The following is a 56,536-nucleotide window of genomic DNA, read 5'->3' as shown; positions in this document are numbered from 1 at the left end:
GATGACGTAGCCGAGGACGACGCCGAGGAGGATGGCGAGGCGTGCGACCATGCCGCGGAAGAGCACCGACGTCAGCACGATCGCGAGCAGCGTGATGGCCGCGAGCAGCGGGTCCTTCACGAAGTTGTCGCGCGCGGCCGGGGCCAGGTTGAAGCCGATGAGCGCGACGATCGTGCCCGAGACGACCGGCGGCATGACGGCGCCGATCCAGCGGGTGCCCGAGAAGTGCACGATGACGCCGACGAGCGCGAGCAGCAGCCCGACGAGGATGACGCCCGAGAGCGCGAAGCCCGGCCCGCCGATCTCGGTCGCGGCTCCGATGGGCGCGAGGAACGCGAACGACGAGCCGAGGTAGCTCGGCAGCCGGTTCTTCGTGATCAGGAGGAAGAGCATCGTGCCGAGCCCTGAGAACAGCAGCGTCGTCGACGGCGGGAAGCCCGTGATGATCGGCACGAGGAAGGTCGCGCCGAACATCGCCACGACGTGCTGCATGCCGAGGCCGATGGTGCGGGGCCAGGCGAGCCGCTCCTCGGGGAGCACGAGGTCGGATGCGGTCAGTCGCGACGCGTCGCGGAGGCGCCAGGTGAACATGTGGTTCCTTCGGTGTTCCGGGCGGCGGCGACCGCCTCTCGGATCGTAGTCCGCAGTCATCCGCTCGGGCGACGCGCACCGCGCGCGATCCGGGCTAGCGTCTCGAGGTGCTCTCGACGATCCTCGCCGGCTACCCCTGGCTCGCGCCCGCGGCGCTCGCCGCGCTCGCGCTGCTGTCGCCGCCCATCGGCGCGCTGCTCGTCGGTCGGCCGCGCGCCGCGTGGACCCTCGCCGCCCTCGCGGTGCTCGCCGTGCTCGTCGCGACGCTCAGCCCGACGGGCCGCGAGCTCGAGGCGGGTTGCGTCCTCGTCGTCGAGGCGCGGCTCACGGCCCCGGAGCCGCTCGCGAACGTCGTGCTCACGGTGCCGCTCGCGCTGCTCGTCGGTGTCGCGAGCCGCAGGCCGGCGCTCGGCGCCGCCGTCACCATCGTGCTCGCGCTCGCGATCGAGGCCGTGCAGGCGCTCGTGCCGGCGCTCGGCCGCTCGTGCGCTGCCGACGACGCGCTCGCGAACGGCGTCGGCGCCGCGGTCGGCGCGCTGCTCGCGGTCGCGGCGCTCGCGATCGCGCGGCGAGCGCGGCCGGGCGCGGACCGCCCGGCCGACCGACGCATCCGCACCCCTCAGTAGGCCTGCTCGCGCTGCTCGGTGACGACGTGCAGCAGCACGAAGCGCCCGCCCTCGCGCCACAGCCGCAGCGCCTCCTCGACCGCGGCCGGCACGTCGGCGTCGCGCTCGACCGCGATCCCGTGCCCGCCGTAGGCGCGCGCGAGCATCGCGAAGTCGGGGTTCTCGAGCTGCGTGCCCGAGACGCGGCCCGGGTGGCGCCGCTCCTGGTGCGTGCGGATGGTGCCGTACTCCTGGTTGTCGACGAGCACCACGAGCGGCGTCGCGCCGACCTGGGCGGCGGTCGCGAGCTCCTGCCCGTTCATGAGGAACTCGCCGTCGCCCGCGATCGAGACGACCTGCCGCTCGGGGAAGTGCAGCGAGGCGGCGACCGCCGATGGGATCGAGTACCCCATCGACCCGTTGCCGCAGCTCACCATCGAGGGGTAGGCGCGGGTGGGGAAGTAGCGGTGCGCCCAGTTGGTGTGCTCGCCGGCGCCGAAGGTGACGAGCGCGTCGTGCTCGAGCTGCGGCACGAGGTGCGCCATGACGGTCGCCATCGAGGCTCGGCCCGCGCCCGGCGCCGGGTCGGGGAGCGTGCTGAAGGCGACCTGCTGCTCGCGCAGCCGGGCGGTCCACTCGGCGCGGCGATCGTCGGGCGCGAGCTCGATCCGCTCGAGGTCGCGCGCGAAGGCGCTCGGCCGAGCGAGGATGTGGTGGCTCACGGCGCCCGAGCGGCCGCGCAGGGTCGGGTCGATCGAGACGAGGAAGTTGCGGCGCTCCCAGCCCTGCCGCACGAGGAAGCCGTTCGTGATGACGTCGCCGGGGAGCGTGCCGACGAAGACGAGCAGGTCGCACTCCTCGAGCACGTCGAGCGTCGGCTTCGGGCGGCCGTAGCCGATCGGGCCCGCGTAGGAGGGCGAGTCGAACGGCACGATGCCCTCGGTGCGCCACTCGGCGACCGCTGGCAGGCGGTGCCGCTCGAGCCAGCGGGTGAGCCGGGCGGATGCCTCGGCGTCCCAGTCGCTGCCGCCGGTGACGAAGAGCGGCTTCTCGGCGGTCGCGAGGGCGTCGCGCAGGGCGTCGAGGTCGTGCGCGGTCATGCCGCCGTCGGCGACGGGCAGCTGCGGTTGCGGGTGCCGCTCGATCGACTCCCGGATGACGTCCTCCGGCAGCCCGACGACGACCGGCCCCGGGCGCCCGGCGCGAGCGAGGAACAGCGCGTCGGCGACGACCTCCTGCGCCCGCTCGGCGACGTCGAGCGTGACGACGCTCTTCGCGCCGGCGGCGAACCAGCCGTCGACGTCGAACTCCTGGAACGCCTCCTTGTGCCGGTGCGCGAGCGGGATGAGGCCGATGAACAGCACCATCGGCGTCGAGTCCTGCCACGCGGTGTGCACGCCGACGAGCGCGTTCGCCGCGCCCGGCCCGCGCGTCACCATCGCGATGCCCGGCAGCGGCCCGAGCTTGCCCTCCGCCTCGGCCATGTAGGCCGCGCCGCCCTCGTGGCGGCACACGACCGTCTCGATGCTCGAGTCGTGCAGCCCGTCGAGCACCTCGAGGTAGCTCTCGCCCGGCACGACGAAGGCGCGCCGGATGCCGTGCTCCTCGAGCACGCGGACGATCGCGTGGCCCGCGGTCTCGGTGGCGGGGTGGGGATGCGTGGGTTCGGCCTGGCGCGTCGGCGCGGGCATGAGCTGGGTCAAGAGTGCTCCAAGTTTCGGCAGGAGTGATGCGAGGTGTGAGTCGCCATCGCGTCGGGCGGGTCGCCGAGCGGGCTCTCGCGGGGCCGGGAGGCTCGCGGTGGCGAGCGGGGCCGAGGGGTCGAAGGTGCCGAACCGCTCCCGACGCTACGCGCCGAGCCGACCCGAGCGGCTGATCCCGCCGCGCGAAAGATCCCAGTATCTTCACCCCGCGCCAAGACGAGCGCGGCTTCCCGGGCCGCAGAGTGCCGACACTCTGCGGTCCGCGCCCGTCGAGAACGACAGAGTGCCGACACTCTGCGGTCCGCGCCCTTCGCGCAAAGTGCCGGCACTCTGCGCGAAGGGCGCCTCGCCCGCGTGGGCGGTGCGCGCTAGGTTCGCTGCGTGATCGAGCACATCGCGGTGCGTGGCGCGCGGGAGAACAACCTGCAGGGCGTCGACGTCGACATCCCCAAGCGGCAGCTGAGCGTCTTCACCGGCGTCTCCGGCTCCGGCAAGTCGAGCCTCGTGTTCGGCACGATCGCGGCCGAGTCGCGTCGCCTCATCGACGAGACCTACGACGCGTTCGTGCAGGGCTTCATGCCGCCGTCGCCCCAGCCCGACGCCGACAGCCTCGAGGGGCTCACCGCGGCGATCCTCGTCAGCCAGGAGCAGATGGGCGCGAACTCGCGCTCGACCGTCGGCACCGCGACCGACGCGTACACGATGCTCCGCGTGCTCTACTCGCGCGTCGGCACGCCGCGGCTCGAGTCGTCGGTGATGCTCTCCTTCAACGATCCGCGCGGCATGTGCCTCGCGTGCGAGGGCCTCGGCCGCGTCTCGACCATCGACGTCGACGTCATCGTCGACCGCTCGAAGAGCCTCAACGAGGGCGCGATCGACTTCCCGAACTACGGCGTCGGCACGTGGTACTGGAAGATCTACGCCGACTCGGGCCTGCTCGACCCCGACAAGCGGATCGCCGACTACACCGACGACGAGCTGCACACCTTCCTGCACGGCGAGGAGCGGAAGGTCGCGTTCGCCGGCTTCAACATGACCTACGAGGGCCTCATCCCGAAGCTCCGCAAGAGCGTCTTCGTCAAGGACGTCGACTCGATGAAGCCGACGCTCCGCGCGATCGTCGAGCGCGCCGCGACCTTCGAGGCGTGCCCTGAGTGCGGCGGCTCGCGGCTCAACGCCGCCGCGCGCGAGGTGCGCGTGCAGGGCGTGACGATCGCCGAGGCGACCGCGATGCAGCTCACCGACCTCGCCGCCTTCGTCGCCGCCATCCCGCCCGACGCCGGCGGCGCCGCGACCGCGCCGCTGCGCGCGAAGCTCGTCGACCTGCTCGAGACCTTCGACGCGATCGGCCTCGGCTACCTCTCGCTCGACCGCCCCGCGGGCAGCCTCTCGGGCGGCGAGGCGCAGCGCACCAAGATGGTGCGCCACATGGGCTCGGCGCTCACCGACGTCACCTACGTCTTCGACGAGCCGACCGCCGGCCTCCACCCGCACGACGTGCAGCGCATGAACGAGCTGCTCCGGCGGCTGCGCGACAAGGGCAACACCGTGCTCGTCGTCGAGCACAAGCCCGAGGTGATGGCGATCGCCGACCGCGTCTTCGACCTCGGCCCGGGCGCCGGCGTGCACGGCGGCCGGGTGGTGTTCGAGGGCACCTTCGACGAGCTGCGGGCCTCGGGCACGCGCACGGGCGAGCACCTCGAGCACCGGCAGCAGCTGAAGGCGGAGGTGCGCACGCCCGCAGGCCGGCTCGAGATCCGCGACGCGCGCGAGCACAACCTGCAGGGCGTCGACGTGGATGTGCCCACGGGCGTGCTCGTGGCCGTCACGGGGGTCGCGGGCTCGGGTAAGTCGTCGCTCATCCACGGCTCGCTGCCGCGGGACGGCGTCGCGTTCGTCGACCAATCGGCGATCAAGGGCTCGCGGCGGTCGAACCCCGCGACCTACACGGGCATCCTCGAGCCCATCCGCAAGGCCTTCGCGACCGCGAACGGCGTCAAGCCCGCGCTCTTCTCGGCGAACTCCGAGGGCGCGTGCCCCGAGTGCAAGGGCCTCGGCGTCATCTACTCCGACCTCGCGTTCATGGCCGGCGTGACGACCCCGTGCGAGCTGTGCGGCGGTCGGCGCTTCACGGCGGAGGTGCTCGAGTACGAGCTGCGCGGCAAGTCGATCGGCGACGTGCTCGACATGTCGATCGAGGAGGCCGCCGGCTTCTTCACCGAGAAGCAGGTGCGCCCGATGCTCGGCCGGCTGGTCGACGTCGGCATCGGCTACATCACGCTCGGGCAGACGCTCACCTCGCTCTCGGGCGGCGAGCGGCAGCGGCTCAAGCTCGCGATCGAGATGGGCACGACCGCCGACGTCATCGTGCTCGACGAGCCGACGACGGGCCTCCACATGGCCGATGTCGACAACCTCATCCGGCTGCTCGACCGCATCGTCGACGCCGGGCGCACGGTCATCGTCATCGAGCACAACCTCGACGTCGTCTCGCGCGCCGATTGGCTCATCGACCTCGGGCCCGGCGCGGGTGCGCAGGGCGGACGCGTCGTGTTCGAGGGCACGCCGATCGCGCTCGCGACGGAGCCCGGCGACTCGCTCACCGGCCGGCACCTCGCGAAGCGGCTCGCGGCGGTGTGACGCGGCTCAGTCGATCAGGCGTGTGAGCTCCCTCACCGCGTCGGCGACCGCATCCGGCCGGTCGTTCGCGATGTAGTGGCCCGAGCCCTCGGCGGTCGAGATCCGCAGGTCGGCGGCCGTGCCGCGCCAGGGCCCGAGCGTGGCCTCGGTGAGCACCGGATCCTCGCCCGCGAGCACGATGCGCGTGGGCAGCGCGAGGTGGCGCCCGTCCCACGCCCCGCGGCTCATCGCCGCCATGCCGGGCAGGATGAGCCGACGGTAGATCGCCGAGAGGCCGCGCGCCTTCTCGGGATCACGCCAGACGGCGAGGAACGCCTCTTGCTCGGCCTCGTCGAAGGTCTCGCGCTGCCAGTCGAGCATGTAGCGCACGATGCGCTGCTTGCCGGTTCGCGCGCTCCATGCGCCGACGCCGGGCGTCGCGAGCACCGGCTGGAACCACACGCGCCACAGCTGCGTCAGCATCGCGCCGGTCGGCCGCGTCCACGGGTGCGGGGAGCCGAGCGCGACGAGCCCCGCGATGCGATCGGGGTGGTCGAACGCGATGCGCCAGCCGAGGAAGGCGCTGTAGTCGTGGGTGACGAGCACGGGCGGCTCGCCGCCGAGCGCGTCGAGCAGGCCCAGGACGTCGTGCAGCTGCGAGTCGACGTCGAACCCGTGCCGGGGCGACTCGCTCCAGCCGGCCCCACGCAGATCGGGCATGTGCAGCCGGTGGTCGCCGGCCAGCTCGGGCACGACGCGCCGCCACTCGAACCAGTGCTGCGGGGAGCCGTGCAGCAGCAGCACGGGCCTGCCGCGACCCGCCTCCGCGACGTGCATCGAGAGATCGCCGACCCGGATGCGTCGGTGCGTCGCGCCTGCCAGCTGCGGCATGGGCGCGGTGGTCGTCGTCGTCATGGCCGCACGGTACTACGGCTATAGTAGACACGCCACTACGGATGTAGTCCTACAGTGGCATCGTGACCTCGACTCGAGAACGCATCGTCGCCGCAGCGCTCGAGCTGCTCGGCACGGAGGGTGCGCGGGCGCTCACGCATCGCCGGGTCGACGAGCGGGCGGGCCTCCCGCAGGGCTCCACGTCGAACCACTTCCGCACCCGTGCCGCGCTGATCGACGGCGCGTCCGACGGGCTCGTCGCGGCGGAGCTGCAGGGGATGCGGCCGATGGATGCGACGACCGTCGAGGAGCTCGTCGAGCAGGCCGCGCGAGCGATCGAGCTCGTGACCGGAGCGCTGCGCACCGCCACGGCGGCGCGGCTCGCCCTCTTCCTCGAGGCGGATCGCGACGAGCGGCTGCGCTCGAGGATCAGCGCCTCTCGCGCCGCGTACGTCGAGGTCGTCGTAGCCGCGATGCGCGCGGTCGGCGCGGCCGATCCCGCGGCCGGAGCGGAGGCGCTCATGGCCGCGAGCGAAGGCGTCATCCTGCACCGGATCGCGCGCCACGACGAGCGCGATCCCCGGCCGCTGCTCGAGGTGGTCGTGCGCGGCGCGCTCGCGCTCCCAGCCACCCGCCCGGCCGCGATGCCGGAGGCTCCCGAGCAGTCGACGTAGACTCCGCGGCATGCAGATCACCGCCCTCCGCGACGAGTCGACGTTCGTCGACCTCCAGGGCGTCACGATCCACCTCTACAAGTGGCAGCCGGGCCGGCCGAAGGCGGCGGTGCTCATCGCGCACGGCCTCGGCGAGCACGCGCTGCGCTACGAGCACGTCGCGCAGCGGCTCGTGCAGGCGGGCTACGCGGTGTGGGCGATCGATCAGCGCGGGCACGGCGCGACGGGGGTCGAGCAGCAGGGCGGCGACCTCACGAAGCTCGGCCGGCTCGGGCCCGGCGGCATGCGCGCCGTCGTCGGCGACCTCGTCAACGTGCTCAAGCGCATGCGGGCCGAGCACACGACGATCCCGATCGCGATCGTCGGGCACTCGTGGGGCTCGCTCTCGACGCAGATCCTGCTCAACAGCCGCAGCGACCTCGTCGACGCGGCAGTGCTGAGCGGCACCGCCTACCGCGTGCCCGGCTGGATGAACGCCGGCGACCTCAACGCCCGTCACGCGCACCTGGGCTCGACCGGCTACGAGTGGCTCTCGCGCGATCCCGCGATCGTCAGCGCCTTCGTCGACGACCCGCTGACCTTCCCCGCGAAGGTGCTCCCGCTCTTCGGCGTCGCCGACGGCACGCGCCTCTACGGCGTGCCGAAGCGCATCCAGCCGCCCATCCCGCTGCTCATCGCGGGCGGCTCCGACGACTCGCTCGGCGGCGCCAAGTCGATGCGGCGGCTCGCGGAGGCCTACCGCCGGCGCGGAGGCCTCGACGACGTGACGCTCACGATCTACCCCGGCGCGCGGCACGAGATCTTCAACGAGATCAATCGTCAGAAGGTGCTCGACGACCTCACCGCGTGGCTCGACGAGCGCCTCTTCGAGCCTCGGATCGAGACGCCCGGCGCCTAGGCTGTCGAGGTGGCCGAGCCGTGGATCCCCGACGTGCTCGGTGCCCCGTTCGAGCAGCGCACGCTCCCGCTCGGCGACGATGCCGAGGGGCAGGTCGTCGCGACGCTCGTGCGCCGCCTGCCGGGGTGGGGGCAGCGGATGCTCGGACCGCTCCGCGACGTCGACGTGCTGTACGTGCACGGCTGGTCCGACTACTTCTTCCAGGCCGAGCTCGCGCAGTCCTGGAACGACCTCGGCGCGCGCTTCTACGCCCTCGACCTGCGCAAGTACGGCCGGTCGCTGCGCGACGGGCAGACGCCCGGCTACGTCGACTCGCTCGACGCCTACGACGCCGACATCGCGGCGGCGCTCGACGCGATCGGCCACGACGGCGAGCTGCGCTCCCGCCGCCTCGTGCTGCTCGGCCACTCGACCGGCGGGCTCACGCTCACCCTCTGGGCTGCGAGACACCCCGGCGTCGCCGCCGCGCTCATCCTCAACAGCCCGTGGCTCGAGCTGCAGACGGGCGCGCTCGCGCGGCAGGCCATCGCGCCGCTGCTGCGCGCGCACGCGCGCGTTGCGCCGCTCAGCGCACCGCCCGCGATCGAGCTGAGCACCTACGCGCGAGCGCAGCGCGAGATCGGCTCGCTCCCGACCGCCGAGGGGCGCGAGCGCTGGCGGCCGGCGGAGGCCTTCGCGATCCTCCCCGGCTGGCTCAACGCCGTGCTCGCGGGTCACCAGCGGATCGCGGCCGGCGTCGACGTCGGCTGCCCCGCGCTCGTGCTGCTCTCGGCGCGCTCGACGCCGCCGTTCCGGTGGGTCGACGAGCTCACGAGCTCCGACTCGGTGCTCACGGTCGACGACATCGCGCGCGCGGCGACGCGGATCGGCTCGGTCGTCACGATCGCGCGGATCGACCGCGCGATCCACGACGTGTTCCTCTCGTGGCCCGAGCCGCGCGCCGAGGCGTACGGCGTCATGCGCGCGTGGGCGACGGCCACGCTGCGCGCGCCGCGCTCCGCCGGCCCGCGCTCGAGACGCGCATCCGCCTAGGCTGAGGGCCATGCACGGCGAGTACAAGGTCCCCGGCGGCAAGCTCGTGGTCGTCGACCTCGAGGAGCAGGACGGCCGCATCGCCGGCTTCCGGCTCGCGGGCGACTTCTTCCTCGAGCCCGACGACGCGCTCGGCACGATCGACGCCGCGGTCGACGGCCTGCCCGTCACCGCGACCGCCGCCGAGATCGGGGAGGCGATCAAGCGGGCGCTGCCGCAGGACGCGGTGCTGCTCGGCTTCACGCCCGAGTCGGTCGGCGTCGCGATCCGCCGCGCGCTCCAGCACGCGAGCTCGTTCAGCGACTACGAGTGGACGATCATCGACGACGAGCCGCGCCTGCCGATCGTGCACGTCGCGCTCGACGAGGTGCTCACCGAGGCCGTCGGCGCGGGCTCCCGCGGGCCGACCCTGCGCTTCTGGAACCTCGCGGGGCCCGCCGTCTACCTCGGCTCGTTCCAGTCGTACCGCAACGAGGTCGACCCCGAGAACGCCGAGCGCCACGGCATCCCCGTCATCCGCCGCATCACGGGCGGCGGCGCGATGTTCTCCGAGCCCGACAACGCGATCACCTACTCGCTCTACGTGCCGGGCGACCTCGTGCAGGGCATGAGCTTCCAGGACTCCTACGCGTTCCTCGACGCGTGGGTCATCGAGGCGCTCAAGGGACTCGGCATCGACGCGTACTACGCGCCGCTCAACGACATCACGTCGGCGCGGGGCAAGATCGGCGGCGCCGCGCAGAAGCGGCTCGCCTCCGGCGCGGTGCTGCACCACGCGACGATGTCCTACGACATCGACGCCGACAAGATGACCAAGGTGCTGCGCATCGGGCGAGAGAAGCTGAGCGACAAGGGCACGACGAGCGCGAAGAAGCGCGTCGACCCGCTCAAGTCGCAGACCGGCATGCCTAAGGCCGAGGTGCAGGAGGCGCTCAAGGGCACGTTCCGCCGGCTCTACGGCGGCACCGAGGGCGCGCTCACCGAGGCCGAGCTCGCCGAGGCCGAGGAGCGCATCCGCTCGAAGTTCGCGACCGAGGAGTGGCTCCACCGGGTGCCGTGAGTCCGGCGGGCCCGAGGGCCGATCCGCAGGAACCCGGCCTTACGATCATCGCACCATGGACTTCTCACTCGCGCTCACGCCCGACCTCCTCGCGATCTTCCTCACGCTCTTCGTGCTCGAGATCGTCCTCGGCGTCGACAACGTCATCTTCATCTCGATCCTCGCCGCGAAGCTGCCCGAGTCGCAGCAGGCGAAGGCGCGCACCCTCGGGCTCACCCTCGCGATGGTCATGCGCGTCGGTCTCGTGCTGCTCGCCGGCTGGATCATCACGCTCAACGACGACCTCTTCACCGTCTTCGGCATGGGCTTCTCGGGCCGAGAGCTCATCCTCATCGGCGGCGGCGGCTTCCTGCTCTACAAGGCGATCCACGAGATCCACCTCAAGCTCGAGGGCGAGGAGGAGTCGCACGGCTCGAACGCCGCCAAGGCGACGTTCGGCGCCGTGCTCGCGCAGATCCTCGCGATGGACCTCGTCTTCTCGCTCGACTCGGTCATCACCGCCGTCGGCATGACGAGCAACATGATCGTCATCATCAGCGCGGTCGTCATCTCCTTCGGCATCCTGCTCTTCGCCGCGCGCTACATCTTCGAGTTCGTCAACCGCCACCCGACGGTCAAGATGCTCGCGCTGTCGTTCCTGCTGCTCATCGGCGTCTTCCTCATCGCCGAGGGCTTCGGCTTCCACATCGACAAGGCGTTCATCTACGGCCCGATGGTGTTCGCGGTGCTCGTCGAGGGCCTCAACCTCGCGGCGGCGGCGCGCCGACGCAAGCGCGAGGGCGCGAAGGACGAGGCCGTGCGGCTCCACCTGCGCACGTACGCCGGCCCGGTGCGGGGCAGCGTGCCGCTCGGCCCGCTCACCCGCTCCCAGGCGGCCGCGGCGAGCGCCGAGGCGCCGGTCGGCGACGACGCGCGACGGGACGGCGGCGCCTGAGCCTTGTCGCCCATCCGCCCGCAGGGTTGGATGGGCGGCATGACCGAACCTGCAGCGCCCGGCACCCACGTCGTCGTGGGCGACGACTCCGACCGCTCGCGCTTCGAGGCGCACATCGGCAGCCAGCTCGCCGGCGTGCTCTCCTACGCGGACGACGAGGAGGCGGGGGAGCGCACGCTCCAGCACACCGTCGTCGGCGAGGCGTTCGGCGGGCACGGCGTGGGCAGCGCGCTCGCCGCCTTCGCGATCGCGGAGGCGCGCGAGGCGGGTCGCCGCATCGTGCCGCAGTGCACGTTCGTGCAGCGCTGGCTCGAGAAGCACCCCGAGCAGGCCGACGTCGTCGCGCATCCGTACAAGCCGTCCACGGCGTAGCCGCGCGCTGCGCCGGAGGCGCGAGCGGCTGATCGCGCCATGAGCGGATGCTGGGCCTCGGCGCCTTCGAACAGGCTTGGCTCAAGAGTCGCCGAGAGCGCTGGGGGACAGCGCGGACGGTGTTACGTTGCCCGTGCGCGCCGTCGACGAGGACGGCCGACACGGGCCGGGGGACTCCCTTGAAGCAGCAGCTGGTGGCGGTGCTGACCGCCGCGATGGTAGGCATCGGCGTCATCGCCGCCGCGCCGACGCCGGCGGTCGAGCCGCCCGAGGTGCCGGCGCAGATCGAGCGCGTCGCCGCCGTCTTCGACGGCATCAACGCCTACCGCGCGGCGAAGGACCTCGAGCCGCTGCTGTTCTCGCCCGAGATCTCCGAGGGCTCGCTCGAGTGGAGCCTCGAGATGGCCGAGACGGGGGTCTTCGCCCACAGCCCCGACCCCGGTTCGCACCTCCCGCGCGGTTCCTCGCGCGAGGGCGAGATCATCGCATCGCGCTGGGATCGCGACGCGCTCGGCCTCGTCGACCAGTGGATCGCGTCGCCGTCGCACGAGGCGGCGCTCACGCGCGACTACACGGTCATGGGCGTCGGCATCGCGATCGGCGACGAGGGCAAGATGTACGGCACCGTGCACTTCGGGCTCTACCGCGACCCGGATGCGATCGACGCCTTCGTCGACGTGCGCGCGTGGCTCGATGCCATCGGCGCCGAGGCCGCGGCGAGCGTCGAGCCGGCGGCGCCGCCCGTGCCGACCGGGCCGACGGTGTCGCGCGTCGCGGGCGCCGATCGCTTCGAATCCGCCGTGCTGCTCTCGCGCCGCTACAACGACCCGGCGACGGTGCAGACCGCCTACCTCGTCTCGGGCGAGGCCTTCGCCGATGCGCTGAGCGCCGCGCCCGCGGCGGCCCAGCCGGGCGGCGCGCTGCTGCTGACGCAGCGCGAGCAGCTGCCGGCGGCCGTCGGCGAAGAGCTCGCACGACTCGCTCCCGCGAGGGTCGTCGTCGTGGGCGGATACGGCGCGATCTCGGCGGGCGTCGAGACCGCCGTCCGGGAGCTCGTGCCGCTCGCGCAGGTCGACCGCATCGCGGGTGCCGACCGCTACGCCACGAGCGCCGCGATCGCGCGCGACGCGTTCCCCGGCTCGGCGGAGGCCTTCGTCGCCTCCCGCTTCGCGGATGCGCTGAGCGCCGCCCCGATCGCCGCGCAGAGGGGCGCGCCGGTGCTGCTGACGCCGCCCGGTGAGCTCGCGCCGGCGCTGCGCGACTTCCTCGGCGAGCGCAGCCTCGTCTCGATCACCATCGCCGGCGGAACGCCGTCGGTCTCGATCGCGACGGAGCGCTCGATCATCGAGGCAACGGCCCTGCGGCCCTCGCGCCTCGCGGGCAGCGACCGCTTCGCGACCAACGTCCTCGCGGCCAGACGGGGTTCGGTCGCCCAGCGGGAGACGGTGCTGCTCGCCCCGGGCTACGACTTCCCGGACGCGCTCGCGGCCGCCGCGCTCGCGAACCGCGTGGGACCGCTGCTGCTGACGGCCCCATCGTGCGTGCCGGCCGGCACGCTCGCGATGCTCGAGAGCACCTACCGCCCGAGCGAGGTGGTCCTGCTCGGCACCGAGGCGGACCTCGGTGCGGGGGTCGCGGCGCTCGAGCACTGCGGCTGACCGCCGCGTGAGGGCCCTCCGATGCGCGGCCGGTCGAGGTGTCGTACGATGGGGGCGCTGCGAGAGCGGCACTGCGGATGTAGTTCAATGGCAGAACTTCAGCTTCCCAAGCTGATAGCGCGGGTTCGATTCCCGTCATCCGCTCCACGAGGCCCGGTCGACGACCGGGCCTTCGCCGTGTCCGCTCGTTAGGCCGTCGCCGCCCGCCGCACCGCGAGCTGCAGGATCGCCACGCCGGTGCTCGTGGTGTCCGCCCGCCGCAGCTCGAGGTCGCGCCGCGGCCCCTCGCCGAACAGTCGCGTGCCGCTGCCGAGCGTGACGGGGTGCACGAGCAGCACGAAGCGGTCGACGAGCCCCGCCGCGTGCAGCGCCCGCACGAGCTCGCCGCTGCCGAGGATCGAGAGCTCCCCGTCGACCTCTTGCTTGAGCCGCGCGACGGTCTCGACCGCCTCGCCGTGCAGCAGCGTCGACGAGGGATGCGCGACCGGCGCGCCCGAGCGCGAGGCGACCCACTTGGGCGTGCGCCGCAGGAAGTCGCCGAAGGGGTTCGGCTCGGGCGCCGAGAGCCAGTGCCCGACGACGTCGTCGTAGGTGCGGCGGCCGAGGAGCATGCCGCTCGTCGTCGCCATGCCCTCGCCCATGATCGCCAGCTGCTCGTCGTTCGCGAACGGCGCCGCCCAGCCGCCGTGCGCGAACCCGCCCCTCGTGTCCTCCTCGGGCGCGGCGGGTGCCTGCATGACGCCGTCGAGCGTGATGCTCTCGGTCGCGGTGATCGTGGCCATGCGCCGACCCTGCTCGCCGAGCCCGCGCGCGTCAATGCTCGAGTTCCCGTCAGCTCGGTAGCTGCAGCGGCTGCAGCACCCCGAGCCGCAGCCAGAGGAGCGGGGCGACGACCGAGAGCGCGACCGTCAGCAGCAGCGTCAGCACCACGACGACGTACTGCACGCGCCGCCGCCCGTGCGAGATGCGGCGGAAGCCCCACGCGACCGGGATGCCCACGAGCGCGACCATGATCGCCACGGTCGGCGCGACCCAGTGGGGGATGCACGCGAGCACCGCGAGCGCCGCGACGCCGACGGCGATCGGCCACATGCGCGGCTCGCGCCGCGCGCGCCGCTCGAGCTCCGGCGGCGGCTCCCACGGCAGCTCCGGCACGGGCACGGGCCCCGCGTCCAGCGGGGCGGATGCGTCGGCGGGCTCCCGCGGCGGGCGGATCCCGCGCGTCCACGGTGCGGCCGCCGACGGGGCATCCGGCTCGGCGCGACCGTCGCCGCCTGCACCCGCTGCCGCACGGCGCTCGGGCGGCGCCCAGCGTGCCGCGTCGTCGTCGTGCCCCTCCACGCATCCATCGTGGCAGGCGGCACGCGCGCCGTCTCCGCCCCGGGCGGTTCAGGGGAGCGGCGGCAGCTGCAGCCCGCTCGGCCCCGTCATGGGCGGCGGTTCGCGCCTCGCGCGCGCGGCGGTGAGCGCGACGCCCGCCGAGGCGATGATCACGAGCGCGATCGCGAGCAGGTCCCAACCGGTCAGCAGCTCGCCGATGACGAGGAAGCCGAACAGCGCCGCCGACGCCGGTTCGAGCGCCATGAGGATGCCGAACACGCGCGTCGGCACGCGCCGCAGCGCGAGCAGCTCGAGGCCGTAGGCGATCGCGCTCGAGAGCATCGCGATCCCGAACGCCGGCAGCAGCACGCTCGGGTCGGCGGCGACCGCGTCGATCGCGCCCAGGAGCCCGAAGGGCAGCACCGCGACGGCCGCGATGACGAGCGCACCCGCGAGCCCGCCGACCCCCGGCACCCGCTGCCCCACCTGCGCCGAGGCGAGGATGTAGGCGGCCCAGCACGCGCCCGCCGCGAGCGCGAGCAGCACGCCCACCGGGTCGAGGTCGCCGCCGATCGACTGCACGCCGATCACGCCGACGCCGAGGGCCGCGACGCCGACCCACGCGAAGTCGACCGCCCGCCGCGACTGCACGAGCGCGAGCACGAGCGGACCGAGCAGCTCGACCGTCACCGCGACCGCGATCGGGATGCGGGGGAGCGCGAGGTAGAACAGCAGGTTCATGCCCGCGAGCGTGAGCCCGAGGAAGACGATCGAGCGCCACGCCGCGGCGTTCCACGAGCGGATGCGCGGGCGCGCGATCGCGAGGACGACGAGCGCGGCGAAGACGAGGCGCAGGAGCGTGAGGCCGGCGGGGTCGATGCGGTCGAGCACCGTCTTCGCGATCGACGCGCCGAGCTGCACCGAGGCGATCGAGCCGAGCACGAGCAGCACGCCCACGAGCAGCCCGCCGGTCGGGATCCCGCGCAGGAGGGAGCGGGCGGAGGCGGGCACCCCTCCAGGGTAGGACCGCGATCCGCCGCGCCGCCGCGTCACGCTCGAGGATGATCTTCGGGCGAGCCTGTTCCGCTCCTGTGGCGCGAGCCCCAGGATGTGGCTATGGATCGTCCCTCCTGCCGCCGGCGCCCGCGATGAGCGCGCCCGCGAGCCCCGGCGCGCCCGAGCCGCTGCCGGCATCCCCCGTCTTCGTCGACCCGGTCGCCATCGACCCCGCGCGCCCGCACGACGGCGTCGACCTCGCCGCCGACGGCATCGTGGTCGACGGCCTCCGGCGCAGCTTCGGCGGCGTGCACGCGGTGCGCGCCATGACCTTCCACGCGAAGCCCGGCCGGGTGACGGGGCTCATCGGCCCGAACGGCGCGGGCAAGACGACCCTCATGCTCATGCTCGCGTCGCTCCTCGCCCCCGACGCCGGCACGATCCGCGTCGCGGGCGCCGACCCCGTGCGCGACCCGCGGGCCGTGCGCCGCGCGATGGGGTGGATGCCCGACGTGCTCGGCACGTGGCGCACGCTCTCGCCGCGGCAGATCCTCGTCACCGTCGGGCGCCTGCACGGGCTGCCGGAGCGCGTCGCGCGGGATCGCGCCGACGAGCTCATCGTGCAGGCGCGGCTCGAGGAGCTCGCGAACCGGCCGAGCCGCGTGCTCTCGCGCGGCCAGCAGCAGCGGCTCGGGCTCGCTCGCGCGCTCGTGCACCGCCCGCGCGTGCTGCTGCTCGACGAGCCGGCCGCCGGTCTCGACCCCACCTCGCGCGTCGAGCTGCGCGAGCTGCTGCGCGGCTTTGCCGCCGCGGGCGGCACCGTGCTCATCTCGAGCCACGACCTCTCGGAGCTCGACGAGATCGCGCAGGACGCCGTCTTCGTCGACCGCGGCGAGGTCGTCGGCGGCGAGCGGCTCGTGCTCGCCCGGCAGGCGGCTCGCGAGTGGCGCGTGCGCGCGCTCGACCCGCGGGCGCTGAGCTACCAGCTCGCGAGCATCGGCGTGGCCTTCGACCGCGTGCGGCTCGAGGGCGACGTCGCCTTCATCGCGCTCGACCGCGAGGAGCACGCCGCCGACCTGCTGCAGCGGCTCGTGGCCGCGGGCGTGCCGATCGTCCACTTCGCGCCCGCCGTCGGCGACATCGAGCGCACCTACCTCGGACTCGCGGGAGGCCGCCGATGAGCCAGACAGCGACGCTTCCTCCCGAGGCGCCGGCGCCCGTGCAGCCTCCCGCGCGCGGGCTCGGGGCGTGGTTGCGGATGCTCGGCGTGGTCGTGCGGCTCGAGCTCGCGCAGCGCGTGCGGAGCGTGGCCTGGTACGTGCTGCTCGTCGTCGTCGGCCTCGTCGTCGGCGGTGTCATCGTCGTGCTGTTCCTGTCGCTCGCCGGCTACCAGCGCGACCTCGGCGGCGCGATCTTCTCGACCACGATCTTCCTCGTCATGCTCGTCACCTCGCTCGTGACTCCCGCGCTGAGCGGCAACGCCATCAACGGCGACCGCGACGGCGGCACGCTCGCCGCGACCCAGGTGACGCAGGTGACGGCCGGGCAGCTCGTGCTCGGCAAGGTGCTCGGTGCGTGGATCGCCTCGCTCGGGTTCCTGCTCGTCTGCACACCGTTCATGCTCGGCTCGGCGATGCTCGGCGGGCTGCGCATCGAGGCCGTCGCGATCGCGATCCCGGTCGTCGTGGTCGAGATCGGCGTCGTCTCGGCGATCGGCGTCGGGCTCTCCGGGCTCATCCGCCGGCCCGTGCTCTCGACGGTCGTCACCTACCTCGTCGTCGCGTTCTTCAGCGTCGGCACGCTCATCGGCTTCGGCGTCGCGACGATCGCCTTCCAGAGCGAGGAGACCTACAACGAGGTCGAGTGGGACTGGGACGAGACGACCGATGCGACGACGTGCCGCGTCACCGATCGCACGTTCGAGACGACCGTGCCGCGGCCCGATCGCGTGTGGCCGCTGCTCGCCGCGAACCCCTACGTCATCCTCGCCGACGCCGTGCCGCCGCACTTCGACGCGAGCGGCTACCCCGACGACCTGCTCGGCCAGATCGCAAGCGGCGTGCGCTACGCCCAGCTCGAGCCGGTGCAGGAGGAGTGCCCCGAGATCCTGCCGAGCGGGGCGTGGCAGGGCGAGACGGCCGAGGAGGTCTACGAGCGCACGGTGCCGAGCTGGTTCGTCGGGCTCGCCATCCACCTCGCGCTCGCGGCGCTCGCGGTATGGGGTGCGATCGGCGCCGTGCGCGCTCCCGCTCGCACGCTCGCGCCGGGCAGCCGCATCGCATGACATCCGCGATGATGAGGGCATGACGCTGCCTCCCAGGGCCGAGGCCATCCGGCGAGAGCTCGCCGCGCTCGGCATCGACCGCGACATCATCCGCTTCCCCGAGGGCACGCACACGGCGAAGGCCGCGGCGGCGGCGCTCGGCATCGACGTCGGCGCGATCGCCAATTCGCTCATCTTCTGGATGGCGGATGCGCCCCTGCTCGTGATGACGTCGGGTCGCCACCGCGTCGACACGGCCGCGCTCGCCGCGCAGCTCGGCGACGGGCCGATCGAGCGCGCGACGCCCGAGCAGGTGCGAGCCGCGACCGGCCAGGTCATCGGCGGCGTCGCGCCGCTCGGGCACCCCGCGCCCATCCGCACGATCGTGGACGTCGCGCTCGCCGACTACGAGCAGCTCTCGGCGGCGGCCGGCACGGCCGACACCGTCTTCATGCTGACCTACGCCGAGCTGCTGCGCATCACGGGCGGCGAGGAGCGCGTCGTCGGCGACTAGTGCGGTGGGAGCAGCGGTGCTGGACCTCCAGCCCCGCCACAGGAGCCCCGCCATACACTCAGCCCGATGACTGACACCGCTTCCGCCTCCGAGCTCCAGGTCTGGCCCGGCCAGCCCTACCCGCTGGGCGCGACCTTCGACGGCACCGGCACGAACTTCGCCATCTTCACGGAGTCGGCGGAGCGCGTCGAGCTGTGCCTCTTCGACGACGACGACGTCGAGACCCGCGTCGAGCTGAGCGAGGTCGACGCCTTCGTCTGGCACGCCTACCTCCCGAGCGTGCAGCCCGGGCAGCGCTACGGCTACCGGGTGCACGGCCCCTACGAGCCCGAGCGAGGCCTGCGGCACAACCCCGCGAAGCTGCTGCTCGACCCCTACGCGAAGGCGACGAGCGGCACGATCGAGTGGGGCCAGCCGCTCCACAGCTACAACTTCGGCGACCCGCTCAGCCGCAACGACGACGACTCCGCGCCACACATGGTCAAGGGCGTCGTCATCAACCCGTTCTTCGATTGGACCGGCGACCGCTACCCGCGCACGCCCTACAACGAGACGGTCATCTACGAGGCGCACGTCAAGGGGCTCACGCAGACCCACCCCGACGTGCCGGAGGCGCTCCGGGGCACCTACGCGGGCCTCGCGCATCCGTCGATCATCGCCCACCTGCAGAAGATCGGCGTGACCGCGATCGAGCTCATGCCCGTGCACCAGTTCGTGCACGACGCGGTGCTGCTCGAGAAGGGCCTGCGCAACTACTGGGGCTACAACACCCTGAGCTTCTTCGCCCCGCACGCGGAGTACGCCGGCACGGGTGAGCGCGGCCAGCAGGTGCAGGAGTTCAAGGCGATGGTGAAGGCGCTGCACGCCGCGGGCATCGAGGTCATCCTCGACGTCGTGTACAACCACACCGCCGAGGGCAACCACATGGGCCCGACCCTCTCGTGGCGCGGCATCGACAACCAGGCCTACTATCGCCTCGTCGAGGGCGACGAGCAGTTCTACATGGACTACACGGGCACGGGCAACAGCCTCAACGTCGCCCACCCGCACGCGCTGCAGATGATCATGGACTCGCTGCGCTACTGGGTGACCGAGATGCACGTCGACGGCTTCCGCTTCGACCTCGCCTCGACGCTCGCGCGCGAGTTCTACGACGTCGACCGCCTGTCGACCTTCTTCGAGCTCGTGCAGCAGGACCCGGTGATCAGCCAGGTCAAGCTCATCGCCGAGCCGTGGGACATCGGCCCGGGCGGCTACCAGGTGGGCAACTTCCCGCCGCAGTGGACGGAGTGGAACGGCAAGTACCGCGACCAGGTGCGCGACTTCTGGCGCGGCGAGCCGACCGCGCTCGGCGAGTTCGCGAGCCGCCTGGCCGGCTCCGCGGATCTGTACGAGCACTCCGGCCGCCGACCCGTCGCATCCATCAACTTCGTCACCGCGCACGACGGCTTCACGCTCCGCGACCTCGTCAGCTACAACGAGAAGCACAACGAGGCGAACGGCGAGGACGGCAACGACGGCGAGAGCCACAACCGCTCCTACAACTACGGCGTCGAGGGGCCGACCGACGACCCGGAGATCCTCGCCGTGCGCGCGCGCCAGCAGCGCAACTTCCTCGCGACGCTGCTGCTGAGCCAGGGCGTGCCGATGATCCTGCACGGCGACGAGCTCGGCCGCACGCAGCAGGGCAACAACAACACCTACGCGCAGGACTCCGAGCTCAGCTGGATCGACTGGTCGACGATCGACCAGCCGCTCATCGAGTTCACGGCCGCGATCGCGCAGCTGCGCCACGACCACCCGACCTTCCGCCGCAAGCGCTTCTTCACCGGCACGACGGTGCGCACGGGCAACGGCGAGCGGCTCAACGACATCGTGTGGCTGCGCGGCGACGGCACCCCGATGGAGGACGGCGACTGGGATGCGGCGGCGAGCGAGAAGACCGTCGGCATGTACCTCAACGGCCACGGCATCGCCGGTCGCGGCGAGCGCGGCGAGCGGATCCTCGACGACCACTTCCTCATCTACTGCAGCGCCTCCGAGGACGAGGGCGAGCTCACGCTGCCGCCGAGCGAGTACTCGGAGGCGTGGGACGTGCTCATCGACACGGGCGCCCACGAGCCGCACGACGGCCGGGTCGACGCGGGCGCCACGCTCCGCATCGCGCCGCGCGCGCTCCTCGTGCTGCGCGAGCACAAGCCGCCGGTCGAGCAGGACTTCTCGGTCGCCGCCTCGATCGCGGCGACGAACGGCCTCGCGACCGGCGCCATCCCCACCGTCGACGCCGACGCATCCGACCCCGACCAGCAGGACTGAGCGAGGAGACCCGTGCACGCGCCGCAGAGCACCTACCGACTGCAGATCAGCGAGGAGTTCACGCTCCTCGACGCGGCCGCGCGGCTCGAGGCGCTCGCCGACCTGGGGGTCGACTGGGTCTACCTCTCGCCGATCCTCGACGCCGAGCCCGGCTCGAACCACGGCTACGACGTGATCTCGCACGCGCGGATCGACGCGTCGCGCGGCGGACCCGAGGGGCTGGATGCGGTGGCGACGGAGGCGCGCAGGCTCGGCATGGGCGTGCTCGTCGACATCGTGCCGAACCACATGGGCGTCGCGGTGCCCGAGCACAACGCGTGGTGGTGGCAGCTGCTGCGCGAGGGGCGCGAGAGCGCGATCGCGCCGTACTTCGACGTCGATTGGGACGCGGGCGGCGGCAAGCTGCTGCTGCCGATCGTCGGTGACGACGACTGGTCCGAGGACGGCACCGTCGGCCACCTCGCCATCGAGGACGGCGGCGAGGCACTCAGGTACTGGGACACGCGGCTCCCGATCGCGCCCGGCACGGGCGACGGCACCCCTCAAGAGGTGCTCGAGCGGCAGCACTACCGGCTCGGCCACTGGAAGCAGGGCGACGACCAGCTGAACTACCGGCGCTTCTTCGCCGTCTCGACGCTCGCCGCGGTGCGCGTCGAGCTGCCCGAGGTCTTCGACGCGACGCACGCCGAGATCGCCCGCTGGTTCGACGAGCGGCTCGTGCAGGGCCTGCGCGTCGACCACCCCGACGGCCTGCGCGACCCCGCCGGCTACCTCGACGACCTCGACCGGCTCACGGGCGGCGCGTTCGTGCTCGTCGAGAAGATCCTCGAGCCGGGCGAGGCGCTGCCGCGCTGGGCGACCGCCGGCACGACCGGCTACGACACGCTCGGCCTCATCGATCGCGTGCTCACCGACCCCGACGCCGCCGAGCCGCTCGACGCGCTCGACGCGCGGCTGCGCGGCGGCGAGCGCGTCGACTGGGCCCAGATGATCCACGGCACGAAGCGCGGCATCGCCGATCGTCTCCTGCGCGCCGAGGTGCTGCGGCTCGAGCGCGAGGTGTGCGCGGCGGATGCATGGGGAGACCGGGGCGCGCCGGCCGACGCCGCCGACGCGATCGCCGAGCTGCTCGCGTGCTTCCCCGTCTACCGCTCCTACCTGCCCGAGGGCCGCGACCACCTCGGCCGCGCGGCCGAGCTCGCGAAGCAGCACCGGCCCGACCTCGCCGGCACGATCGATGCGCTGCTGCCCGTGCTCGGCAACCCCGAGCAGCCCGCCGCGCTGCGCTTCCAGCAGACGAGCGGCATGGTGATGGCGAAGGGCGTCGAGGACACCGCGTTCTACCGCTACTCGCGGCTCACGAGCCTCAACGAGGTGGGCGGCGATCCCGAGGTGTTCGCCGTCGACGTCGAGGAGTTCCACACCTCGATGGCACAGCGCCAGCAGGAGTGGCCGCTCGCCATGAACGCCCTCTCGACCCACGACACGAAGCGCGGCGAGGACGTGCGCGCCCGGATCACGACGATCGCCGAGGTGCCGGGCGAGTGGGAGGCGCTGCTCGACAAGCTGCTCGTCTTCGCGCCCCACCAGGGTCGGCCCTTCGTCAACCTGCTGCTGCAGGCGATCGTCGGCGCATGGCCCGCGAGCGAGGAGCGGCTCCTCGCCTACATGGAGAAGGCCTCGCGCGAGGCCGACGACATCACGCACTGGACGGCGCCCGACGCGGAGTTCGAGCGCCACCTCGCCGAGCTCGTGCGGCAGGTGCTGCAGGAGCCCGCGAGGGGCGACGTCGAGGCGTTCCTCGCGTCGACCGACGCCGGGTTCTGCGCGAACGTGCTGGGCGCGAAGCTCCTGAGCCTCACGATCCCCGGCTTCCCCGACGTCTACCAGGGCTCCGAGGCGCTCGAGCAGTCGCTCGTCGACCCCGACAACCGCCGCCCGATCGATTGGGCGCGGATGGATGCGCTGCGCGAGTCCGCGCGCTCGCCGCTGTCGGGCGGGTGGGACCTTGAGGTCGCGAAGACCCGGCTCGTGCGCGAGGCGCTGCGCCTGCGTCGCGACCACCCCGAGCGCTTCGCCGACTACGCGCCGATCCTGCCGCACGGCGAGGCGGCGGCGCACGCGATCGCCTTCGACCGCGGCGGTGCGATCGCGGTCGCGACGCGACTGCCGATCGGGCTCGCCCAGCGCGGCGGCTGGGGCGACACGACGATCCAGCTGCCCGACGGCCGCTGGCGCGAGCTGCTGACGACGAAGGAGCTGCGGGGCGGGGAGACCCGGCTCGCCGACCTCCTCTCGACGCTGCCGGTCGCGCTCCTCACGCGCGCCGACTGACGGCGCCCCGGCTCGCTCGAGCGGGGTTGATCGCTCAGCGACGGGCACGCTCTCGGCGCGTTCGCAGACGCTGTTACTAGGATGTGCGAGTCTCGCGCGCTGGAGCTCGCGGCCCGGCTCGCGCCGCATCGATCGCGGCGCCGGCCCGGTCGCGTCGCCGCCGGAGGGGTCGGGCTGCTGGTGGGTGTGCTCGGCCCCTCCGCCGCGGCTCGGCGCGCCGCGACGGCGGAGGGTGCGCTCGGCACAGCAGGGGCATAGCCTGCCCTCATGCAGCACGACGCGCCCACGCCCGAAGACCCGCAGCAGCCGCGATACGGGCAGCAGCCCCAGCACGGGCAGCCCGACCAGTACGGATCGCCGGCGCCGTACGGCCAGTCCCAGCAGGGCCAGCCCTACGCCGAGCAACCGGTGAGCTACGCGCCCTACGGCCAGGGCGGGCAGTACGGACAGCCCGCGTCGTACGGCGCCGGGATGCCCATGCCGGCGGTCGTCAAGTGGGGCCTCGGCATCCAGTGGGCAGGCGTGGTGCTCGGCGTGATCGGCATCGGCCTCGCCCTCATCGGTCTGCTCGCGCTCGCGGGCGCGGGGGAGCCCGGGGCGCTCGGCGTCGTCGGCGCGCTCGTCGCCGTGGCTGCCGTGCTCGTGGTGGCGCAGGTCGTCGTGCTCCTGTTCGCCACGAAGGGCCGCAACTGGGCCCGCATCGTGCTCGCCGTGCTCGCCGCGATCGGCATCGTCACGTCGCTCGCCTCCGGCCAGGGGCTCAACTTCGGCTCGCTCATCTCGATCCTGAGCGTCGTGCTGCTCTTCCTGCCGGCGGCCAACGAGTGGTTCGCCGCGCGCTCCGCGCAGCGGTAACGAGACCGAGCCGAGCGGTTCCCAGGCAACCGGCAGGCTCGCGGCGGGCGGCCGCCCTAGCCTGCTTGCATGCTGCACGAGTACCGGGTCTGGGCGCCGAACGCCGAGCGGATGCGCGTCGTCGCCGACGAGGAGTCCGTCGAGATGACGAGCGCCGAGGGCGGCTGGTGGCACGCGCTCGCGCCGGCGGGCGACTACGGCTTCCAGATCGACGACGACGACGCGGTGCGGCCCGATCCGCGCAGCATGCGCCAGCCCCGCGGCGTCCACGAGCGCTCCCGCGTGTGGGACGCATCCGCCCACGAGTGGCAGGACGGCGGCTGGACGGGCAAGCCGATCGCGGGCGGCGTGCTCTACGAGCTGCACGTCGGCACGTTCACGCCCGAGGGCACGCTCGAGGCGGCCGCCGGCCGGCTCGACCACCTGCGCGAGCTCGGCGTCACGCACGTCGAGCTGCTGCCGATGAACGCCTTCAACGGCACGCACAACTGGGGCTACGACGGCGTCGCGTGGTTCGCGGTGCACGAGGGCTACGGCGGGCCCGATGCCTACCAGCGGTTCGTCGAGGCCGCGCACGCCGCGGGGCTCGCGGTCGTGCAGGACGTCGTCTACAACCACCTCGGGCCCTCGGGCAACTACCTGCCGCTCTACGGCCCCTACCTCTCGAGCGAGGGCCGCTCGACGTGGGGCGAGCACGTCAACCTGGCTGAGCCGGCGGTGCGCCGCTTCATCCTCGACAACGTGCGCTTCTGGTTCGAGGACATGCACGTGGATGCGCTGCGGCTCGACGCGGTGCACGCGCTCCACGACGACGGCCCCACGCACATCCTCGAGGAGATGGCGATCGAGACGGCGGCGCTCTCGGCGCACCTCGGGCGGCCGCTCGAGCTCATCGCCGAGAGCGACATGAACGACCCGAAGCTCATCACCCCGCGCGAGGGCGGCGGCTACGGGCTCGACGGCCAGTGGTCGGATGACTTCCACCACGGCGTGCACGTCGCGCTCACGGGCGAGACGGCGGGCTACTACGCCGACTTCGAGCCGCTCGCGGCGCTCGGCAAGGCGCTCGAGCGCGGCTTCTTCCACGACGGCACCTATTCGTCGTTCCGCAGTCGCGACCACGGGCATCCGATCGACGTCGAGCGCTCGCTGTCGTGGCGGCTCGTCGTGTCGGCGCAGAACCACGACCAGATCGGCAACCGCGCTCGCGGCGATCGCATCACCGAGGTGCTCGACGAGTCGCAGCTGCTGTGCGCGGCGCTGCTGCTCTACGCCGGCCCGTTCACGCCGATGCTCTTCATGGGTGAGGAGTGGGCGGCGTCGACGCCGTTCCAGTTCTTCACGTCGCACCCCGAGCCCGAGCTCGGCAAGGCGACCGCCGAGGGCCGGCTCGAGGAGTTCGAGCAGATGGGCTGGGACCCGGCCGTCGTGCCCGACCCGCAGGACCCCGCGACGTTCGAGCGCTCGAAGCTCGACTGGTCGGAGGCGCAGGGCGGGCGCCACGCGCGCGTGCTCGAGGGCTACCGGCAGCTCGCGCGGCTGCGGCGCGAGCTCGAGGCGCTCACCGACCCGCACTACTCGCGCAACCGCGTCGAGGTCGACGAGGAGCGGCGCGTGCTGCGCCTCGTGCGTCGAGCGGGCATGGCGGATGCGGTGGAGGTCGTCATCAACGTCGGTCGCGAGCCGCAGACGGTCGCGGTCGAGCGCGGCGAGCTGCGCTTCGCGACCCACCCTGACGTCGCGCTCGAGGGCGAGCTGACGCTCCCGCCCGGCTCGGGCGCGCTGCTCGCCTAGCGCCCCGCTCGCGCAGCGCGCTGAGCGCGTCGACGCGCACGCCCCTCCGCCCGTCGGTCGAGTAGCCCGGCCGCAGGCCGGGCGTATCGAGACCCGGCTACCGTTGACGCGTGACTCAGCTCGTCGGCGACCTCTCCTTCCCGCACGTCGGCTACCTCGAGTCGCGCCGCGGCCCGATCGTCGAGATCCGCCTCTCGAACCACCCGATGGGGCAGCGCCGCACCTACGTGCGCGTGCCGGAGGGCGCCGGCGAGATCCCCGCCGGCGTCTACAGCACGCTCGTCAAGCAAGTGGCCGACAGCGACCCCGAGCTCGGCTGGCTCGTCGCGGTCGACCTCGAGCCCGAGTCGCCCGACGCCCCCGTCCGCGACGACGCGACGCTCGACGACGAGTGGGACTCGGGCGAGCAGGACCTCCTCATCGCGTCCGACGCCGAGGCGTTCCTCCCGCAGCAGCCGCCGCTCGAGCGCGAGGGCGATCAGCCGGTCAACCCGTTCGGCCTGTGGGCGCTCGACGAAAGTGGCGCCGCGCTGCGCGTCGAGGTCGAGCTCGACGAGGGCGGCGAGACGCTCTGGATCGAGCCGTCGACCGCCTACGGCAAGTCGCTCCACCCGTGGCACTACGAGGCCGAGCCCGTCGACGGGCTCGACGCGGCGGTCGCGGCGATCGAGGCCGGCGACGCCGTCGTCGAGCTGCGGCTGCTCGCGCCGCGCGCCTTCGGCGACCACGCCGAGGCCGTTCCCTACGAGCGCTGGCGGGTCGGCAGCCGCCGAGCCGTCGAGCAGGCGGCGCCGGCCGAGCTGCCGGAGTTCGACCCGGGCGTCTGGATGCGTTGGCTCACGCCCGTCGACGGCGGCGACCCTGTCGCCTTCGGGGGCTTCATGTTCCCGGACGGCCGTGCGATCGAGCTGCAGCCTGTCATGCCGGTGGAGCCGGAGTGGGCAGCGGGTCGCGTGCTCACGATCCCGATGCCGCGGCCCGGCGTCGCCTTCGAGGACCGCCGCGAGGTCACTGTCTCGGGGAAGCCGTTCAAGGAGCTGCGCTCGTCGGCGCCGAAGATCCAGAAGCGGCCGCCGGTACCGCTCGGCCGGTTCATGCTCGAGGCGGAGGGCTACATGCCGCCGGGCTGGAGCGCGCTCGGCTGAGGCGCGGGCGCGGGCACGGCGAAGCGCCGCCGGTACGCCGAGGGCGAGACGCGCAGCTGCCGCGTGAAGTGGTGGCGCAGGAGCGCCGCCGTGCCGAACCCGGCCTGCTGCGCGACCGCGTCGAGCCCGAGGTCGGTCGCCTCGAGCAGCGCTTGGGCGCGCTGCACGCGCTGCGACGTGAGCCACGCGGCCGGGGTCGTGCCGAGCTCCTCGCGGAACCGGCGCGCGAACGTGCGCTCCGAGAGGTTCGCCCGTCGCGCGAGCGAGGCGACGGTGTGCTCCTCGTCGAGGTGCGCGACCATCCAGTCGATGAGCGGCGCGAGCGTCTCGGCGCGCTGCTCGGCGACGGGGCCGACGGCGAACTGCGACTGGCCGCCGTCGCGCAGCGGCGGCACGACCATCGAGCGGGCGATGACCGCGGCGGCCTGCGCGCCGTGCAGCTGGCGCACGACGTGCAGCGACGCGTCGATCGCCGCCGCGGTGCCGGCGCTCGTCGTGACGGGCCCGTCGTCGACCCACAGCGCGTCGCGCTCGAGCGCGATGTGCGGGAACTGCGCCGCGAGGTCGTCGATGTGCCGCCAGTGCGTCGTCGCGCGCCGGCCGTCGAGGATGCCGGCCTTGGCCGCGACGAACGCCCCGGAGCACAGCGCGAGCACGCGAGCGCCGCGGTCGACGGCGCGCTGGAGCACGCGCGAGACGGCGAGCGAGCACTCGCCGTCGTACTCGCACTGCGCGTAGGGCGTGACGATGAGCAGGTCGGCCTCGTCGGCGAAGTCGAGCCCGTGCTCCACCATCATCGGCAGGTTCAGGCCGCCCGAGACCCGCACGGGCCCGGGCGTCTGCGTGACGACCCGGAAGTCGTGCCGCGGCACGCCCCGATCCGAGCGGTCGTAGCCGAAGACCTCGCCGGCGACGGCGAGCTCGAACGCGCTGAGGTCGTCGTCGACGATGCAGGCCACCTTGAGCATCGAACCCTCCGGACGATTGGCAGGATGTTGTCGGACATTGACGACCCTGCCACTCGTGGCGGGATCTTGGCAAGCGCAGACTTCCTGCCATGAACACCACCTGGCTCCTCATCCTCCTCGTCCTCGGCGCCGTCGCGATCGTCGGCTCCGTCACCGCGCTGGTCCGCCAGCGCGCGCCCCGCGTCGCGACCGACGCGGAGCGCCTCGCCCAGCTGCGGGACCGCTCGCTCGACGACGACGCGCGACGCCTCGCCGCGACGATCGAGGAGCAGCTCTCGCACCGCCTCGACGCGCCTGGGAACGGCCTCGCTCCGCAGATGGCCCAGCCGGTCATCGACGCGAGCATCTGGGGCGGCGCGGTGCCCGCCCGATGACGCCCGCGCATCCCGATCGCCGAAGGCCCGACGACTCGATCGTCGGGCCTTCGCCCGCGAACCGACCCCTGGTGCTCCCGCCATCGCGGTCGCATCATCGACGCATGGACGCGACCTGGGCCAGCAGCGTCGCCACGGACCCCACGTGGCTCGCCATCATCGCCGCGATCGGCGTCGTCGGATCGCTCGCGACCGTCGTCGTGCTGCTGCGCCAGCAGGCGCCGCGCCGGAAGCCGGATCTCGAGCGCATCGCGCGCCGCCGCGAGCCGCGGCCCTCGCACTGACGCGGCGAGCGCGCAGCGGCCCTGCAGCGGGGCCCCACAATGGAGCCATGCGACTCGCGAACGCCCGGCTCCTCGACGGCTCCCTGACCGACATCGACATCGTCGAGGGCGAGATCGAGCGCATCAGCCCGGCCGGTTCGACCCCGTCGACGGGGGAGCGCCGCGACCTCGAGGGCGCGGTCGTCGTCCCCGGCCTGTGGGACGAGCACACGCACATGAGCCAGTGGGCGCGGCACCGCACGCGCCAGAGCGTGCTCGCCGCCGAGTCGGCGGAGGAGGCGGCCGCGATCGCCGCCGCGGCGGTCGTGCGGCACTCCGGCCCCGACCCGCTCGTGCTCGTCGGCATGCGCGACGGCCTCTGGCCCGCCGCGCCGACCCGCGCGCTGCTCGACGAGGCGACCGGCCCCGTGCCGACGCTCGTCGTCTCGAGCGACGTGCACTGCTCGTGGCCGAACACCGCGATGCTCGAGCGCCTCGGGCTCGAGCTCGACGGCGCGCTGCTCCGCGAGGACGCCGCCTTCGCCGCCCTCGGCGACGTCGAGGCGATGCTCGACCCCGACGCCCTCGACCGCCACGTCGTCGACGCCCTCGCGGCGGCCGCGTCGCGCGGTGTCGTCGGCGTCGTCGACCTCGAGTTCGGCGACGCGGTCGGGCAGTGGATGCGTCCCGGCAGGGCGACGCCGACGCGCGTCGACGTCGGCATCTACGCCGACGAGCTCGAGCTCGCCGCCGAGCGCGGGCTCCGCTCGGGCGACGTCATCGCGGGCAGGGCGCGGGTGGGCGGGCTCAAGGTGATCTCCGACGGCTCGCTCGGCACGCGCACGGCGTGGACCGCGCATCCGTACGGCACCTCGAGCGCCAAGGTCGACGGCGGCGACTTCGGCAGGGGCGTCCGCAACGTCGACGACGAGGCGCTCGACCGGCTGCTCGCGCGCGCGGGCGAGCTCGGTCTCGACGCGATGGTCCACGCGATCGGCGACGCGGCCGTCACCGCGGCGATCGACGCGTTCGAGCGCGCGGGCGTCGGCGGCCGCATCGAGCACGCGCAGCTCGTCGCCGGGGCCGACATCCCGCGCATGGCGCGGCTCGGCATCGTCGCCTCGGTGCAGCCCGAGCACGCGCTCGACGACCGCGAGCTCATGGCCTCGCTGTGGGCCGATCGCTCGCGCGACGCCTATCGGCTGCGCTCGCTCGTCGACGCCGGCGTGCGCGTCGTGCTGGGCTCCGACGCGCCCGTGACGCCGCTCGACCCGTGGCTCGGCATCGCGACCGCGGTGACGCGCACGCGCGGCGACGAGGCGCCGTGGCAGCCGGAGGAGGCGCTCTCGCTCGAGCAGGCGATCGCGGCCTCGAGCCGCACGAGCGTCGCCGTCGGCGAGCCGGCCGACCTCGTCGTGCTCGGCGCGCCGCTGCCCGGCACCGACGACGCGCACGAGGCCGCGGCGGCGCTGCGCGGCATGCCCGTCGCGCTCACGCTCGTCGCGGGCGAGGCGATCTTCGACGCGATGGGCTGAATCGCGCCCCTGCGGACCCGGACAGCGGATGCGTCCGGCCGTTGTCGATCCGGCACAAGCGGGTGCGCGGCGCCACCGGCGCCGATTGCGGTCGGGGCCAACGCCCTCGCGGGGCCTCGACGGTCGTGCCTACCGTGAGGACGCATCCGTCCTGTCCTGAAGGAGGAACCATGGCCGACCGCACCGACCGCCAGCGCTCGACGAGCCCGCGCCCGCAGGGCCGGGTCGACGTCGACTGGCTCGGCCGCGACCTGCTCGGCACGTGGGCCGAGCGCCGCCTCGCGGCGCGCGCCAAGGTCGCCGACCCGCGCTACCAGCGCGTCGACGACCTGACGATGGCCGACCACCGCGAGCGCGTGCTCGAGCAGATGCACATGCTCGTCGCCGACGGCGCCGTCCACGCCGCGTTCCCGGAGCGCTTCGGCGGCGCCGACGACCACGGCGGCAACATCGCCGGGTTCGAGGAGCTCGTGCTCGCCGACCCGAGCCTGCAGATCAAGTCGGGCGTGCAGTACGGGCTGTTCGGCGCGGCGGTGCTGCACCTCGGCACGCGGCGCCACCACGACGAGCTGCTGCCGGCCATCATCAGCCTCGACGTGCCGGGCGCCTTCGCGATGACCGAGACCGGCCACGGCTCGGACGTCGCCTCGATCGGCACGACCGCGACCTACGACGAGGCGACCGAGGAGTTCGTCATCCACACGCCGTTCCGCGGCGCGTGGAAGGACTACCTCGGCAACGCCGCGCTGCACGGCAAGCACGCGGTCGTCTTCGCCAAGCTCATCACGAAGGGCGTCGACCACGGCGTGCACGCCTTCTACGTGCCGCTGCGCGACGACGAGGGTGCGTTCCTGCCCGGCGTCGGGGGCGAGGACGACGGCTACAAGGGCGGGCTCAACGGCATCGACAACGGCCGCCTCCACTTCACGAACGTGCGCGTGCCGCGCACGAACCTGCTCAACCGCTACGGCGACGTCGCGCCCGACGGCACCTACTCGAGCCCGATCGCGAGCCCCGGCCGGCGCTTCTTCACGATGCTCGGCACGCTCGTGCAGGGCCGCGTCTCGCTCGACGGCGCCGCCGTCGTCGCGCAGAAGGCCGCGCTCGCGATCGCGATCCGCTACGGCACCGAGCGGCGCCAGTTCAACGCCTCGAGCAACGCCGAGGAGGAGGTGCTGCTCGACTACCGCCGGCACCAGCGCCGCCTCTTCACACGGCTCGCGAAGGCCTACGCGCAGTCGTACGCGCACGAGATCCTGCTCTCGAAGTTCGACGGCGTCTTCTCGGGCCGCACCGACACCCCCGAGGAGCGCGAGGACCTCGAGACCCTCGCCGCCGGCCTCAAGGCGCTCTCGACGTGGCAGATGCTCGACACGCTCCAGGAGGCGCGCGAGGCGTGCGGCGGCGCGGGCTTCCTCGGCGAGAACCGGCTCGTGCAGCTGCGCGCCGACACCGACGTCTACGTCACCTTCGAGGGCGACAACACCGTGCTGCTCCAGCTCGTCGGCAAGCGCCTGCTCGGCGACTTCTCGAAGCAGTTCAAGGGCGCCTCGAAGGCCGACATCGCGCGCTTCGCCGCCGACCAGCTCTTCGACCGCGCGACCTCGTTCGTCGGCCTCCGCACCCTCTCGCAGGACGTGCGCGACCTCCGCAACGTGAAGAAGTCGTCGCTCGCGCTCCGCGACCGCGAGGTGCAGCGCGACCTGCTCGAGGACCGCGTCGAGCAGATGGTCGCCGACATCGCGGGCCGGCTGCGGAGCGCCCCGAAGGACCAGGCCGGCGCCGCCGCGGCGTTCAACGACGAGCAGCACGAGCTCATCGAGGCCGCGCGAGCGTGGGTCGAGCTGCAGCAGTACGACGCGCTCGACGCGGCGGTCGAGCGGATGCCCGCGGCGACGAAGGAGGTCATGACGCACGTGCGCGACCTCTTCGCGCTCACGATCATCGAGGAGCACGCCGCGTGGCACCTCGAGAACGGCCGCCTCTCGGGCGCGCGCTCGAAGGCCGTCACCTCGACGATCGAGGTGCTGCTGCGCAAGCTGCGCCCGCACGCGCTCGACCTCGTCGCGGCCTTCGGCCTCGGCGACGAGCACCTGCGCGCGCACATCGCGACCGGCGCCGAGGCCGAGCGCCAGGCGGCGGCGATGGCGCACTACGCGCAGCTGCGGGCCGCCGGCACGCTGCCCGTGCCGGAGAAGCGGAAGCGCGCGTCCGACCCGGCAGCGCAGCCCATCGCGACCGCGGGCGCCGCGCCCGTGCCCCCGGCAGACGTCATGTCGGCGCAGTCGGCGCCCTCGGCCGACTCGGTGTCGGCGCCGTCGGCGGATGCGGCTGACGACGAGCAGGACGCGGAGCTCGCCGCCCGCTGACCACGGCCGCTCACGCGGGGACCCGTCGCTCGACGGGTCCCCGCGCTGCTGCCCGCCGCCGTCCGTGCCGCGGATGCAGACGCGATCCACAGGGCACATGCGGTCAACGGAATTGCGTACGCCATACGCTGTAAAGCATCCGGGGTCACGATCGAGAAGGTCGCCAGGCCCGCATCGGCTGGGAAGTCGCCGACGAGCCCGAGAGGGGCACCATGACCACGATGACCGCCGTGAGGAGCTCGCAGGGCGAGCTCCGCTCCACGACACCGCCCTCCGAGCGAGGAGCGCGCGCCGACTTCCGGGTCGTCGCGAAGGCCGTGCGCGACGCCGGCCTGCTCGAGCGCCGCGTGGGCTTCTACGCGTGGCTCATGGCCGGTCTCGGCGTCGCGCTCGTCGGGCTGCTCGTCGGCTCCGTGCTGCTGGGCGACTCGTGGTTCCAGCTGCTCATCGCCGCGGGACTCGGCATCGTGCTCACCCAGATCGCGTTCATCGCGCACGAGGCCTCGCACCGCCAGGTGCTCAAGTCGGGCCCCGCGAACGACCGGCTCGGCCGCATCCTCGCCGCGGGCGTCGTCGGCATCAGCCACCAGTGGTGGATGACGAAGCACTCGCGCCACCACGCGAACCCCAACCAGATCGGCCGAGACCCCGACATCGAGATCGACACGATCTCGTTCCTGCCGAGCGACGCCAAGAAGGCGCGCGGCATCCAGCGCTGGGTGACGCAGCGCCAGGGCTGGCTCTTCTTCCCGCTGCTGACCTTCGAGGGCGCCAACCTGCACGTGCGCTCGATCATCACCCTGCTCGAGCGCCGCCCGGTCGTCGGCCGCTGGCTCGAGCTCGGCCTCATCGCGGGCCGCTTCGCCCTGCTGATCACGTTCCTCCTGCTCGTCATGCCGCCGCTCATGGCGCTCGCCTTCCTCGGCGTGCAGCTCGCCGTCTTCGGCATCGGCATGGGCGCGTCCTTCGCGCCGAACCACAAGGGGATGCCGACCGTCAGCCGCGACGCGAAGCTCGACTTCTTCACGAAGCAGGTGCGCACCTCGCGCAACATCCGCGGCTGGGGCACGAGTGCGCTCATGGGCGGCCTCAACTACCAGGTGGAGCACCACCTGTTCCCCAACATGGCCCGCCCGCACCTGCGCGCGGCGAGCGAGATCGTGCGCGCCCACTGCCGCGAGCACGGCATCACCTACACCGAGACGAACATGGTCGGCGCCTACGCCTCCGTCATCCGCTACCTGAACCGCGTGGGCCTCGCCGCCCGCGACCCGTTCGAGTGCCCGATGCTGGCGACGAGGCGATGACCCGGAGGGCTCCGAAGCGGCAGCCCGTCCGCTACGCGCTCGCCCGGCTGCACTGGGCGCTCAGCCCGTGGCGGCTCGTGCGCGAGCGGCCCCGCGTCGAGGGCGCACGGCTGCTCATCGGCGCTCCGCACACCTCCAACCGCGACTTCGTGCTCATGCTCGGGATCGCGTGGGATGCGCGGCTGCCGGTGCGCTGGCTCGGCAAGCGGGAGCTGTTCCAGGGTCCGCTCGGCTGGGTGATGCACCGCCTCGGCGGGATCCCGGTCGACCGCGACGACCCGGCGGGACTCGTCGACCGCGTCGTCGCGCTCGTGCGCGACGACCCGCGCGCCGCGATCGTCGTCACCCCCGACGGCACGCGCCGCTCGAAGCAGTGGCGGAGCGGCTTCTACCGCATCGCCCTCGAGGCCGGCCTCCCCGTCACCCTCGGCTTCGTCGATGCGACGACCCGCACGGCCGGGCTCGGCCCGACCATCTCGCTCACGGGCGACGTCCCGGCCGACATGGACCGCATCCGCGCGTTCTACGCCGACAAGGCGGGCGTGCGCCCCGAGCTGCGGACCGAGCCGCGGCTCGCCGACGAGGCGGGCCTCGCGGCGCGCTTGCGCGAGGAGCGAGCGCAGCGGGAGCGCTGAGCGCGCGGCGACCCCTGGCGCGGCCGCCGGGGCTTTGGCACGATGAGGCCATGAGCGCGCCCGGGATGATCGAGATCAGCGAGGACGAGTGCCTCAAGCTGCTGCGCGCCTTCGAGTTCGGGCGCATCGCGTTCCGCGTCGGCGACGTGCTCGAGGTGTTCCCGATCAACTACCACGCGGACGGCCGCGACGTGACGTTCCGCACCGCGCCCGGCACGAAGCTCGCCGGGGTGCTGCTCGCCGACGATGTGGTCTTCGAGATCGACCACATCGGCGAGCGCGAGGCGTGGAGCGTCGTCGCGCACGGCACCGCCCGCCGGCTCGAGTCGAGCCGCGAGCTCGAGGAGGCCGAGCAGCTGCCGATCCGGTCGCTCGTGCCGAGCGTGAAGCGCGAGTTCGTGCGCATCGAGATCGCGCGCGTGAGCGGTCGCCGCTTCCACCGCGGCCGGCAGCCCGACCCTGCGGCCGAGCCGCTCGTCGACTCGACCGACTGACGAGCGCCGCCGTCACTCGGCGAGCTCGTCGCGCCGGCGGGCGAGGAAGGCGCGCTCCGCCGCGTTGCCGGTGAGCTCGAGCGCCCGGTCGTAGGCGGCGCGCGCCTCGGGGATGCGCGCCAGTCGCCGCAGCAGGTCGGCTCGAGTCGCGTGGAGGGGGTGGTACCCGTCGAGCTCGTCCGCCACCCGGTCGACCTCGACGAGCGCGGCCGCCGGGCCGTCGACCTCGCCGATCGCGACCGCTCGGTTGAGCCGCACGATCGGCGACGGGTCGAGGGCGGCGAGCCGGTCGTAGAGCGCGACGACCTGCGGCCAGTCGGTCTCGGGCGCGGTCGGGGCCGCGGTGTGCACCGCGCTGATCGCGGCGAGCAGCTGGAAGCGGCCGGGCGCCGCACCGGTCGCCGCACGCGCACGCACGAGCGCGTGCCCCTCATCGAGCAGGTCCCGGTGCCAGGCGGCGCGGTCCTGTCGGTCGAGCGTCACCAGCTCGCCCGAGGGCGAGACGCGGACGGGGCGCCGCGCCTCGGCGAGCAGCATGAGGGCGAGCAGCCCCGCGACCTCGCCGTCGTCCGGCCGCAGCTCGCGCAGCAGCCGGCCGAGCCGGATCGCCTCGTCGGAGAGATCTCGGCGCACCGGCTCGGCGCCGGAGCCCGCGAGGTAGCCCTCGTTGAAGACGAGGTACACGACCGTGAGCACACCCTGGAGGCGCTCGCCGATGTCTGCCGCCGAGGGCACGCGGTAGGGGATCCGCGCCTCGCGGATCTTCCGCTTCGCGCGCGTGAGCCGCTGCGCCATCGTCGGCTCCGGCACGAGGAACGCGCGCGCGATGTCGGCGACCGTCAGTCCGGCGACGAGCCGCAGCGTGAGCGCGACGCGAGCCTCCATGGCGAGCGCGGGATGGCAGCACGTGAACAGCAGCCGCAGCCGGTCGTCGTCGACGGCGCCGGCGGGCTCGGGAGGGGAGTCGTCGACGATCATGAGCGCCGCCTCGTGCTTGCCCTGCCGCTGCGCCTCGCGCCGCAGCCGATCGATCGCCTTGCGGCGGGCGGTCGTGGCGAGCCATCCGCCGGGGTTGGGCGGCACGCCGTCGCGCTCCCAGCGCTCGACGGCCGCGAGGAAGGCCTCAGCGGCGGCGTCCTCCGCGAGGTCGAGGTCGCCGAAGCGGCGGGACAGCCCGGCGACCACCCGCGCCCACTCGGTGCGGTGAGCGCGGGCGATCGCGAGGCCGACCGGATCCGTCACGCGTCCAGCATCGCCCGCACGGACTCCGCGGTGTTGAAGGGGCGCACCTCGACCGGGTTCCGGCACACCCTCGAGCCCTCCGCCGCGAGCGCGATGGCCTCGTCGAGGTCGGCGGCCTCGATGACCCAGAAGCCGCCGAGGTGCTCCTTCGACTCGAGGTAGGGGCCGTCGGCGACGATGGGCCGATCGCCCCGCCCGTCGACGGTCGTCGCGGTGCTCGCCTCGGCGAGCCCGTCGGCGAAGACGAAGTGGCCGCCCCGCTCGAGGCGCTCGTTGAAGGCCCCGGTGTCGGCGAGCGCGTGCGCCATCGCCTCCCGGGAGCCGTACTCGCCGAACGGCTCCCGCACGGCGGGGCCGAAGACCGACAGCAGGTAGCGCGCCATGTCAGTCACGCTCCTGCGCGTGCCGCTCGACGATCTCCGCCATGCCGGAGGGGAAGCGGTGCACCTCCTGAGGCCAGTCGAGCGCGACGGCGAGCCGGCCCGCCCAGTGACGGGCGGCCTCGTCGTCGGGCACGTCGATCACGGCGAAGCCGCCGGGGTGCTCCTTCGTCTCGACGTAGGGCCCGTCGGTGAAGACGGGCTCGCCGCCCTGGTTCACGACGCTGCAGACGACGGTGGATGCGTCGAGGCCGCCGTCCCCGAACACGTAGACGCCCGCCTCCCGCATCTGCTCGATCACCGCACCCGAGGCCGCGCTCTTCGCGCGCAGCTCCTCGGCGGTGTGGGCCGGAACCCATTCGTCGTTGAAGGCGATCAAGTACTGCACCATTGCTGTCTCCTCTCGAGCGGCCCCGTCGACCGCGTCACCTTGTCTACGAACGGGAAGCGCCGGACGCGACAGGGCGATCACGATCCGCCGGAGATGCCGGACATCGAGCGGATGGTGCGCAGCGGTCGGCGGGCGTCGATGCGCGACGCCGCCCACAGCAGCATGACGGCCTCCGCGTGGTGCAGCGGGCGCTCGAGGGTGAGCGCGGGTCGGTACAGCCACGGGCCCTCGGGCGCGATCTCGCCGATCCGCTCGCCGGCGTGGTGCACGTCGAAGTGCAGCCTGCCGAGCAGCGCGTTGGTCGTGCGCTGGAGCTCGCCGGTGCCGCTCGGACCGTCGAAGCCCCAGCCGGAGGCGAGGAACCGACCGCGCTCCATCCGGACTCGCGCGTCGCCGCTCGTGCCGACGAGCCAATCGGGCTCCGTCCGATAGGTCCAGCGCTCCCCACCGAGGTCGAGCGACATCGACGCGCTCCAGAACCCGTCGCCGGGATGCCCGATCGGCGAGCCGTCGAGCGTGACCGCGCCGTCCTGCCAGCGGAATCGCATGTCGGCACCCTACGCGGAATGGGGAACCCACAGGCCGCGTTGCCACACTCGGGTCCGGAGCACGACGGATCCGCACGACGAGGAGAGCATCCGCATGGCGCACACGGTCGCATCGAGCATCGCCGACGCCGAGCGACCCCGCGAGACGCTCACGATCGGCATCCTCGGCGCCGGGAAGATCGGCACCGTGCTCGCGCGACTGTCGCTCGCGGCCGGGCACCGCACGCTCATCGCCGCCTCGGGCTCGCCGCAGCGCATCCGGCTCATCGCCGAGTACATGGCGCCGGGCGCCGAGCCGATGCTCGCCGCCGAGGCTGCGGCCCGGGCCGACCTCGTGATCCTCGCGCTGCCGCTCGGCCAGTACGACCGGCTGCCGGTCGAGGAGCTGCGCGGCAAGGTCGTCGTCGACGCCATGAACTACTGGTGGGAGACCGACGGCATCCGCGACGAGTTCACCGACCCCGAGCGGCCGACGAGCACGATCGTGCAGGAGTTCCTGCGCGAGTCGCGCGTCGTGAAGGCGTTCAACCACATGGGCTACCACGACCTCGCCGATTGGCCGCGCTCGCCGGGGAGCCCGCAGCGACGCGCGATCGCCGTCGCGGGGGACAGCCCCGACGACGTGCGGCTCGTCGCGCAGCTCGTCGACGACTTCGGCTTCGACCCGGTCGTGCTCGACTCGCTCGCTGCCGGACTGCGGCTGCAGCCGGGCTTCCCGGCGTTCGGCGCGAACGAGGACGCGCCGACGCTCCGGGCGCTCATCGGCGACTGACGCACCCGCGCCCCGTCCCGCGACTTCGGTCACTCCTGAGGTGGAGCAGCGCTGTCCTTGAGGCTTCCGTCGGCTCCTGGCCACGGCCATCGCTGGTCGGCACCTACAGTGGGACGCACGCCAGGGTCGGTCTCCGCTGCACCCTGCGGTCCACGCTCAGCCAGTGCCGACGTTCCCAGCGCCCGCACCGGCGGTCCTAGGGAGTCACGCCCATGCGTCATCGCGCGCGCGCCGGCCTCATCGCTGCGCTGGCCACCGTCCTGTCCACCATTGTGCCCGTCGCTCCCGCAACCGCGGCGACGGCGGTCGCCTCCGAGCTGCCCGACCTGCTCTCGGTCGCTGCCGAGACGGTCGCTCCGGCATACGACAGAGATCGCTTCGAACACTGGATCGATGCCGACGGCAATGGCTGCAACACCCGCTACGAGGTGCTGATCGAGGAATCCACCACGCCGGTGTCGGTGGACGCCGGGTGCAGCCTCCGGGGCGGCTCCTGGTTGTCCGCGTATGACGGGCAGACCTTCGCGGACATCGCAGATCTCCAGATCGACCACGTCGTCGCCCTCGCCGAGGCATGGCGCTCCGGCGCGTCGGAGTGGACCGACGAGGCCCGTCGTGCGTTCGCCAACGACCTCGCGGTGCCCTACGCGCTGGTCGCGGTCTCCGGTTCATCGAACCAGTCGAAGGCGGACAAGGATCCGGCGGAGTGGTTGCCGGCGAACACCGCCTACGCGTGCGAGTACGTCACCGGTTGGGCACTCATGAAGTACCGCTGGTCGCTCGCGGTGGACCGCGCGGAGCACGAGGCGATCGCTCGCACCCTCTCGGGTGACTGCGGCGCGGAGCCGGTGACGCTGCCGCCGACCGCGGCCGCGCCGACGGAGCCGCCCGCCGACCCGAACCCGACCCAGACCGTGATCGCCCCGTTCACCGAGGCGAGCACCCGCCTCGGTGGCGCGGATCGCTACGAGGTGGCGATCGGCATCTCACAGCGCTACGCACCCGGCGTCCCCGTCGTCTACGTCGCGAAGGGCACCGACTTCCCGGACGCGCTGTCAGCCTCTGCCGCGGCGGCGTACATCGGAGGACCGCTTCTCCTCACCGGGTCGACGACCCTCCACGAGGGCGTCGCCGCGGAGATCGCTCGTCTCGAGCCCGCCGCGATCGTCGTCGTCGGCGGCACCGCCTCGATCTCACCGGCCGTAGTCGACCGGCTCGCGGCGCTTGCGCCCGAGGTGGTGAGGGCGGGCGGTGCGGACCGCTACGAGGCGAGCCGTACGATCACCGACGAGGCGTTCGAGACCGCCGACGTGGCGATGCTCGCGACAGGTCGAACCTTCCCGGACGCGCTCGCCGCATCCGGGGTCGCAGGCAGTCTGGACGCACCGGTGCTGCTGGTGGACGGCCGCAGCGCCAGCGTGCCCTCCGAGACGATCGCCCTGCTGCGGCGGCTTCAGGTCTCGCAGCTGCACATCGCCGGCGGCCCCAACTCCGTCTCGCCCGCGATCGAGGCGCAGCTGCGAAGCCTCGGGTTCCGCGTCTCGCGGTTCGGCGGCGCCGACCGGTACGAGGTCGCAGCGAACATCAACGCAGCGTTCTTCACGGTCGGGACCACCGCGATGTTCGCGAACGGCCTCAAGTTCGCCGACGCGCTCTCCGGCGCGGCCCTCGCGGGCCGCATCGGCGCACCGCTGTTCGTGACGAAGGCGGAGTGCCTGCCGGGCACGGTGCGCGACGCCGCGGACAGCTTCGGTGCAGCGCACCGAGTCTTCCTCGGTGGGACGGCGTCGCTCAGCGACGCCGTCGCCGCGAACACGGGCTGCACCGTCGCCGGCACGCCGACGATCAGCGGGAGCGCGGTGTTCGGGAGCACGCTCGCGGTCGATCCCGGCAGCTGGACGGATGGCACGACGCTCGAGTACCAGTGGCTGGCGAACGGCGCGGTCATCGCGGGGGCAGCCGGCACGACCTTCACGATTCGCGCGAGCGACGTCGGCAGGTCGATCAGTGTCCGCGTCACGGGCAGGCAAGCGGGGTACTCGACCGTCGCCGTGACTTCGCGTGCGACCGCCGTGGTCTCCCCGAGAAGCACGGTGGCCGGCATCCCGACGACCTCGGGCGCCCCCACCGTGGGCACCACTCTCACGGCCAATGCCGGCGCATGGACGAGCGGCTCGAGCCTGCGCTACCAGTGGCTGGCCAACGGGGCGGCCATCTCCGGAGCGACCGGCGGCACGTTCACGCTGCGCGCCAGCGAGATCGGCCAGCGCATCAGCGTCCGCGTCACCGGCACGCAGCCGGGCTACACGACCGCGACCGCGACCTCGGGAGCGACGGCGGCCGTCACGTACCCGAACCGGACGAGGCCGATCAGCGGCACGTGGAACTGCCCGTCGTGGGCCCCCATCAAGGGCAACGCGGATTCGATGATCTATCACATGCCGTCAGGTCGCTACTACGCGTCCACCAACCCGGAGGAGTGCTTCCGCACCGAGGCCGCCGCGATCGCTGCCGGCTATCGCAAGTCGCGGGCCTGACTTGGGGAGAAGCTGAGGCGGGCTCTCGCCCACCCTTGCTCAAGGACTCGCTGAAGGGGTCAGGGCGATGGTGGAGATGCTGATGGGAGATGAGAGAGCCACGGCCTCAGCGACGAGTTCACCGATGCTGCGCGCCCGACGAGAGCGCCGACTACGGCCGGCTCGTCGCGCAGCTCGTCGACGACTTCGGCTTCGACCCGGGCGTGCTCGACTCGCTCGCTGCGGACTGCCGCTGCGGCCGGGCTTCCCGGCGTTCGGCGCGAACGAGGACGCGGCGACGCTCCGGGCGCTCATCGGCGACTAGGCGTCGCGCGTCTCGGTCGCCGCTGCTCGGCCGCGGAAGGCGCGGCGCACGCCGGCTCGCGCGAGCATGAGCACGACGATGAGGATCGTCACGTCGAGGAAGCCGCCGAGGCGCACCGCGTCGCCGAACGCGAGGTCGACGAGCTCGAGCACGACGAGCTTGCTGCCCGGCAGCAGCACCAGCAGCGTGGCGACGCTCACGACCTTCGCCGCCGTTCGGTCGGAGCCCTTGATGCGGGCGATGGCGCTCCGCTTCGCGAGCTGCACGATCTCGAGCACCGCCTTGAGCAGCACCGCGGTCAGGAGCGCGAGCAGGAACGTCTCCGAGATCACGGCCGGGAACAGCTGGATGAACACGCCGAGCACCACCAGGTACACGAGGACGTCCACGAGATCGGTCGGACGGATCCGCACGCGAGGAGCCTAGCGAGCGGTCGCGCTCGAGAGGAGGGGGATCATCGCGCTCGCGCGCGGCGCGAGGCGACCCGCAGAGACGAGAAGACCCCCGGCTCGCCGGGGGTCTTGACGGTGGCTCCGACCGGCATCGATCCGGTGACCTTTCGATTTTCAGTCGAACGCTCTACCAACTGAGCTACAGAGCCAGGCTCTCGAGGAGCCGAGGCGGGCTCTCGCCCGCCCTTGCACAAGGCCCTCTCTCTCGAGAGGGCCAGGGCAATGGCGACCCTGACGGGACTTGAACCCGCGACCTCCGCCGTGACAGGGCGGCGCGCTAACCAAACTGCGCTACAGGGCCATTCCGGTAGTCCCCATCGTACAGATGAATCCGCGAGTGAGTGACCCCAACGGGATTCGAACCCGTGCTGCCGCCGTGAAAGGGCGGTGTCCTAGGCCGCTAAACGATGGGGCCATGCGCCGGAGCACATGACTACCGAGGGGATACGTTACCCGACCGGGCGGCCTCGTGCAAACCGGCCCCGCTCCGAGCGCGACACGCCTCACCGCATCCGTCGATTCTCAACCTTCAGGTCGAACATGATAGTTGCTAGGGTTGCACCCGTTGTGTCGTGGCTCACGCTCAGTCGGGGAGCACGATGAGGTCTTCAGCAGCCCTGCGCTGCGGCAGGAGCGAGATGCACGAGCCCGACGAGTCGGCCCGAGGCGCACGGACCCGCGCCCATTCGCGCGGCGTCCGCCGAGCGGCCGCGACGACGATCGCGGTCGCGGCACTCGTGGTCGGATTCGTCGTCCCCGGCGCGCCGTCGGCCGAGGCCGTCGACGAGTACGGGTTCCCGACCTGGGCCGAGGTCGAGCAGGCGCGCGGCGACGAGGCCGCGAAGAACCAGCAGATCGCCGACATCCGAGCGCTCATCGGGCAGCTCGAGAGCGAGCTCGCGAGCGCTCGCGCGTTCGCCGACCAGAAGGCCGCCGAGGCGATCGAGGCGCAGCGGGTCTACGACGAGGCCGTCGCGGTCGCGGAGCGCCTCCAGCAGCAGGCCGATGAGGCGTTCGCCCGCGCCGACGAGTCGGAGCTCGCTGCCGGCCAGCTCGCCGCGCAGCTCGCCCGCACGGGCGGCACGGGCGACATGAGCGCCGAGCTCTTCGCCAACCCCGGCTCCGCCGACACGTGGCTCTACCGGCTCGACCTCATGGACCGCGTCGCGGGCACCGCCGACTCGCTCTACGAGCAGGCGCAGCAGGACGCGAACACCGCATCCGCGCTCCAGGCGCAAGCGGTCGTCGCACGCGATGCGCTGCAGGAGCTCAAGGAGGCGGCCGACGCCGCCTTCGCCGCTGCGGCCGACGCCGCCGTCGCCGCCGAGGCGGCCGTCGCCCGCGAGCAGGAGCACCGGGCGCAGCTCGAGGCGCAGCTCGCGGTGCTCGAGCAGAACCGCGCCGCGACCGAGGCCGACTACCAGGCGGGCCAGCGCCACCGCGCCTGGCTGGCCGAGCAGGAGCGCCTCCGCCGCATCGAGGAGGAGCGCCGCGCGGCGGCAGCCCGCGCTGCCGCCGAGGCCGAGGCCCGGCGCCTCGCCGAGGAGGCGGCCCGCGCCGCCGCGGGCTCGGGCGGCTCCGGTGGCGGCTCTGGCGGCGGGGGCACCGTGCCCGTCGCGCCGCCGGCGAGCAGCGGCTGGCAGACGCCGCACTACGGCCGCTTCACCTCCGCCTACGGCTGGCGCAACGACCCGGTCGGCAAGCTCGGCCGCAAGCTGCACGCCGGCATCGACATCGCAGCCGGTTGCGGCACGCCGATCTTCGCCCCTGCCGCGGGCACGGTCGTCTTCCGCGGCCGCGACATCTACGGCGCGAACATCCTCTACATCAACCACGGCGGCGGCATCCAGACCGAGTACGCCCACATGTCGCAGCCCGCGAGCGTCGGCTACGGGGCGCGCGTGAGCCGCGGCCAGGTCGTCGGCTACGAGGGCAACACCGGCCACTCGACCGGCTGCCACTTGCACTTCCAGGTGCGTGTCAACGGCTCGCTCGTCAACCCGGAGCCGTTCCTCAACGCGCGAGGCGTCTACCTCCGCTGACCCGCACGTCGAGCGTCGCCGAGTGCCGCTGCGCGCCCCTGCGCTCGAGTGGCGCCTGCCGCGCCTGAGTGGCGTCTCCGGCGGGTGAGTGGTGCGTCCCGAGGGTGAGTGGGGCTCCCCGCAAGTGCGTGCCGCGCCTCCCAGACGTGCGCGGTCGGCGCGAGCGCGCAGGATGAGCACCGGCTGCCACATGAACGCTCCCATCCGAGGCGCCACGCAGTGACCGGCGGCGCCACTCAGCGACGGGAGGCGCCACTCGATCGCCGCCGGCGCCAGTCAAGAGCAGGGACGCGAAGAGGGGCGCACCTCGCGGTGCGCCCCTCTTCGCGTCGTGGTGCGTCAGTCGGTGACGTCGCGCCCGCCCTCGGGCTTCTCGACGCCCTCGCCGCTCTGGTCGCCGTGCTCGGCGTCGAAGGCGGCGAGGCCGGCCTGCACGGTCGCCTCCGCGGCCTCCGCGCCCTCCCAGTCGCCGAGCTTCGCCCACTTGCCGGGCTCGAGGTCCTTGTAGTGCAGGAAGAAGTGCTCGATCTCGTTGCGGATCTGCTGCGGCACGTCGCCGATGTCCTGGATGTGGGCCCAGCGCGGGTCCTTCTCGAGCACGCAGATGACCTTCGTGTCGATGCCGCCGTCGTCCTCCATGTTGAGCTGGCCGACGGGGCGCACGCGCACGAAGACGCCCGGCGGCACCGGGTACTCGAGCAGCACGAGCGCGTCGACCGGGTCGCCGTCGAGGCCGAGCGTGCCCTCGAAGAAGCCGTAGTCCGTCGGGTAGACGAAGGTCGTGAACAGCACCCGGTCGAGGTAGACGCGGCCCGTCTCGTGATCGACCTCGTACTTGTTGCGGCTCCCCTTGGGGATCTCGATGACGACGTCGTAGGCGGCCAAGAGCGGCTCCTTCTCGTGGGGGTGAGGAATCGGCATAAGGTTACTTCATGCCCGAAAGCGACCGTCGACCGCGGCTGACGCCTGCCGTCGCCGACGTGCGCCGGGCGGTGCGCGAGGCGATCGCCGACCTCCCCGAGGGAGCGCTCGTGCTCGTCGCGCTCTCGGGCGGCGCCGACTCGCTCGCCCTCGCGGGGGCGACCGCCTTCGAGGCGCAGCGCGCCGGTCTGCGGGCCGGCGCCGTCGTCGTCGACCACCAGCTGCAGCCGGGCAGCGCCGACATCGCCGAGCGCGCGGCCGCGCAGGCGCGCGAGCTCGGCCTCGACCCCGTGCGCGTCGTGCCCGTGCAGGTCGCGCCCGACGGGAGCCCCGAGGCGGCCGCGCGCCAGGCGCGCTACGCGGCGCTCCTCAAGGCGCGGAAGGACGCCGGCGCATCCGCCGTGCTGCTCGGCCACACGCTCGACGACCAGGCGGAGACCGTGCTCATCGGGCTCGCGCGCGGCTCCGGCCCCGAGAGCCTGTGGGGCATGCACCCGCGCATCGGCTTCCTGCGCCGGCCGCTGCTGCAGGTGCGGCGCGCGACGACGCACCAGGCGTGCCGCGACCAGGGCCTCGAGCCGTGGAGCGACCCGCACAACGACGACGAGCGGTTCCTGCGCGTGCGGGTGCGGCACCGGGTGCTGCCGATGCTCGACGAGGTGCTCGGCGGCGGAGTGGCGCTCGCCCTGACCCGCACCGCCGACACGCTGCGCGAGGACGCCGAGGCGCTCGCCCACTTCGCGCAGGAGCAGATCGGCGACCTCGTCGAGCACGCCGAGGGCGGCCTCTCGCTCGACGTCGGCGGCCTCGGCGCGAACCCGCCGGCCCTCCGCCAGCGCATCATCCGACTCGCGGTGCAGAGCGAGTTCCACACCGCGCTCACGCGGCAGCAGACGCTCGAGGTCTCGCGCCTCGTCACCGACTGGCACGGCCAGGGCCCGATCCACCTCCCCGGCATCCGGGTCTCGCGCGAAGGCCGCCGGCTCGTCTTCGTCGCGGCCTGACGCAGCGCGGTCCGCGCTTCGTTGCGGAACTGTGATCCGCCCCGGGTGAGGGACGCTTGATGCTGAGCATGACGGCGTGCGGATGCGCTCCGTCGGTCGCGAGGACGACCGTGACCGCTCATCCCGCGCGCGACCGCGCGCTCGTCGCCGCGCTCGGTGCGCTGCTGCTGACCGGATGTGCGGCTGGTGCGCAGGCGGAGCCGAGCGCGCTCGCGACGCCGCACGCCGATCCCGCGGCTTCCGCAGCTCCCGTCGCGAGCGCGAGCCCGACCGCGTCGGGCGATGCGCGCGCCGTCGACACGGGCGACTGGCTCGCGTTCGCGACCGAACGCGGCAGCGTCTCGTTCCGCTGTCCGCCGCGCTGGACCCTCGAGGCCGAGTCGGAGCTCTTCGCGCCGGATGCTGAACGCACGGATGTGCAGGTTCCGCACGAGCGCTGGATGGATTCGGCGACGCTCACCGCACTGAACGGGCAGCAGCTGCTCGCGATGCACGACTTCGTCGACATCGGCGGTGGCCCGTGCGGCGAGCTGCGCCCGCTCGAGGTGCTCGCCGTCGAGCCGTCGCTCTGGACCATCGACTCCCTCGACGACGCGGGCTCGTACATGGAGACCGACGAGTATGCCACCATCGTCGAGATCCTCGGCTCCTACCGGACGTGATCTGCCGCGCGCGGGCCGACCGCCAGGCGGTGACGGCGGCCGCAGCGGCGACCGCTCATGCGGGCGTCGCACGAGGGCCGTCGACTGGTCCTCGTCGCCGTTGGCGCCCGACACAGCGGTCGTTGCCAGATCGTGACGCGCTCGGCGCCGCCCAGCCATCAGAATCGGCATGACGGTGCGACGGGCACCGCGCCCTTCGGGAGGAACGACGATGCCCCATCACCGGCGCACGATCAGCGGTCGGCTCTGCGCCGCGACCCTCGCGGCGGCGGTACTGCTCGGACTGAGCGCGTGCGCGAGCCGCGCGCTCGAGCGGGCGGACGCTGTGCCTTCGCCGAGCGCTGCCGCTCCCGCGCCGAGCGGCACGGCCGCCGCTGAGCCGACGCCCACCGCCGAGCCCGAGGAGGAGCCGGCCGCCTGGACGACGGTCGAGGTCGGCGACGGCCGCACCAGCTGGCGGATCCCTGACGGCTGGACGGCCGAGATCGACGCGGAAGTGGTCGAGGGGCGCGCGGAGTGGACGGACTACCGCGGGCTGGTGCGCGACGCGTCCGGCACACCGATGCTGCGGTTCGAGGCGATCGCGAGCGGCGGCCAGTACGCGACCGACTTCTGGCCCTGCGAGCGACCCGAGACCGAGGTGTTCGAGGTGACGCCGCTGCCTGAGCTCGTCGTCGGTTCTGGGGCCGCCGTTGTGTCGCTCGCCTTCAAGGATGGAACCGGCGAAGTCACGTTCGCCGCTGGCGTCTCCCAGAACGACGCGCAAGCCGCGTGCGAGCCCGGGATCCTCGCGCTGCATGGGGACGACGCCCCGGGTGGCTACGACTACCTGCTGCTGCAGATCGTCGACGACGAGGGGATGTCGTACCCGCAGTTCGCCGACTTCGCGGCTGCTCGCGCGTACCTCGATTCCGATGAGTACCTCGCGATCCGCGAGGTGCTGGGCTCGTTCGAGCACCGCTGACCGCCGCGCGTCGGTAGCGCGCGCCGGTAGGTTGGAGCCACCCCCACGCCGACCGCCAGGAGCGCAGATGGACTTCAGCCACGTCGAGGCCGACCTCGCCAAGACTCTCATCACCGAGGAGGAGCTCCACGCGAAGCTCCAGGAGCTCGCGCGCGAGATCGAGGCCGACTACGAGGGCAAGGACCTGCTGCTCGTCGGCGTCCTGCGCGGCGCCGTCATGGTGATGGCCGACCTGGCGCGCGCCCTGCACCGCCACATCGAGATGGATTGGATGGCCGTCTCGTCCTACGGCTCCGGCACCGTCTCCTCGGGCGTCGTCCGCATCCTGAAGGACCTCGACACCGACCTCACGGGGCGCCACGTGCTCATCGTCGAGGACATCATCGACTCGGGCCTCACCCTCTCGTGGCTGCGAGCCAACCTCGAGTCGCGCGGCGCCGCCTCCGTCGAGATCTGCACGATGCTGCGCAAGCCCGACGCGCTCAAGGTGCAGGTCGACGTCAAGTACTGCGGCTTCGACATCCCCAACGAGTTCGTCATCGGCTACGGCCTCGACTACGCCGAGAAGTACCGCAACATGCGCGGCATCGGCGTGCTCGCGCCGCACGTCTACTCCGGCGAGTAGAGAGGCGGATGCGTGCTCCCAGCCGCGGGGTCGCTCGCGTTTGCGATCATGGAGGGGTGAAGCCGCTCCATCGCCCGCTCGTGCCGCTCGTCCTCGTCACGGCGGCGCTCGCGCTCGCGGGATGCAGCGCCTCGGAGGAGCCGGCGCCCGGGCCGTCGATCCCTCCCGGCATCACCGCGCCGCCGCCGACGGCGCCCGCGGCCGAGGCGCCGCCCGAGATCGAGTCGTCGCTGCCGGCCGAGATCGCCGGGGTCGACACGACCGGTTGGCAGCAGGTCCCCGTGCCGAGCGGCAGCGCGACCTTCCGCATCCCGGCCGAGTGGACCGTCGCCGAGGCGCCGGGCGGGCTCGAGGTCCTCAGCCCCGCGGGGCAGCGGCAGCTCGGCTACGCCGAGGACCCCGACACGGGCGACGGCACGTGCGTCGACGCTGCCGGCACGCCGGTCGCCTGGCGCACGCTCGGCCTCGACCGGCAGGAGGTCGCGATCGACGGCGTCGCCGGCGCCGCGTACGGCGCCGCAGCGCTGCAGCTCGGCGACCAGTGGGTCTTCAGCATGGGGCTGCTGCCGGCCGACGCGGCGCAGCGGCCGCAGTGCCCGATCGTGAACGCGATCGAGACGCCCGCGGGCATCGTCTCGTTCGGCTCCGAGGTCGTCGCGAGCGGCTCGGGCGACGGCTCGCCGTGGGCCGTGGCCTCGCTCGACGCCGCGCAGCAGTACGTCGCCGACCCCGAGTACGCGACGCTCCGAGCGATCGTCATGTCGCTCGAGCTGCTCGAGGGATAGCGGCCAGCCCGCCCACAGCGAACACGGGATGGGCGCACCGACTGCGGCGATAGCCTGTCCGAATGGCGACTGAGAAGGACAAGGACAAGGGCTTCAAGAGGTTCTTGCGCGGACCGATCCCGTGGATCGTGATCGCGCTCCTGATCGTCGGCATCGCGTTCAGCTTCTTCATGACGCCGCAGTACCGGCCCGTGCAGACCGACGTCGGCATGCAGCTCATCGCCGACGGCGACGTCGCGCAGGCGCGCATCGTCGACGGCGAGCAGCGCGTCGACCTCATCCTCACCGAGCCGCACGAGGAGTACGGCGAGCGGGTGCAGTTCTACTACGTCGCGCCGCGCGGCGAGGAGCTCGTCGACGCCATCACCGAGGCGGATCCCGAGAACGGCTACATCGACGAGGTGCCGCAGGCCAACTGGCTGCTGTCGCTGTTCAGCATCCTGCTGCCCGTGCTGCTGCTCGGCGCGCTCTTCTACTTCTTCATGACCCGCCTCTCGGGCGGCAACCGCGGCGTGATGCAGTTCGGCAAGTCGAAGGCCCAGCTCATCTCGAAAGACATGCCGCAGGTGAAGTTCGCCGACGTCGCGGGCGCCGACGAGGCGGTCGAGGAGCTCGGCGAGATCAAGGAGTTCCTGCAGGACCCGTCGAAGTTCCAGGCGGTCGGCGCGCGCATCCCGAAGGGCGTGCTGCTCTACGGCCCTCCCGGCACGGGCAAGACGCTCCTCGCGCGCGCCGTCGCGGGCGAAGCCGGCGTGCCGTTCTACTCGATCTCCGGCTCCGACTTCGTCGAGATGTTCGTCGGCGTCGGCGCGAGCCGCGTGCGCGACCTCTTCGAGCAGGCGAAGGAGAACGCGCCGGCGATCATCTTCGTCGACGAGATCGACGCCGTCGGCCGTCAGCGCGGCGCGGGCCTCGGCGGCGGGCACGACGAGCGCGAGCAGACGCTCAACCAGCTGCTCGTCGAGATGGACGGCTTCGACGTCAAGACGAACGTCATCCTCATCGCCGCGACGAACCGCCCCGACATCCTCGACCCCGCGCTCCTGCGCCCGGGCCGCTTCGACCGCCAGATCGGCGTCGACGCCCCCGACATGAAGGGCCGCGAGACGATCCTCAAGGTGCACGCGAAGGGCAAGCCGATCGCCGCCGGCGTCGACCTGTCGGTGCTCGCGCGGAAGACGCCCGGCTTCACGGGCGCCGACCTCGCGAACGTCCTCAACGAGGCGGCGCTCCTCACCGCGCGCGGCAACGCGACGCAGATCACCGACGAGGCGCTCGACGAGGCCGTCGACCGCGTCATGGCGGGCCCCCAGCGCCGCACGCGCGTCATGAACGACAAGGAGCGGCTCATCACCGCCTACCACGAGGGCGGCCACGCGCTCGCGGCGGCGGCGATGCGGCACTCCGACCCCGTCACGAAGGTGACGATCCTGCCCCGCGGCCGCGCCCTCGGCTACACGATGGTGCTGCCCGTCAACGACAAGTACTCCGTCACCCGCAACGAGCTGCTCGATCAGCTCACCTACGCGATGGGCGGCCGCGTCGCCGAGGAGATCGTCTTCCACGACCCGACGACCGGCGCCGGCAACGACATCGAGAAGGCGACCGGCATCGCCCGCAAGATGGTGACCGAGTACGGCATGACCGCGGCGATCGGCGCCGTCAAGCTCGGCAGCAACCAGTCGGAGGCCTTCTTCGGCCGCGACATGGGCGGCGGCCGCGACTACTCGCCGTCGCTCTCCGAGGCCGTCGACCGCGAGGTGCGCGCGCTCATCGAGCAGGCGCACACCGAGGCGTGGCAAGTGCTCAACCAGAACCGCGACGTGCTCGACCGCCTGGCCGGCGAGCTCCTCGAGCGCGAGACGCTCGACCACCTCGCGCTCGCCGAGATCTTCGCCGACGTCGAGAAGCTGCCCGAGCGGCCGCAGTGGCTCTCGCACCCCGACCGGCCGGTGAGCGACCGGCCGCCGATCGAGCTGCCGGTGTCGCAGCACGTCGACGAGGTCGTCGAGCCCGACGTCGCCACCGAGCCCGCGGGCTGATGGCGGTCGACCGGACGCGCGTCGCCGCGGCCGTGCGCGAGCTGCTCGCGGCGATCGGCGACGACCCCGCGCGGCCCGGCCTCGCCGAGACGCCGCGCCGGGTCGCGGAGGCGTACGCCGAGTACTTCGCGGGCGTCGGCGAGGATGCGTCGGCCCACCTCGACACCGCGGACCTCGCGGGCGAGCGGGGCGAGATGGTGCTGCTGCGCGACATCGAGTTCCGCTCGATGTGCGAGCACCACCTGCTGCCGTTCACCGGCATCGCGCACGTCGCCTACCTGCCCGGCGACCGGATCGTCGGCCTCGGCCGCATCCCGCGCGTCGTCGAGACGATCGCCTCGCGGCCGCAGATCCAGGAGCGGCTCACCGACGAGATCGCCGACGCGCTCGTCGCGGGCCTCGAGCCCGAGGGCGTGCTCGTCGTCGTCGACGCGGTCCACGGATGCGTCGGCGCGCGCGGGTCGCGGCAGGTCAACTCGTCGACGGTGACGGTCGCGAGCCGCGGCCGGCTCGCCGAGCCGATCGAGCGGGCTGAGATCATGGCCCTCATCGGGGAGCGGAGGTAGCGATGACCGAGGTGTGGGGCATCCTCAACGTCACGCCCGACTCGTTCAGCGACGGCGGCCGCTACGTCGACCCGGGCGCGGCGATCGCGCACGCGCGCAGGCTCCGCGCGCAGGGCGCCGACGTCATCGACATCGGGGGCGAGTCGACGAGGCCCGGCGCCGACCCGATCGATCCCGCCGAGGAGCTCTCGCGCATCCTGCCGGTCGTCGAGGAGCTCGTGCGCGAGGGCGTGCGCGTCTCGGTCGACACCATCCACGCATCCACCGCTCGCGCCGTCGTCGCCGCGGGAGCAGAGATCGTCAACGACGTCACCGCGGGCCTGCACGACGAGGGGATGCTCGACGCGGTCGCCGAGGGCGGCGCGAGCATCGTGCTCATGCACTCGCGCGGCATCGACGTGACGCAGGACACGCGCTACGACGACGTCGTCGCCGACGTCGTCGAGCACCTCGCCGCGCGCGTCGAGGCCGCGGTCGCGGCCGGCATCCCGCGCGAGCGCATCATCGTCGACCCCGGCTTCGGCTTCTCGAAGGAGCCGGGCGACAACTGGCGGCTGCTCGCGAACCTCCATCGCGTCATCGAGCTCGGCCTCCCGGTGCTCGTCGGCACGAGCCGCAAGCGCTTCCTCGGCGCGCTGCTGCCCGAGGGCGCACCCGTCGAGGAGCGCGACGCGCCGACAGCCGCGACCTCGCTGCTCGCGGCGCAGCGCGGCGCACACGCGCTGCGCGTGCACGACGTCGCCTCGACCGTGTCGGCGCTGCGCGCGCTCGCGGCGGTCGAGCGCGCCGATGGCCCGGGCTGGGACGACGCGACCGGCGACGTCGAGCGGCTCGCGGGCACCATCGCGCTGCGGGGCATCCGCGCCCGCGGTCACCACGGCGTGCTGCCGGAGGAGCGCCGCGACGGCCAGGAGTTCGTGATCGACGTCGAGCTCGCCCTCGACGTGCGCGACGCGGTCGCGAGCGACGACGTCGCCCGCACCGTGCACTACGGCGAGCTCGCCGAGCGCATCGTCGCCGCGGTCGAGCGCGATCCCGTCGACCTCATCGAGACGCTCGCCGACCGGATCGCGCGCGTGTGCCTCGAGGACCGCCGCGTCGACCACGCCCACGTCACGGTGCACAAGCCGAGCGCGCCGATCGACGTGCCGTTCGGCGACGTGTCGGTCTCGCTCGGCCGCGGTCGGCTCCGGCACCGGGAGGGCATCCGATGAGGCTCCAGCTCGAGCGCCGCGCCGTCCTCTCGCTCGGCGCCAACCTCGGCGACCGGGTCGCGACCATCGACGCGGCCGTGCGCGCCCTCGACGCGATCGACGGCATCCGGGTGCTGCTCCGCTCGAGCGCGTGGGAGTCGCCCTCGTGGCACCCTGACGGCGAGGGCCTCTCGCCCGACTACGTGAACATCGTCGTCATCGTCGGCACGACGATGGAGCCCATCGACCTGCTCGACGCCGTGCAGGCCGTCGAGGCGGCGCTCGGCCGCGAGCGCTCGCAGCGGTGGGGGAGCCGCACGATCGACATCGACATCGTCGCGATCGGAGAGATGGAGCACGCCGAGGATCGGCTCGTCATCCCGCACCCGCGGGCGCACGAGCGGCAGTTCGTGCTGCAGCCGTGGCTCGAGGTCGAGCCCCGCGCCTCGATCCCCGGCCACGGGCCGATCGCCGAGCTCGCGGACTACGCGCACGGCGATGCGTGGAAGCTGCCGTGACGCGCACGAGCCCGCTCGTCGTCGGCCTGCTCGTCGTCGCGGCCGCGCTCGCGGGCTGGCTGCTCGAGGCGATGCTCGTCATGACCGGCCGCGCGGCGCTCGTGCCGCCGCTCACGCTCGGTCCCGCCCTCGCGGTGCTCGGCGGCGTGCTGCTCATCGCCGCGTGGCCGGTGCGGCAAGCGGGGCGCGGCAAGCGGCGCATCGACTACCGGCACGCGACCGGCGTGCTCGGCTTCGCGAAGGCATCCTCGACCCTCGGGGCGCTGCTCGCCGGCGCCGCGCTCGGCGCGATCGGCTTCTTCGCGACCCGCTCGGTCGTCGCCGAGCAGGCGCTCGTCGCGCTCGGCGTCGTGCTCGTCGGGGGCGTGCTGCAGCTCGTCGCGGGGCTCGTCGCCGAGTCGTGGTGCGTGCTGCCGCCCGATGACGACGAGGCGGCGCCGAGCGCGTCCGCGCCTGAGCCCGCCTGAGGGGGCCTCGGTACGCGCGCCTGCGGCGCGCCACTCGGCCTTGAGCCCTGCGCGCAGAAGTCGGCTTCGCCGACTTGTGCGCCCCCGGCTCAACGCTCGGGAGCCGGCTGGAACGAGGTCATCGACTCCGCGTCGAACGCCTCGCGGATCTGCTCGACCCCGTCCCAGTTGACGTAGACGACAGATTGCGAGCCCTCCATGCCGGTGCCGAGCGTCGGCATCGTGAAGGTCTGCACGCGCGAGGAGTCGAGCTGCGCCATCTGCGTCGCGAGCTGGACGCCGACGGGCAGCGAGAGCGTGTCGGTGATCGCCATGTGCGGCGAGACGGTCGCGAAGATGCCCGCGAGCCGGTCCGGGTTCGTGAGGTTCTCGCGCGTCATGAGCTGCTCGATCGCGCCGCGCAGGAGCGCCCGCTGGTTGTGGGCGCGCTGGTAGTCGCCGTCGCTGAAGGGGTAGCGGGCGCGCACGTAGGCGAGCGCCGCGTCGCCCTCGACGGTGATCTCGCCGGCGGGGAACGAGTAGGCGCCCTCGCTGAAGGCGATGTCGTTCTGCAGCGTCACGCCGCCGAGCGCGGTCGTGAGCCCCTTGAACCCCTCGAAGTCGATCACCGCGACGTGGTCGATGCGCTGGTCGATGATGCCCTCGACCGTCTGCACCATGAGCGGCACCCCGCCGAGCGCGAGCGCCGCGTTGACCTTGCGCATGCCCGGGTGGCCGGGGATCTCGACCCACGAGTCGCGCATGATCGACATGATCTGCACCGTCTCGCGGTCGGGCGGGATGTGGGCGACGAGGATGGTGTCGGCGCGGTCGCCGAGGCCCGTGAGCAGCGAGCCGTCGGTCGCGCGCGAGTCGCTGCCGAGCAGCAGCACGTTGACGGGGGCGTTGCCCTCGACCGGCTCGACCGTCGGCCGCAGGGATTCCTCGGGGAAGGCCGTCTCGATCGTCTCGACCTGCTGGAGCGAGGGGTTGACCCGCAGGAAGTACCAGCCGATCGCGGCGAGGAGCGCCAGCACGATGACCCCGACGATGCCGACGGCGATCCATCGGCCCGGGTGGCGCTTGCGCTGCTCGGTGTCGGTCGTCATCCGACGAGTATCCCAGACGGCCCGTCGGCCCCGGGGCGGCTAGCCTGGCCACGCCTGGATCGACCGCCGGAGGAACCGGCAGAGGAGGAACTGTGGCCGAGCGCCTGGACGTCCCCGGCGAGTGGCAGCGCGTCAGCATGCGCTACGCCCTCGTCGACTCGATCGGCAACGTGATCGGCTGGGCGGTGCTCGGCATCGGCGTGACCGTGCCGATCTGGTTCGCGAACGACCAGCAGCTGCCGATGCCCTGGGGGTGGATCCCGATCGCGGCCGCGGTCGTGCTCTCGATCGTGAGCGCCGTGTGGGCGTTCCTGCGCACCCGCACCATCGGCTACCTGCAGCGCGCCGACGACCTGCTCGTGCGCCGTGGCATGCTCTTCCGCCGCTTCGTCGCCGTGCCCTACGGCCGCATGCAGATCGTCGACATCACGCAGGGCCCGATCGAGCGGATGTTCGGGCTCAAGACCCTCAAGTTCGTCACCGCCGCCGCCTCGAGCGCGATCACGATCCCCGGCATGCCCGGCTCGACGGCGGAGGAGCTGCGCGACCACCTCGTCGACGTCTCCGAGTCGCGACGGGCCGGCCTGTGACCGACCCGCAGCAGCAGCGCCCCGGCCCGCCGGCGGGGTGGCAGCAGCCCCAGCCCGCGCAGGGCTGGCAACAGCAGGCCGGCCCGACGCATCCGCCCGCCTCCGGCGCCCAGCAGCAGCCGGGCCCGGGCGCCGCTCCGAGCACGCAGCAGCAGGCGCACCAGAAGGCCATCGAGCTCGTCGACGGCGAGTGGCACCGGCTGCACCCCGCGACGCCGCTGCTGCGCGGCGGCCTCGCGCTCATCATCGTGCTCGGCATCCTCATCTCGACGTTCCGCGACCGCGTGCTCGCGACGTTCGTGCCGGACGAGTTCGACGAGTTCAACGAGGACCCCTTCGGCGACTTCATCGTCGAGCAGCTGCTGTGGGTGCTGCTCGGCGTCATCGCGCTCGTCGTGGTGTGCGTCGTGCTCTTCTGGGTCGCGTGGCGCGTGCACCGCTTCCGCATCACGGGCGACGCGGTCGAGGTCGAGCAGGGCATCCTCGTCAAGAAGCACCGGCGGGCGCCGCTCGCGCGCATCCAGGCGATCAACATCCAGAAGCCGTGGTTCGCGCGGCTGCTCGGCGCGTGCAAGTTCGAGGTGCAGCAGGCGGGCAACGACTCGAACGTCGACCTCAACTACTTGAGCTCGTCGGTGGCGGATGCGCTGCGGTACCAGATCATGGACCGCGCGTCGGGCCGCTCGGCCGCCGACGCCGAGCGGCTCGCCGCCGAGCGCGGAGCCGCGGGCGGAGCCTCGGTCGTCGACGACATCCTGCGCCCGGACGCCGAGATCGCGCACCTCGCGCCCGACTCGCTCGTGCGCATCCCGGTCAAGCGCATAGCGCTCTCGTCGCTGCTCGACGGCACGATCGCGTGGGCGGTGGCCTACCTCGTCGTGACGCTCGTCGTGATCGTCGGGTTCCAGCAGTGGTGGGCGGTGTTCGCGCTCCTGCCCGGCGCGTTCGCCTTCTTCGTCGCCGGCATGAAGTCGCTCGGCTCGAAGCTGCGCTACTCGATCGCCGCGACGCCCGACGGCATCCGGCTCGCCTACGGGCTCGCATCGACGACGACCGAGATCATCCCGCCCGGCCGCATCTTCGCGCTGCAGATCAAGCAGCCGCTGCTGTGGCGACCGTTCGGCTGGTGGCAGGTGACGTTCACGCGCGCCGGCAAGATGAAGGCTGACGGCTCGGGACAGAGCGGCACGGGGCAGATGGCGAACTACCTGCTGCCGGTGGGCGACCTGCGCGACGTGCGCACCGTCGTCGGGCTCGTGCTGCCCGAGCTCGCGCACTCGCCGCTCATCGACGCGGGCATCTTCGGCCAGGCGCCCGACGCGTTCGTCGTGAGCCCGCCGCGAGCGCGGGCCTTCCGGTGGTTCTCCGTCAAGCGCAACGGCTTCCACGTGCACGACGCCGCGTTCCTGCTGCGCATGGGGCGCATCTGGCGCTCGCTGCAGATCGTGCCGCAAGCGCGAGTGCAGTCGGTCGCGGTGCAGCAGGGCCCGATCTACGGACTCGCGCGGCTCGCGCGCGTGCAGTTCCACGTGCCCGACAGCGCATTCTCGCCCGGCATCGGCGCGATCGATCAGCGCGACGCGAGCGAGCTCTTCGAGCACGCGATGCGCTCGATCAAGGTCGCGATCGAGCGGGATGCGTCGGAGTCGTGGGCGAGCGCGCTCTCGCGCAACGCCGTGCTCGAGACCGCGCCCGCGGTGCAGGATGGCCTCATGGCGGCGCCAAGCGGCCCGGGTGCCCCCGGCCAGCCGTTCGCGCCGTCGGCCCCCGCGGGCGCCGGGTGGACCGGCGCGCCTGGGCCCGCGCGGCAGCCGTGGCCGCCGCAGCCGGCGCAGCAGCAGCCTCCCTGGCCGGCGGCGCCCGCGCAGCAGCAGCCGTGGCCGGCGCCGCCCGCGCAGCAGCAGCCGTGGCCGGCGCCGCC

General features: G+C 73.0%; 53 protein-coding genes and 4 tRNA genes (1 of these 57 cut by a window edge). 40 read left to right on the top strand and 17 right to left on the bottom strand.

Annotated features, from left to right (window positions below; genetic code table 11):
- A protein-coding gene (locus tag JQT67_RS12210) for a uracil-xanthine permease family protein (protein ID WP_208065005.1) crosses the window boundary here: on the bottom strand, positions 1-591 show its 5' end (the start). 726 nt of this gene lie to the left of the window's left edge; only the first 591 of its 1,317 coding nucleotides appear in the window; its start codon is at positions 589-591; its stop codon lies off the left edge, out of view.
- Between the two features lie 107 nt (positions 592-698).
- Here JQT67_RS12210 and JQT67_RS13675 point away from each other — a divergent pair, with 107 nt between their 5' ends.
- A complete protein-coding gene (locus JQT67_RS13675; protein ID WP_208065003.1) occupies positions 699-1,217 on the top strand; it encodes a VanZ family protein in 519 nt (172 codons plus the stop codon).
- On the opposite strand, the gene JQT67_RS12200 is transcribed toward JQT67_RS13675, so the two are convergent.
- Positions 1,211-2,887, bottom strand: a complete 1,677-nt coding sequence (locus JQT67_RS12200; RefSeq protein WP_208065037.1) for a thiamine pyrophosphate-dependent enzyme — start codon at positions 2,885-2,887, stop codon at positions 1,211-1,213. The two genes, JQT67_RS13675 and JQT67_RS12200, sit on opposite strands and share 7 nt — an antisense overlap.
- Positions 2,888-3,280: 393 nt before the next feature.
- Between JQT67_RS12200 and JQT67_RS12195 the strand changes: the two genes are divergently transcribed.
- A complete protein-coding gene (locus JQT67_RS12195; protein ID WP_208065001.1) occupies positions 3,281-5,539 on the top strand; it encodes an excinuclease ABC subunit UvrA in 2,259 nt (752 codons plus the stop codon).
- A gap of 6 nt (positions 5,540-5,545) precedes the next feature.
- Here JQT67_RS12195 and JQT67_RS12190 read toward each other — a convergent pair whose 3' ends face one another.
- Positions 5,546-6,433: an alpha/beta fold hydrolase gene (locus JQT67_RS12190; protein ID WP_208064999.1), complete on the bottom strand. Its 888-nt coding sequence runs from the start codon at positions 6,431-6,433 to the stop codon at positions 5,546-5,548.
- 62 nt (positions 6,434-6,495) lie between these two features.
- On the opposite strand from JQT67_RS12190, the gene JQT67_RS12185 reads away from it, so the two are divergent.
- From JQT67_RS12185 to JQT67_RS12150, 8 genes are all read left to right on the top strand, one after another.
- Positions 6,496-7,086 (top strand): TetR family transcriptional regulator, encoded by a 591-nt coding sequence (locus tag JQT67_RS12185; RefSeq protein ID WP_307864330.1) that lies wholly within the window; start codon positions 6,496-6,498, stop codon positions 7,084-7,086.
- A gap of 10 nt (positions 7,087-7,096) precedes the next feature.
- Positions 7,097-7,984, top strand: a complete 888-nt coding sequence (locus tag JQT67_RS12180; RefSeq protein WP_208064998.1) for an alpha/beta hydrolase — start codon at positions 7,097-7,099, stop codon at positions 7,982-7,984.
- A gap of 9 nt (positions 7,985-7,993) precedes the next feature.
- Positions 7,994-9,016 (top strand): alpha/beta fold hydrolase, encoded by a 1,023-nt coding sequence (locus JQT67_RS12175; protein ID WP_208064996.1) that lies wholly within the window; start codon positions 7,994-7,996, stop codon positions 9,014-9,016.
- A 10-nt stretch (positions 9,017-9,026) separates the two neighbouring features.
- Complete coding sequence (locus JQT67_RS12170) at positions 9,027-10,076, top strand: biotin/lipoate A/B protein ligase family protein (RefSeq protein ID WP_208064994.1); 1,050 nt, start codon at positions 9,027-9,029, stop codon at positions 10,074-10,076.
- Positions 10,077-10,131: 55 nt separating this feature from the next.
- Positions 10,132-11,010 carry a TerC family protein gene (locus tag JQT67_RS12165; RefSeq protein WP_208064992.1) on the top strand — a complete coding sequence of 293 codons (879 nt, stop codon included), beginning with the start codon at positions 10,132-10,134 and terminating at the stop codon, positions 11,008-11,010.
- Positions 11,011-11,049: 39 nt separating this feature from the next.
- Positions 11,050-11,382 (top strand): GNAT family N-acetyltransferase, encoded by a 333-nt coding sequence (locus JQT67_RS12160; protein ID WP_208064990.1) that lies wholly within the window; start codon positions 11,050-11,052, stop codon positions 11,380-11,382.
- A gap of 194 nt (positions 11,383-11,576) precedes the next feature.
- Positions 11,577-13,040 (top strand): cell wall-binding repeat-containing protein, encoded by a 1,464-nt coding sequence (locus JQT67_RS12155; RefSeq protein WP_208064989.1) that lies wholly within the window; start codon positions 11,577-11,579, stop codon positions 13,038-13,040.
- A gap of 73 nt (positions 13,041-13,113) precedes the next feature.
- Positions 13,114-13,187: transfer RNA gene (locus JQT67_RS12150), tRNA-Gly, on the top strand.
- Between the two features lie 41 nt (positions 13,188-13,228).
- Here the strand turns inward: JQT67_RS12150 and JQT67_RS12145 are convergent.
- From JQT67_RS12145 to JQT67_RS12135, 3 genes are read right to left on the bottom strand one after another with little or no spacing between them, the layout of a single operon-like run.
- On the bottom strand, positions 13,229-13,822 hold the full coding sequence (locus JQT67_RS12145) for a dihydrofolate reductase family protein (RefSeq protein WP_021011482.1): 594 nt from the start codon (positions 13,820-13,822) through the stop codon (positions 13,229-13,231).
- A gap of 49 nt (positions 13,823-13,871) precedes the next feature.
- The gene (locus JQT67_RS12140) at positions 13,872-14,381 is read right to left on the bottom strand and encodes a hypothetical protein (protein WP_208064987.1); all 510 of its coding nucleotides are present in this window, start codon (positions 14,379-14,381) and stop codon (positions 13,872-13,874) included.
- A gap of 48 nt (positions 14,382-14,429) precedes the next feature.
- Positions 14,430-15,371 (bottom strand): DMT family transporter, encoded by a 942-nt coding sequence (locus JQT67_RS12135; protein WP_208064985.1) that lies wholly within the window; start codon positions 15,369-15,371, stop codon positions 14,430-14,432.
- 137 nt (positions 15,372-15,508) lie between these two features.
- Between JQT67_RS12135 and JQT67_RS12130 the strand changes: the two genes are divergently transcribed.
- From JQT67_RS12130 to JQT67_RS12095, 8 genes are all read left to right on the top strand, one after another.
- A complete protein-coding gene (locus JQT67_RS12130; RefSeq protein WP_208064983.1) occupies positions 15,509-16,537 on the top strand; it encodes an ABC transporter ATP-binding protein in 1,029 nt (342 codons plus the stop codon).
- Positions 16,534-17,640 (top strand): ABC transporter permease, encoded by a 1,107-nt coding sequence (locus JQT67_RS12125; protein ID WP_208064981.1) that lies wholly within the window; start codon positions 16,534-16,536, stop codon positions 17,638-17,640. Before JQT67_RS12130 ends, JQT67_RS12125 begins: the two co-directional genes overlap by 4 nt.
- 19 nt (positions 17,641-17,659) lie before the next feature.
- The gene (locus tag JQT67_RS12120; protein WP_208064979.1) at positions 17,660-18,133 is read left to right on the top strand and encodes a YbaK/EbsC family protein; all 474 of its coding nucleotides are present in this window, start codon (positions 17,660-17,662) and stop codon (positions 18,131-18,133) included.
- Between the two features lie 66 nt (positions 18,134-18,199).
- Positions 18,200-20,449 (top strand): glycogen debranching protein GlgX, encoded by a 2,250-nt coding sequence (gene glgX / locus JQT67_RS12115; protein ID WP_208064977.1) that lies wholly within the window; start codon positions 18,200-18,202, stop codon positions 20,447-20,449.
- Between the two features lie 12 nt (positions 20,450-20,461).
- Positions 20,462-22,783 (top strand): malto-oligosyltrehalose synthase, encoded by a 2,322-nt coding sequence (treY, locus tag JQT67_RS12110; RefSeq protein ID WP_208064975.1) that lies wholly within the window; start codon positions 20,462-20,464, stop codon positions 22,781-22,783.
- A gap of 267 nt (positions 22,784-23,050) precedes the next feature.
- The gene (locus JQT67_RS12105; protein WP_208064973.1) at positions 23,051-23,638 is read left to right on the top strand and encodes a hypothetical protein; all 588 of its coding nucleotides are present in this window, start codon (positions 23,051-23,053) and stop codon (positions 23,636-23,638) included.
- A gap of 69 nt (positions 23,639-23,707) precedes the next feature.
- Complete coding sequence (gene treZ, locus JQT67_RS12100) at positions 23,708-25,432, top strand: malto-oligosyltrehalose trehalohydrolase (RefSeq protein ID WP_208064972.1); 1,725 nt, start codon at positions 23,708-23,710, stop codon at positions 25,430-25,432.
- A gap of 110 nt (positions 25,433-25,542) precedes the next feature.
- On the top strand, positions 25,543-26,577 hold the full coding sequence (locus JQT67_RS12095; RefSeq protein ID WP_208064970.1) for a hypothetical protein: 1,035 nt from the start codon (positions 25,543-25,545) through the stop codon (positions 26,575-26,577).
- Here JQT67_RS12095 and JQT67_RS12090 read toward each other — a convergent pair.
- Positions 26,544-27,545 (bottom strand): GlxA family transcriptional regulator, encoded by a 1,002-nt coding sequence (locus tag JQT67_RS12090; RefSeq protein ID WP_208064968.1) that lies wholly within the window; start codon positions 27,543-27,545, stop codon positions 26,544-26,546. The two genes, JQT67_RS12095 and JQT67_RS12090, sit on opposite strands and share 34 nt — an antisense overlap.
- Before the next feature lie 89 nt (positions 27,546-27,634).
- Here JQT67_RS12090 and JQT67_RS12085 point away from each other — a divergent pair, with 89 nt between their 5' ends.
- The 7 genes from JQT67_RS12085 to JQT67_RS12055 all read left to right on the top strand — a co-directional run bounded on the left by JQT67_RS12085 (position 27,635) and on the right by JQT67_RS12055 (position 34,522).
- Positions 27,635-27,919, top strand: a complete 285-nt coding sequence (locus JQT67_RS12085; RefSeq protein WP_208064966.1) for a hypothetical protein — start codon at positions 27,635-27,637, stop codon at positions 27,917-27,919.
- Between the two features lie 104 nt (positions 27,920-28,023).
- Complete coding sequence (locus JQT67_RS12080) at positions 28,024-28,203, top strand: hypothetical protein (RefSeq protein WP_026373185.1); 180 nt, start codon at positions 28,024-28,026, stop codon at positions 28,201-28,203.
- 47 nt (positions 28,204-28,250) lie between these two features.
- Complete coding sequence (locus JQT67_RS12075; protein ID WP_208064964.1) at positions 28,251-29,717, top strand: amidohydrolase; 1,467 nt, start codon at positions 28,251-28,253, stop codon at positions 29,715-29,717.
- Positions 29,718-29,887: 170 nt separating this feature from the next.
- Positions 29,888-32,086 (top strand): acyl-CoA dehydrogenase, encoded by a 2,199-nt coding sequence (locus JQT67_RS12070; RefSeq protein ID WP_208064962.1) that lies wholly within the window; start codon positions 29,888-29,890, stop codon positions 32,084-32,086.
- A 212-nt stretch (positions 32,087-32,298) separates the two neighbouring features.
- Positions 32,299-33,393 carry an acyl-CoA desaturase gene (locus JQT67_RS12065; protein ID WP_208064960.1) on the top strand — a complete coding sequence of 365 codons (1,095 nt, stop codon included), beginning with the start codon at positions 32,299-32,301 and terminating at the stop codon, positions 33,391-33,393.
- The gene (locus tag JQT67_RS12060) at positions 33,390-34,028 is read left to right on the top strand and encodes a 1-acyl-sn-glycerol-3-phosphate acyltransferase (protein WP_208064958.1); all 639 of its coding nucleotides are present in this window, start codon (positions 33,390-33,392) and stop codon (positions 34,026-34,028) included. Before JQT67_RS12065 ends, JQT67_RS12060 begins: the two co-directional genes overlap by 4 nt.
- Before the next feature lie 50 nt (positions 34,029-34,078).
- Complete coding sequence (locus JQT67_RS12055) at positions 34,079-34,522, top strand: pyridoxamine 5'-phosphate oxidase family protein (RefSeq protein ID WP_208064956.1); 444 nt, start codon at positions 34,079-34,081, stop codon at positions 34,520-34,522.
- Positions 34,523-34,534: 12 nt separating this feature from the next.
- On the opposite strand, the gene JQT67_RS12050 is transcribed toward JQT67_RS12055, so the two are convergent.
- The 4 genes from JQT67_RS12050 to JQT67_RS12035 all read right to left on the bottom strand — a co-directional run bounded on the left by JQT67_RS12050 (position 34,535) and on the right by JQT67_RS12035 (position 37,083).
- Positions 34,535-35,764 carry an RNA polymerase sigma factor gene (locus tag JQT67_RS12050; RefSeq protein WP_208064954.1) on the bottom strand — a complete coding sequence of 410 codons (1,230 nt, stop codon included), beginning with the start codon at positions 35,762-35,764 and terminating at the stop codon, positions 34,535-34,537.
- On the bottom strand, positions 35,761-36,147 hold the full coding sequence (locus JQT67_RS12045) for a YciI family protein (protein ID WP_243755995.1): 387 nt from the start codon (positions 36,145-36,147) through the stop codon (positions 35,761-35,763). The genes JQT67_RS12050 and JQT67_RS12045 overlap by 4 nt, the downstream gene beginning before the upstream one ends.
- A 1-nt stretch (position 36,148) precedes the next feature.
- On the bottom strand, positions 36,149-36,535 hold the full coding sequence (locus JQT67_RS12040) for a YciI family protein (RefSeq protein WP_208064952.1): 387 nt from the start codon (positions 36,533-36,535) through the stop codon (positions 36,149-36,151).
- 77 nt (positions 36,536-36,612) lie between these two features.
- Positions 36,613-37,083 carry a hypothetical protein gene (locus JQT67_RS12035; protein ID WP_208064950.1) on the bottom strand — a complete coding sequence of 157 codons (471 nt, stop codon included), beginning with the start codon at positions 37,081-37,083 and terminating at the stop codon, positions 36,613-36,615.
- 94 nt (positions 37,084-37,177) lie between these two features.
- Between JQT67_RS12035 and JQT67_RS12030 the strand changes: the two genes are divergently transcribed.
- Positions 37,178-37,855: an NADPH-dependent F420 reductase gene (locus JQT67_RS12030; protein ID WP_208064948.1), complete on the top strand. Its 678-nt coding sequence runs from the start codon at positions 37,178-37,180 to the stop codon at positions 37,853-37,855.
- Positions 37,856-38,067: 212 nt separating this feature from the next.
- Positions 38,068-40,392, top strand: coding sequence for a cell wall-binding repeat-containing protein (locus JQT67_RS12025; RefSeq protein ID WP_208064946.1), 2,325 nt, complete (start codon positions 38,068-38,070; stop codon positions 40,390-40,392).
- Between the two features lie 300 nt (positions 40,393-40,692).
- On the opposite strand, the gene JQT67_RS12020 is transcribed toward JQT67_RS12025, so the two are convergent.
- The 4 genes from JQT67_RS12020 to JQT67_RS12005 all read right to left on the bottom strand — a co-directional run bounded on the left by JQT67_RS12020 (position 40,693) and on the right by JQT67_RS12005 (position 41,563).
- A complete protein-coding gene (locus JQT67_RS12020) occupies positions 40,693-41,109 on the bottom strand; it encodes a hypothetical protein (RefSeq protein ID WP_208064944.1) in 417 nt (138 codons plus the stop codon).
- A gap of 115 nt (positions 41,110-41,224) precedes the next feature.
- Positions 41,225-41,297: transfer RNA gene (locus JQT67_RS12015), tRNA-Phe, on the bottom strand.
- A 74-nt stretch (positions 41,298-41,371) separates the two neighbouring features.
- Positions 41,372-41,449, bottom strand: a tRNA-Asp gene (locus JQT67_RS12010).
- Positions 41,450-41,490: 41 nt separating this feature from the next.
- Positions 41,491-41,563, bottom strand: a tRNA-Glu gene (locus JQT67_RS12005).
- Between the two features lie 223 nt (positions 41,564-41,786).
- Between JQT67_RS12005 and JQT67_RS12000 the strand changes: the two genes are divergently transcribed.
- Entirely contained in the window at positions 41,787-43,190 is a 1,404-nt protein-coding gene (locus JQT67_RS12000) for a M23 family metallopeptidase (RefSeq protein ID WP_208064942.1), read from the top strand.
- A 339-nt stretch (positions 43,191-43,529) separates the two neighbouring features.
- Here JQT67_RS12000 and JQT67_RS11995 read toward each other — a convergent pair whose 3' ends face one another.
- Positions 43,530-44,075: an inorganic diphosphatase gene (locus JQT67_RS11995; protein WP_279537699.1), complete on the bottom strand. Its 546-nt coding sequence runs from the start codon at positions 44,073-44,075 to the stop codon at positions 43,530-43,532.
- Between the two features lie 47 nt (positions 44,076-44,122).
- Here JQT67_RS11995 and tilS point away from each other — a divergent pair, with 47 nt between their 5' ends.
- From tilS to JQT67_RS11945, 10 genes are all read left to right on the top strand, one after another.
- On the top strand, positions 44,123-45,115 hold the full coding sequence (tilS, locus tag JQT67_RS11990) for a tRNA lysidine(34) synthetase TilS (RefSeq protein ID WP_208064938.1): 993 nt from the start codon (positions 44,123-44,125) through the stop codon (positions 45,113-45,115).
- A 110-nt stretch (positions 45,116-45,225) separates the two neighbouring features.
- The gene (locus tag JQT67_RS11985; RefSeq protein ID WP_208064936.1) at positions 45,226-45,777 is read left to right on the top strand and encodes a hypothetical protein; all 552 of its coding nucleotides are present in this window, start codon (positions 45,226-45,228) and stop codon (positions 45,775-45,777) included.
- A gap of 211 nt (positions 45,778-45,988) precedes the next feature.
- The gene (locus tag JQT67_RS11980; RefSeq protein WP_208064934.1) at positions 45,989-46,741 is read left to right on the top strand and encodes a hypothetical protein; all 753 of its coding nucleotides are present in this window, start codon (positions 45,989-45,991) and stop codon (positions 46,739-46,741) included.
- 67 nt (positions 46,742-46,808) lie between these two features.
- Complete coding sequence (gene hpt / locus JQT67_RS11975; RefSeq protein ID WP_208064932.1) at positions 46,809-47,366, top strand: hypoxanthine phosphoribosyltransferase; 558 nt, start codon at positions 46,809-46,811, stop codon at positions 47,364-47,366.
- Between the two features lie 56 nt (positions 47,367-47,422).
- Positions 47,423-48,151, top strand: a complete 729-nt coding sequence (locus JQT67_RS11970; protein WP_208064931.1) for a hypothetical protein — start codon at positions 47,423-47,425, stop codon at positions 48,149-48,151.
- Positions 48,152-48,213: 62 nt separating this feature from the next.
- Entirely contained in the window at positions 48,214-50,193 is a 1,980-nt protein-coding gene (gene ftsH / locus JQT67_RS11965; protein ID WP_208064929.1) for an ATP-dependent zinc metalloprotease FtsH, read from the top strand.
- Complete coding sequence (gene folE / locus JQT67_RS11960) at positions 50,193-50,759, top strand: GTP cyclohydrolase I FolE (RefSeq protein ID WP_208064926.1); 567 nt, start codon at positions 50,193-50,195, stop codon at positions 50,757-50,759. Before ftsH ends, folE begins: the two co-directional genes overlap by 1 nt.
- Before the next feature lie 2 nt (positions 50,760-50,761).
- Positions 50,762-51,973, top strand: coding sequence for a dihydropteroate synthase (folP, locus tag JQT67_RS11955; RefSeq protein WP_208064924.1), 1,212 nt, complete (start codon positions 50,762-50,764; stop codon positions 51,971-51,973).
- Positions 51,970-52,470 carry a 2-amino-4-hydroxy-6-hydroxymethyldihydropteridine diphosphokinase gene (folK, locus tag JQT67_RS11950; protein WP_208064922.1) on the top strand — a complete coding sequence of 167 codons (501 nt, stop codon included), beginning with the start codon at positions 51,970-51,972 and terminating at the stop codon, positions 52,468-52,470. Before folP ends, folK begins: the two co-directional genes overlap by 4 nt.
- Entirely contained in the window at positions 52,467-52,937 is a 471-nt protein-coding gene (locus JQT67_RS11945) for a DUF3180 family protein (RefSeq protein WP_208064920.1), read from the top strand. The genes folK and JQT67_RS11945 overlap by 4 nt, the downstream gene beginning before the upstream one ends.
- Positions 52,938-53,026: 89 nt before the next feature.
- On the opposite strand, the gene JQT67_RS11940 is transcribed toward JQT67_RS11945, so the two are convergent.
- Complete coding sequence (locus JQT67_RS11940) at positions 53,027-54,025, bottom strand: LCP family protein (RefSeq protein ID WP_208064918.1); 999 nt, start codon at positions 54,023-54,025, stop codon at positions 53,027-53,029.
- A 92-nt stretch (positions 54,026-54,117) separates the two neighbouring features.
- Here JQT67_RS11940 and JQT67_RS11935 point away from each other — a divergent pair, with 92 nt between their 5' ends.
- Together JQT67_RS11935 and JQT67_RS11930 are read left to right on the top strand one after the other, a co-directional pair.
- Positions 54,118-54,615: a PH domain-containing protein gene (locus JQT67_RS11935; protein ID WP_307864329.1), complete on the top strand. Its 498-nt coding sequence runs from the start codon at positions 54,118-54,120 to the stop codon at positions 54,613-54,615.
- Positions 54,612-56,536, top strand: a 1,925-nt coding sequence (locus tag JQT67_RS11930) for a PH domain-containing protein (RefSeq protein ID WP_208064902.1), incomplete at its 3' end; no start/stop codon positions are given. The genes JQT67_RS11935 and JQT67_RS11930, both read left to right, overlap by 4 nt.

The organism is Agrococcus sp. TF02-05, from assembly GCF_017565345.1.
In the GTDB taxonomy this organism is placed as follows: domain Bacteria; phylum Actinomycetota; class Actinomycetes; order Actinomycetales; family Microbacteriaceae; genus Agrococcus; species Agrococcus pavilionensis.
This window is presented reverse-complemented; position numbering and strand designations above follow the sequence as displayed.

Coding starts and splice junctions, on each gene's coding strand:
- JQT67_RS12200 (WP_208065037.1), bottom strand. CDS start 2,887: ATGCCCGCGCCGACGCGCCAGGCCGAACCCACGCATCCCCACCCCGCC.
- JQT67_RS12190 (WP_208064999.1), bottom strand. CDS start 6,433: ATGACGACGACGACCACCGCGCCCATGCCGCAGCTGGCAGGCGCGACG.
- JQT67_RS12180 (WP_208064998.1), top strand. CDS start 7,097: ATGCAGATCACCGCCCTCCGCGACGAGTCGACGTTCGTCGACCTCCAG.
- JQT67_RS12170 (WP_208064994.1), top strand. CDS start 9,027: ATGCACGGCGAGTACAAGGTCCCCGGCGGCAAGCTCGTGGTCGTCGAC.
- JQT67_RS12165 (WP_208064992.1), top strand. CDS start 10,132: ATGGACTTCTCACTCGCGCTCACGCCCGACCTCCTCGCGATCTTCCTC.
- JQT67_RS12160 (WP_208064990.1), top strand. CDS start 11,050: ATGACCGAACCTGCAGCGCCCGGCACCCACGTCGTCGTGGGCGACGAC.
- JQT67_RS12145 (WP_021011482.1), bottom strand. CDS start 13,822: ATGGCCACGATCACCGCGACCGAGAGCATCACGCTCGACGGCGTCATG.
- JQT67_RS12130 (WP_208064983.1), top strand. CDS start 15,509: ATGAGCGCGCCCGCGAGCCCCGGCGCGCCCGAGCCGCTGCCGGCATCC.
- JQT67_RS12125 (WP_208064981.1), top strand. CDS start 16,534: ATGAGCCAGACAGCGACGCTTCCTCCCGAGGCGCCGGCGCCCGTGCAG.
- JQT67_RS12120 (WP_208064979.1), top strand. CDS start 17,660: ATGACGCTGCCTCCCAGGGCCGAGGCCATCCGGCGAGAGCTCGCCGCG.
- glgX (WP_208064977.1), top strand. CDS start 18,200: ATGACTGACACCGCTTCCGCCTCCGAGCTCCAGGTCTGGCCCGGCCAG.
- JQT67_RS12105 (WP_208064973.1), top strand. CDS start 23,051: ATGCAGCACGACGCGCCCACGCCCGAAGACCCGCAGCAGCCGCGATAC.
- treZ (WP_208064972.1), top strand. CDS start 23,708: ATGCTGCACGAGTACCGGGTCTGGGCGCCGAACGCCGAGCGGATGCGC.
- JQT67_RS12090 (WP_208064968.1), bottom strand. CDS start 27,545: ATGCTCAAGGTGGCCTGCATCGTCGACGACGACCTCAGCGCGTTCGAG.
- JQT67_RS12085 (WP_208064966.1), top strand. CDS start 27,635: ATGAACACCACCTGGCTCCTCATCCTCCTCGTCCTCGGCGCCGTCGCG.
- JQT67_RS12080 (WP_026373185.1), top strand. CDS start 28,024: ATGGACGCGACCTGGGCCAGCAGCGTCGCCACGGACCCCACGTGGCTC.
- JQT67_RS12075 (WP_208064964.1), top strand. CDS start 28,251: ATGCGACTCGCGAACGCCCGGCTCCTCGACGGCTCCCTGACCGACATC.
- JQT67_RS12070 (WP_208064962.1), top strand. CDS start 29,888: ATGGCCGACCGCACCGACCGCCAGCGCTCGACGAGCCCGCGCCCGCAG.
- JQT67_RS12065 (WP_208064960.1), top strand. CDS start 32,299: ATGACCACGATGACCGCCGTGAGGAGCTCGCAGGGCGAGCTCCGCTCC.
- JQT67_RS12060 (WP_208064958.1), top strand. CDS start 33,390: ATGACCCGGAGGGCTCCGAAGCGGCAGCCCGTCCGCTACGCGCTCGCC.
- JQT67_RS12055 (WP_208064956.1), top strand. CDS start 34,079: ATGAGCGCGCCCGGGATGATCGAGATCAGCGAGGACGAGTGCCTCAAG.
- JQT67_RS12045 (WP_243755995.1), bottom strand. CDS start 36,147: ATGGCGCGCTACCTGCTGTCGGTCTTCGGCCCCGCCGTGCGGGAGCCG.
- JQT67_RS12040 (WP_208064952.1), bottom strand. CDS start 36,535: ATGGTGCAGTACTTGATCGCCTTCAACGACGAATGGGTTCCGGCCCAC.
- JQT67_RS12035 (WP_208064950.1), bottom strand. CDS start 37,083: ATGCGATTCCGCTGGCAGGACGGCGCGGTCACGCTCGACGGCTCGCCG.
- JQT67_RS12030 (WP_208064948.1), top strand. CDS start 37,178: ATGGCGCACACGGTCGCATCGAGCATCGCCGACGCCGAGCGACCCCGC.
- JQT67_RS12025 (WP_208064946.1), top strand. CDS start 38,068: ATGCGTCATCGCGCGCGCGCCGGCCTCATCGCTGCGCTGGCCACCGTC.
- JQT67_RS12000 (WP_208064942.1), top strand. CDS start 41,787: ATGCACGAGCCCGACGAGTCGGCCCGAGGCGCACGGACCCGCGCCCAT.
- tilS (WP_208064938.1), top strand. CDS start 44,123: ATGCCCGAAAGCGACCGTCGACCGCGGCTGACGCCTGCCGTCGCCGAC.
- JQT67_RS11980 (WP_208064934.1), top strand. CDS start 45,989: ATGCCCCATCACCGGCGCACGATCAGCGGTCGGCTCTGCGCCGCGACC.
- hpt (WP_208064932.1), top strand. CDS start 46,809: ATGGACTTCAGCCACGTCGAGGCCGACCTCGCCAAGACTCTCATCACC.
- ftsH (WP_208064929.1), top strand. CDS start 48,214: ATGGCGACTGAGAAGGACAAGGACAAGGGCTTCAAGAGGTTCTTGCGC.
- folE (WP_208064926.1), top strand. CDS start 50,193: ATGGCGGTCGACCGGACGCGCGTCGCCGCGGCCGTGCGCGAGCTGCTC.
- folP (WP_208064924.1), top strand. CDS start 50,762: ATGACCGAGGTGTGGGGCATCCTCAACGTCACGCCCGACTCGTTCAGC.
- folK (WP_208064922.1), top strand. CDS start 51,970: ATGAGGCTCCAGCTCGAGCGCCGCGCCGTCCTCTCGCTCGGCGCCAAC.
- JQT67_RS11940 (WP_208064918.1), bottom strand. CDS start 54,025: ATGACGACCGACACCGAGCAGCGCAAGCGCCACCCGGGCCGATGGATC.